Origin of the sequence: Phaeobacter sp. S60, assembly GCF_000826845.1 — a bacterium.
Taxonomy (GTDB): domain Bacteria; phylum Pseudomonadota; class Alphaproteobacteria; order Rhodobacterales; family Rhodobacteraceae; genus Phaeobacter; species Phaeobacter piscinae.
The window spans coordinates 230,687-285,569 of the sequence record NZ_JSWJ01000012.1 but is presented as its reverse complement, the minus strand read 5'-3'; the positions used below and the strand labels follow the sequence as shown (position 1 = coordinate 285,569).

Below are 54,883 nucleotides of genomic sequence, written 5' to 3'. Positions count from 1 at the left end.
GATATGAGGACTCCCTCGATCACGTTCAAAACAACTCCTTTTGTATGTGCGTTTATGCACAAAATCTCTGCACAGGCGCGGTGGCACATTCCTGTGAACATGAAAAAGCCCTCGTCCATGGCGGAGGAGGGCATCTTTGTAAAACAAAGGTTTAGCAGGTAACGGGTTACTTTTGCCCGATCTTTGGCTCGGTCCCGAGGCGCAGTCGCGCGATGTTTTCCTTGTGCCGCCACAGGATGATCACCGCCAGTAGGGCTGCCAGACCGGTCGTCATTGGTGCGCCCAGAAGCAGGCACCACAGCGGTGCCGCCACTGCAGACACCAAAGCCCCCATTGAGGAAATCTTGCTCAGATAGGCGGCCGCCAGCCAAGTCAGGCAGCAGGCGACCCCCACCGGCCAGGCCAGCGCCAGCATCAGACCAAGGAAGGTGGCAACGCCTTTGCCGCCCTGAAACTTCAGCCAGACCGGGAAGCAATGGCCGAGAAAGGCCGTCAGACCGGCCAGCTGTGCGGCATCTTCACCGACCAGCGCGCGGGCCAGCAGCACCGCCACGGCCCCCTTGCCGCCATCCAGCAGCAGGGTCAACGCAGCGGCTTTTTTCGAGCCGGTGCGCAGCACATTGGTGGTGCCGATATTGCCCGAACCGATAGTGCGCAGATTGCCCAACCCCATGATCCGGGTCAGCAGCAGGCCGAAGGGAATAGACCCCAGTGCATAGCCAATCACGGCCCATAGCAGCAGGACAGGGGCGGCAGTTTCAATAGGCGGCATCAATCTCTCCGATAGACCGATTCACCGGCCACATAGGTTGCCAGCACCCTACCTTGCATCCGCTGCCCGTCAAAGGGGGTGTTCTGTGATTTCGAGTGCAGCGCAAACCGGTCCATCACAAAGGGTTGGTCCGCATCAAACAGCACCAGATCCGCAGGTGCCCCTTCGGACAGGCGACCGCAGTCCAATCCCAGACGCTTGGCCGGGTTCAGGGACATGGCGCGGAACAATGTCGGCAGATCCAGCTGCTCCGCATGATAAAGCCGCAGCGCGGCAGGCAGCAGCGTTTCCAACGCCACGGCACCGGCGGCGGCCTCCTCAAACGGCAGGCGCTTGCTTTCCTCGTCCTGCGGGGTGTGCATGGAGGAAATCGTATCAATCAGCCCCTCGCGCAGCGCCTCGATCAGCGCCAGACGATCTTCTTCGGAGCGCAGCGGTGGTTTCACCTTAAAGAAAGTTCGGTAGTCCGCCACGTCCAGTTCGTTCAGCGTCAGATGATGGATCGACGTGCCTGCGGTGATATCCAGCCCGTTTGCCTTCGCCCGCTGCAGGGCGGGCAGGGCGCGGGCGGTGGTGATCTGGTCGGCGTGGTATTTGGCGCCGGTCATCTCCAAAAGCGCGATATCGCGATCCAGTCCCATCCGTTCCGCCATCGGCGTGACGGCGGGCAGCCCACGCAGGGTGGCGAATTTACCCGAGGTTGCCGCAGCCCCTTTGCTCAATCCCGGTTCTTGCGGATGCGCGATGACCAGTGCGCCGCAGCTGCGCGCATAAGACAGCGCGCGGGAAAAGACCTTGGTGTCGGCAACCACATGGTCACAATCGGAGAAGGCAACCGCTCCGGCATCCATGAGAAAGCCGATCTCGGTCATCTCCCGGCCTGCGCGGCCCTTGGTCAGGGCGGCCATGGGTAGAACATTCACCGGCGCATCGGCCTGCGCCCGCCGGGTCACGAACTCGAGCGTTTCCGGGCTGTCGATGGATGGGGTGGTGTCTGGGCGCGTCACCATGGTGGTGACTCCGCCCGCCGCCGCTGCGAGGCCTGCGGATTTATAACTTTCCTTATGGCGCTCTCCCGGCTCGCAGACCTTCACGCCGATATCGACGATGCCGGGAGCCAGACATTTGCCGCCGCAATCAATAAGGGTCACATCCTCTGCCACAATGTTTCGCGTGCGAAACAATTGGTCAGACTCGGTGCCATTTTTATCAACCGCCGCAATGCGCCCGTTCTGCACCAGAACCGCACCAACACTGTCGGTTCCGGCTTCTGGGTCGATCAGGCGGGCGTTGGTAAACAGAAGGGTCATACGCGGGATCTCTCGGACAGGGTGGACAGGGCATTTTGCAGCGTTGCAATTGTTGCGGCGGCGTCGGGCTGGTATTTGATCAGGTGCTTGTGACCCTCATGGGTGACGATCTGGACCGTGCTGCCAATGCGGTTCAGCTCGGCGACATCCTCGAGCGGAAGGGTCTGTTGATCGGGGCCTCTGATAACGCCGCCCCCAAGCGACCAGACGCGGGTCATTTCATCGGACATGAGGTAGCCGCCGCGCAGGCCAATGGCGGCCAGACCGCCGATGGCACCGGTCCAGACATGCGGGTTTCCCATCACCCAAAGAATGCCCATGGCGCCCAGCATGGCAATCACGGCGAGCCAGGCATGGCTGCGCCAGTATGCCATACGATCAGGGGGGAAGACGGTTTCGGACATCTCAGGTCGCCAGCATCAGCACGACAAGCAGGATCAGCGCCATCACGATTACAAAGATCGTCGCCCCGATGCGCCGTGCGCGAGAGCGGGCCTCCCGTGGGGAGGGGCGTGATGCGGAATAGGGTTTGGCGCTTTCCGGTGCGTCGTCAGGATTGCTGGGAAGGCTGGCCCAATCCGCGCCCACCTCACTATAGTCGCCAATGTGTCGAATTTGACTGGCCGGGGTGAGGCGCGTTGCCTCGCCCCGCAGCGCGCGCGACCGCAGCAGCAGCACATAGCCTTTGATCGCGGCGAGTTTCTGCGCGTCGGAGGCCAGCTGCTCTTTCGGGATCCCGCAGCCATCGCGCAGATAGCCGACAAGCCCCAGGTCCTCCAGATCGCTCACCGGGAAGATCTCCACGTGATCCAGATCTATCTCATCAATGCCCAAAACCTGCGCCAACGCACCGGGTTCACGGAGGAAACGTGCCTGTTCGGGCCGCATATCGAGGTCGAAGACATGGATCATCCGCTGCTCACCTGCGGCGATGATCAGGGGCTGTGCCACCGGGCCAGCCATGGATCAGGCCACGCCCGGTTGCGACGCTGCACGCTCGCGGCTGGCGCGCAGGTTACGGGCCAGAAGATCCATCGCCGCCATCCGCACGGCGACACCCATTTCGACCTGTTCCTGAATGACAGAGCGGTTGATGTCATCGGCAAGCGTGCCGTCAATTTCGACGCCCCGGTTCATCGGGCCGGGGTGCATGACGATGGCGTCAGGTTTGGCCAGCGCGAGTTTCTCCGCATCAAGCCCGTAGCGATGGTAGTATTCGCGTTCCGACGGGATGAAACCGCCGTCCATACGCTCCTTCTGGAGGCGCAGCATCATGACCACATCCACGTCTTTCAGGCCTTCGCGCATATCGTCGTAAATCTCGGCGCCAAAGTCGGCAAAATGGCCGGGCACCAGTGTTGGCGGGCCAATCAGACGAATGCGGTTTTCCATCTTGCCCAGCAGGATCAGGTTCGAACGTGCCACCCGGGAATGGGCCACATCACCACAGATCGCAATGTTCAGCCGGTGCAGACGGCCCTTTGCGCGGCGGATGGTCAGGGCATCAAGCAGTGCTTGGGTGGGGTGTTCATGCCGTCCGTCGCCGGCATTCAGCACCGCGCAGTTTACCTTCTGCGCCAGAAGGTCCACGGCGCCGGAATGCGGATGGCGCACCACCAGAAGATCAGGGTGCATGGCATTCAGCGTCATCGCCGTATCAATCAGGGTCTCACCCTTTTTGATCGAGGAAGCCTGCATGGCCATGTTCATCACATCCGCGCCCAGCCGCTTTCCCGCGATTTCAAAGCTGGCTTGGGTGCGGGTGGAGTTCTCAAAGAACATATTGACCTGGGTCAGCCCTGACAGCGCATTGGCGTGTTTGTCGGGACGGCGGTTCAGATCGGCATAGCTGTCCGCGAGGTCAAGGATTGCGGTGATTTCATGCGGTCTCAGCGGTTCGATGCCCAAGAGATGCCGTTGAGAAAAGGCCATCGGATCAGGTGACGAGGTGGCTGTGGGCATGGGCAGGCTCCGCGATGTTTGGCGCTCTTATAGCAGGGCTGTGACCTGCGGCAAGCGGCGCGCACTGCGGGTATTTTGATCCGCCTCTAGGCAGGGTAGCTTGGGGCATGGAATCGGCATTGGATTATCACAGCGCCCATGCGCTCTTGGCGTGGCAGATCGAACTGGGGGCGACCGATGCGATCGGGGACGCGCCGGTCAATCGCTATGAATTGCAGGCGCGTCTGGCCAAACCCGGCGCAGCCGCGGCTGAGGCGACACCGGCGAAACCTCGGGAAATTGATCCGGTTGAGGTGGCCCGACAGATGGCGGGAGCCGCCGGGTCGCTGGAGGGTCTCTATGAGGCGCTGGCCCAGTTTGAGCATTGCGAGCTGAAAAAAGGTGCGCGCAATCTTGTGTTTGCAGATGGCCAGCCCGGTGCCCGCGTTATGGTGGTGGGCGAGGCGCCTGGCCGCGATGAGGATATCGCGGGCAAACCGTTTGTGGGCCGGGCCGGGCAGCTTCTTGACCGGATGCTGGCGGCCATCGGTCTGTCGCGCAAGGACAGCGTCTATATCGCCAATGTTCTGCCCTGGCGGCCGCCGCAGAACCGCGATCCCCTGCCGGCAGAAATCGCCATGATGACCCCGTTTCTGGAACGTCATATTGCGCTGGCAAAGCCGGATATCCTGATTGCCATGGGCAACATCAGCTGTGATGCGCTGCTCGGCAAACGCGGAATCACCCGGATGCGTGGCACGTGGCAGGAGGCGCAGGGTAAGCCGGTGATGCCGATGTTCCACCCAGCTTATCTGTTGCGACAGCCCGCGCAGAAACGTGCCGCCTGGGAGGATCTGCTGGAGATCAAGGCGCGGCTGACGACCGGCTGAAACCTGATCAGGCCACGCGATCTTCGGACATCATTCTTAACGACTGTGACAACATCAGGGATAGGGGCCAGGACCATGGCACAACTCGACAACAGCAAGGATTTCATTCCGGTCCGCATTGCGGTGCTGACCGTATCGGACAGCCGGTCACTGGCGGAAGATCGCTCCGGTCAGGTGCTGGTTGATCGGCTGGACGCTGCGGGGCACGTGCTGGCAGACCGCAAGATCCTGCCGGATGAACGGGAGGAGATTGCAGGCCAACTGCGGAACTGGGTCGCCAACCCGGAGATAGATGTTGTGATCTCAACCGGAGGCACCGGTCTGACCGGGCGCGATGTCACGGTGGAAGCGCACCGCGATGTCTACGAGAAGGAAATCGACGCGTTCGGGACGGTCTTCACCATCGTGTCGATGCAGAAAATCGGCACCTCGGCTGTGCAGTCACGGGCCACAGGCGGGGTCGCGGGGGGCACTTACCTCTTTGCGTTGCCGGGAAGTCCGGGGGCCTGTAAGGACGCCTGGGATGAAATCCTTGTGAAGCAGCTCGACTACCGGCACCGGCCCTGCAACTTCGTGGAAATCATGCCTCGGCTTGACGAACATTTGCGTCGCAAGTGAGACGGAATTGATCCGCGACTGCGTGTAACCTCGTATAGCTTTGTGCAAACTGGTATTCTTTGGGCCTGACGAGGCCCGTTCATGGGTACTGCGGCAGTTGTCTGTGCCGGTTCGTTTGGCCGATTGAGGGATAGAGAATGCGCTTTTTGCGGCAAACGGTGATTGGGGTTTTCCTGGCGGCGCTGACAGCGGCGCTGCTGCTGTTGGCGGTACAAATGGTGCTGTCCGCGATCCAGACCCGTATGGGGGAGGAGCGCCGTGCGCCGCCGCCCCGCGAACGGGTGTTTGCCGTGAATGTGGTGCGGGCCGAGTTGGGCGCAGTGCAGCCTGTGCTGACCGCCTTTGGCCGGATCGAGAGCCGTCGCAGGCTGGAACTGCGCACGGCAGCGGCTGGTCGGGTGGTTGAGCTGGCGCCCGGGTTCGAGGATGGCGGCGATGTCACGGCGGGCACTCTGCTGGTGCAGATCGATCCGGCCGATGCGCGCGCGGCCCTGCAACGGGCAGAAGCGGACATGAGGGATGCCGAGGCAGAAACCCGCGAGGCCCGGCGCGGATTGGCGCTGGCGCAGGATGAGCTGTCGGCATCCGAGGATCAGGCAGCGCTGCGGGCCCGTGCGCTGGACCGGCAGCAAAATCTGGAAACCCGCGGTGTTGGATCAGCTGCAACAGTGGAAGTGGCGGAGCTGGCTGCTGCACAGGCCCGGCAGGCGGTGATCTCGCGTCGGCAGGCGCTGTCCCTGGCGGAGGCGCGCATTGATCAGGCGGCAACGCGGCTGGCGCGGGCGCAGATCGCGCTGGATGAGGCGCGGCGCAATCTTGACGATACGACCATCACCGCCGCCTTTGACGGCACTTTGCAGTCGGTCAATCTGGTTGAGGGGCGGCTGGTCTCGGCCAATGAAAAGCTTGCGGATCTGGTGGACCCGGCGCAGCTGGATGTGGCGTTTCGGGTTTCGACCGTGCAATACGCCCGACTGCTGGACGCGGCGGGGCAGCTGCTCTCGGCGCCGGTGGCGGTTACGCTGGACGCAACCGGTGCAGCGCTGACGGCATCCGGCGTGGTGGTGCGCGACAGTGGCGATGCAGGTGAGGGGCTGGCCGGTCGGCTGATCTACGCTCGGCTGAACCCGGCGCCCGGTTTCAAGCCCGGTGATTTTGTCACGGTTGAGGTTGAGGAGCCGGTGGTGAGCGAGGTCGCCAGACTGCCCGCCTCTGCGCTGGGGTCGGACGGCACCGTGCTGGTGCTGGGGGAGGATGACCGGCTACAGGCGCTGGAGGTGACATTGGTGCGCAGACAAGGGGACGATGTGCTGCTGCGTGGCGCAGGGCTGGAGGGGCGCGAGGTTGTCACCGGGCGCACGCCCCTGCTGGGCGCAGGCATCAAGGTGCGACCCCTGCGGCAGGGCGCTGAGGTTACCGGCGCCAATGCTGACACCCCGCGCGACACCGCAGCGGCAGAGGCTGAATTGATTGAACTGTCGGAAGATCGCCGGGCCAGGCTGGTTGCCATGGTTGAAGGCAATAGCGAGATGCCAGAGGCGGTGCGGGCGCGGATGCTGGAACAGCTGGCCGCTGCAAAGGTCCCCGCGCGGCTGATCAACCGTATTGAAACCCGTATGGGGGGCTAGAAATCATGCTGCGGAACCTCCCCCGCTCGGCTGGCGGCGTTCTGAGTTATTTTACCCGTCACAGGACCTTGTCGAACCTGCTTCTGGTGCTGCTGCTGGTGCTGGGCGCGGCGGCGATTCCCAATATGCGGGCGCAGTTCTTTCCGGATGTGATCGTGGACCGGGTGTCCGTCTCGGTCGAATGGGAAGGGGCCGGGCCTGAGGACATCGACAGCGCCATTGTGCAGGCGCTGGAGCCCGCGCTGCTGGCCGTTGATGGCGTCGAAAGCTCCAGTGCCACATCGCGCGAGGGGCGCGCCAGCATCTCCTTGGACTTTGAGCCGGGCTGGGACATGGCGCGCGCAGCGGATGATGTCCAAAGTGCTGTAGACGGGATCACCACACTGCCGGAGGAGGCCGAAGATCCGAGCGTGCGCCGCGGGGCATGGCGCGATCGGGTCACAGATGTGGTGATCACCGGGCCAATTGCACCGCGCCAGTTGGGACTGTTTGCAGATGAGCTGGTTGTGCGCCTGTTTGAGGTGGGTGTCACCCGCACCACGATCCGCGGCATTGCGGCCCCGCAGACCATGGTCGAAGTGCCCTCTGCCAGCTTGATTGCCCATGATATTGCGATGGCTGATATTGCGGCGGCGATTGCAGCGGAGGTTGACGCCAATCCGGCGGGTGACGTAAGTGGCGCCAATGCGCGCATCCGCACTGGCAGCGAGAAACGCACGCCGGAGGAGCTGGCCGGTATCGTGTTGCGGACAAATCCGGATGGGTCGGCCCTGACGGTTGGTGATGTCGCCACGATCCGGGTGGAGGGCGTGGATCGCAATCGCTCTTACTTCGTGGGGGAGAATCCCGCGATGTCGATCCGGGTGGACCGGTCCGATCAGGGCGACGCCATCGATATTCAGCATCAGGTCGAAGATGTGGTGGAGGCCTTGCAGGCCAGCCTGCCGGATGGCGTCAGTGCGGATCTGATCCGCACCCGCGCTGAAGCGATCACCGGGCGTCTGGATATTCTGGTCGATAACGGGCTGATGGGGCTGGGTCTGGTGCTGGCGCTGCTGTTCCTGTTTCTCAATGCACGCATCGCCTTCTGGGTGGCGGCGGGCATTCCGGCGGCAATGTTTGCCGCCATTGCACTGATGTATATGGCCGGGCTGACCATCAATATGATCAGCCTGTTTGGTTTGATCATCACCCTTGGCATTGTGGTGGATGACGCAATCGTGGTGGGGGAACATGCCGATTTCAGGGCGCGGCGTCTGGGCGAACACCCAGTTGCTGCGGCAGAGAACGCCGCGCGCCGCATGGCGATGCCGGTCTTCGCGGCCACATTAACCACGGTGATTGCGTTTTTTGGGCTGGTGTCGATTGGCGGGCGGTTTGGCGAGTTGATCCGCGACATTCCTTTGACAGTGATTGCGGTGCTTCTGGGATCTTTGATCGAGTGTTTCCTGATCCTGCCCAACCATCTGGCCCATGCGCTGGCACATAGTGCCAAGGAGCATTGGTATGACCTGCCCAGCCGTGTGGTAAATCGGGGGTTCCGCCGCCTGCGTGACACGTTATTTCGGCCTTTGATGGCGCTGGTTGTTCGCGCCCGCTACGTGGTGCTGGCTGCTGCTGCGGTGATCCTGGCCAGCCAGCTGGCGCTGTTCATTGGCGGCGACGTCAAATGGCGGTTCTTCAACGCGCCGGAGCGTGGATCGGTCACCGGCAATTTTGCCATGGCCGAGGGGGCAACCCGGGCGGATACGCTGGCGATGATGCGGGAAATGCAGCGCGCGGTTGAGGCGCTGGGGCGTGACTATGAGGCCCGGCATGGCCGCAACCCGGTTGATTTTGTCATGGCGGAGATTGGCGGCAACGCCGGGCGTGGTCTGGCCGGGGTGGACGCCAAGGACGGCGATCTTCTTGGCGGGATTTCGATTGAGCTGATTGATGCTGATCTGCGGCCTTATTCCAGCTTTGCCTTCGTGGCGGAGCTGCAGGACACTGTGCGCCGCCACCCGCTGGCGGAGACGGTATCGTTCAGGGGCTGGCGGTCGGGTCCCGGCGGTGATGCGCTGGATGTGCAATTCAGCGGCGCTGCTGTCGAGGTGTTGAAGGCTGCATCAGAGGATCTGAAAACCGCCGTTCTGCGCTACCCGGAGGTGTCAGCAGTTGAGGATAATCTTGCCTATGACAAGGAAGAGCTGGTGCTCGAACTGACCCCGCAGGGGCGGGCGCTGGAGTTCACAGTGGAGACGCTGGGGCGGGCCTTGCGGGCCCGGTTGAACGGCATAGAGGCGGCGACCTACCCAGACGGGCCGCGCAGTGCTGCGATCCGGGTTGAACTGCCGGAAGGCGAGCTGACCGCTGATTTTCTGGAGCGTACGCTGATGCGCAGCCCGGCGGGTGTCTATCTGCCCCTGGCAGATATCGTGTCGGTGACCCAACGCACCGGATTTTCCACCGTGCGACGTGAAAATGGTGTCCGTGTGATCAGCGTCACCGGGGATATCTCAGAGGATGATCCGACACGGGCACAGGCCATTGCCACCGCGCTGCAAGAGGAGATCCTGCCGAAGATCGCCAGTGAGCGACAGGTGGATTGGCAATTGGCGGGGCTGAGCGAGCAGGAAAACGAATTTCTGAATGACGCCAGAACCGGATTGATCCTGTGTTTGACTGGGATTTATCTGGTGCTGGCGTGGATTTTCGCCAGCTGGACGCGGCCCTTAGTGGTTATGGCGATCATTCCCTTTGGCCTCGTCGGGACAATCTGGGGGCACTACCTGTGGGAGGTGCCGCTGTCGATGTTCACCGTTGTTGGCCTGTTGGGAATGACGGGGATCATCATCAACGACTCGATCGTATTGGTGACAACCATTGACGAATACGCAGAAGAGCGCGGGCTGATCCCGTCGATCATTGACGGGGCTGCGGATCGGTTGCGGCCGGTGATGCTGACCACGCTGACAACCGTTCTGGGGCTGGCCCCGTTGATGTATGAGGGCTCGCAACAAGCACAGTTCCTGAAACCCACAGTGATCACGCTGGTCTATGGCCTTGGGTTCGGCATGTTTCTGGTGCTGCTGGTTGTGCCCGCATTGGTGGCAGTGCAGGCGGATGTGGCGCGTCCCCTTGCAGCGCTGCGGCGGGGAATGTCATCGCGGGCTGGTGACCTGCGTTGGCTGACGCTGGGGCTGGGAGCGGCACAGATCCTGTGGCTGGCGGCGACTGTTGGCTATGCGATGGCGGTGGGGGCGCTGCATCCGGTGCTGAGAGCGGTCGCGCCCGGGCTGGTGGAGATGGATCCGCTGCGCGGCGCCCTGCTGCTGTTTGTGACCGGCGCGGCGCTGTTGAGTGCGATTGCCTATGTCAGCGCGCGGGTCTTGGGCGGGCGTCGCGCAGGGATCTGACGATCGGCTGCCACTGGTTCGACCTGCGAAATGGAGGTCACGCACCCGTTGTGCGATGCTGTCGCTCCTGGGCGAGGGAGGCGACCTCTGCCACCTGATCGATCAGCATACGGTCAGGGGTAGCGCCAAAACGGCTGGTCAGATCGGCGACCGGCACCCATAGCGCCTGCAGGGCATCATCGTCCGGGGTTGGTTGACCTGAGATGTAATCACAGAGCACAGCAACCAAGAGATACTGTCGTTGGACCTTCCCGGCCTCATCGCGCAGCATCACATCGACATGGGTCAGCACCTCGCGCGGGGTTGCGATGACGCTGGTTTCTTCAAGCAGTTCACGGGCGGCAGCCTGCATCGCGGTTTCGCCCAGTTCGACATGACCGCCGGGAAAGCCCCACCAACCTGCATTCGGGGGCGATTTGCGTTGGATGAGGATGACCTGATCGCCGCCCTGATTTGCATGGCAGACCACCGCAAGGGCGCCAAGGATCGGGCGCCGGGGCTGATTTGGTCCGCCGGAGCTATCGGGGATGGCTGCATCGTTGGGCATGGCTGGATCCGATCCGGCTGATATTCCCCTTATTAGTGTCGGGTGCAGCCTTGAATGTCCACCGCGTGGTTGCGGCCCAGCACGGTAAACCGCATCTGCGAGCGATCAACGGCGAAGGGGCCACCTTCAGCGGAGATGATCTCGGTTTTGGCGGTCAGATGGCGACCCTGCCGGGTGGTTGTCGTCTCGGTCGTCACCAAAGTGGGAGGGCCAGGCTCAACCAACACGATCTCATCTCCGCCCGCGCTGGGCATGGTGATCCGGGCGACCAGCTCCATACCGTAGCGGCTGGGGGTGATCGCACAGGTTGCGGCCTGCACGCCGGCCTCTTTCGCCGACCATGGGCGATCCGCCAGCGCTGCAACAATCGCCGGATTGCGGCGGCTGTCGGGTAGGAGTGGGCGATCAAAGCGCAGTTCGGAGGGGATGCAGACATCTTTGCAGATGCCCAGCTCCATCCGGCCTTTCAGGCGTAGTGGCTGGCCGGGTTTGGCGGGAGTGATTTCAATCGGAAGCACCAGCTGATCATGGTAGCCGATGGTGCGAAATCCGGAGGTCAGGAAAACCTCGGGCGTGGGCCAGCGGATTTCCACCGCACCGACGTTGCGCGATCCCCGCCAGCTGAACCGGGGCGGGATGCCGGCGTCACCGGGTGCGCGCCAGTAGGTTTTCCAGCCCTCCGAGAGCGTCAGTCGCAATGCGCCCATATGGGTGCCGCGCCGGGTCGGGCCGCCATCCAGCACCTCGATCTGCACGATATCGGACATTTGCTCGGCTGACGTGCTGGCTGGCAAGGCCAGAAGCCCCAGCACAAGCGGTGCGCAAAGACCCTTCGCCAGTGATCTGGCAGCAGTCGCGAAAGCAGAGAGAAACGGATGTGTCGTCATGTCAGGTTACATGCGCAATTCCGCCAGAAATGCCAAGTCACGTTCCGGTCAGCGCCTGCGAGCTGACGCTTTGGCACGGCTTGGCCTTGAACCTCTCGCTGTGGGTGGCCATTGTGAGAGGGCAGGCCCGTTGCCGCGCTGCGGATGACGGCAATTACAAAAAGGACGACAGCTTCATATGGATCTTACCGGCGAACTGCTGATTGCGATGCCCGGCATCGGTGACCCGAGGTTTGAACATTCGCTGATCTTGCTGTGCTCACATGAAGATGATGGCGCAATGGGGTTGATCGTGAACAAGCCCGCAGCGGGTGTCGATTTGTCCAACCTTCTGGAGCAATTGGACATCACACCGCGCAGTGCAGAGGAGGCGGCGCTGCCGGTCCGTTTCGGGGGGCCGGTTGAGACGCAGCGTGGCTTTGTGCTGCATTCGCCGGAATATAAATCCAACGTCAGTTCTCTGCGGGTGGCCGATGCGTTCTCAATGACGGCCACCGTGGATGTATTGGAAGACATCGCGATGGGACGCGGGCCTGAGCAGGTTATGGTGATGCTGGGATATGCAGGGTGGGGGCCGGGGCAGTTGGAAACGGAGATTGCCAATAATGGCTGGCTGACCGCTCCGGCAACACCGGAGTTGGTGTTCGGTCTGGATGATCTCACCAAATGGGAGGCGGCCTTGCGGTCTCTGGGGGTTGATCCATTGACCCTGTCGACCAGTGCCGGTCACGCCTGACCGATCAAGACATGCTGACGTTTTGGGAACTGCGGGTCAGCGCGGCGCAGCGGCGCGGCGCAGCCGGTCGTTGATGGCGACGCCCAGCCCGGTCTCCGGTATGGGGGCGACAGCGATGGGTTGTGCTCTGGCGTCGAGGCGGTGCAGGTGGCCAAACAACTGCGCGGCCGCCTCGCGCAGGTCACCGCTGGCGGATAGGTTCAAATCACATTCCATGGCGCCAAAGCCAAGGTAGAGTTCACCGTCCTGCGGGGCCGTGACGTTCAGGCGGACGCTGGCGCGGGGGGCGTAATGTGACAGCAGCTGTCCCGGCGCGGTGAGCGGATCGCTGGCATCGCGCAGGCGCAGGGGCTGGCCCAGAACCACCTCGATCTCTTCTGCGGCCAGCCCTCCGGGTCGCAGCAACAAGGGGGTGCCGGTGGCCAGTCCGATGATTGTTGACTCCACACCAACACCGCAGGGGCCATCGTCAACAACCGCGGCGATCCGCCCATCGAGACCGGCGATAACATGGGCGGCGGTTGTCGGACTGATCTTGCCCGACGGATTGGCCGAAGGCGCGGCCACCGGACCATCCAGCACAGACAGCAGCGCGCGGGCGGCGGGATGGGCAGGTATGCGGATACCAAGGGTGCTCAGCCCGGCGGTGACCAGAGGTGAAATACCGTGGTCCTCGCGCAGCGGCAGGACCAGGGTCAGCGGGCCGGGCCAGAAGGCGTCCGCCAGCCGATCGGCGATATCGGACCAGATCACATGGCGCTGAGCGGTTTCGACCGAATGGACATGCGCGATCAGCGGATTGAAGCTGGGGCGTCCCTTGGCGGCATAAAGCGCCTCAACCGCGTCGGTCTGGCGGGCATCGGCGCCCAGTCCGTAGACGGTTTCTGTCGGAAAGGCGACAAGCTTGCCCTCCTGCAACAGGTCCGCAGCGGTGCTGATTTCCTGCGGCTGAGCGGTCAGGAGGCGGGTTGTTGGGCTGGACATGGCTGGTGACGCGGCGTTTTGGTTGCTTGAATAAAGGGCCCGGTTAGGTAATCGGACAAGACGTTCAACATAAAGGTTTGGGGCAATGATGCCAAGACTGCCCCGACCAGCTCTCTCTGAAAGAGGCCAGACATGACCTTCCGCGCCCCCGTTCCCGAGTATCAGTTTCTTCTGAACCACATCGTTGGCTATAGCGATATTTCCGCAACTGAGCGGTTCAGCGAGGCGAGCGACGATGTCGTGACGGCAATCCTGACCGAAGCCGGGAAGTTCTGTGATGAGGTGATGGCGCCGTTGAACCGGGGCGGCGATCTGCAGCCGGCACATCTGGAAAACGGGGTGTTGCGCACATCGCCGGGCTATGCCGAAGGGTGGCAGGCGATCTCCGAGGGGGGCTGGATCGGTATGAGCGCCTCTGAGGCGTTTGGCGGCATGGGGCTGCCGATGACCCTGACCACCGCCGTGAATGAAATGATGTCGGGGGCCTGCCTGTCGCTGCAACTGGCCCCGCTGATGAGCCAGGGCCAGATCGAGGCGCTGGAACATCACGCCAGCGATGAGATCAAGTCGCTGTATCTGCCGAAGCTGATTTCGGGCGAATGGTCCGGCACCATGAATCTCACCGAGCCGCAGGCGGGGTCCGATGTGGGGGCGCTCAGCTCCAAGGCGGAGCCGTTGGACGACGGCACCTATGCGATCAGCGGGCAGAAGATCTACATCTCCTGGGGTGACAATGATTTCGCGGGCAATATCTGCCATCTGGTGCTGGCGCGCCTGCCTGATGCGGCGCCGGGCACCAAGGGGATTTCGCTATTTCTGGTGCCCAAGTATCTGCCGGATGCCGAGGGCAATCCCGGCAAGGCCAACAACCTGAAGGTGGTGAGCCTGGAACACAAGATGGGTCTGCACGGCTCACCCACCTGTGTGATGCAATATGATGGTGCCATTGGCTGGATGATCGGTCAGCCGGGCGGTGGTCTGGCGGCGATGTTCACCATGATGAACAACGCCCGTCTTGGCGTTGGCGGTCAGGGCGTTGGCATTGCCGGCGCGGCCTATCAGAAGGCGCTGGCCTACGCGCTGGAGCGCAAGCAGGGCAAATCTGCGTCTGGTACCATCGTTGATCATGCGGATGTGCGCCGGATGCTGATGGAGATGAAGGCAGATCTGTTTGCCGCGCGTGCGATCCTTCTGGCGTGTTCGCAGGCGATTGATATGCAGACCGCCACCGGTGCGCAGGAGTGGGCAGCGCGGGCGGCTTTCCTGACGCCGATCGCCAAGGGTTTTGGCACCGAAACCGGGATGCGGATCTCTGAGACCGGTGTGCAGGTGCATGGCGGCATGGGGTTCATCGAAGAAACCGGCGCGGCGCAATTCTACCGCGATGTGCGGGTGACGGCGATTTACGAGGGCACCAACGGTATTCAGGCGATGGATCTGGTGGGCCGCAAGATGATGGACGGTGGCGATATGGCGCACCGGCTGATCGACGAGATTGAGGAACAGGCCGAACGCGCCCGCACCACCCATCCGAATATGGCCGAAGCGGTCTGGCAGGCCTGCGAATCCCTGCGCGAGTCGACTGAATGGCTGACAGCACAGGATGACCTGGACGAGCGTTTTGCCGGGGCGGTGCCTTATCTGCATGCTTTTGCACGGGTTCTGGGCGGGCATTACCATTTGGCGGCGGCGATGGCGGATCTGGGCGGGCCGCGTGAGAAGCTGGCCCGCTTCTACATCAACCGGATGCTGCCAGAGCACGCCTCCCTACTGGCGCATGCGCAGGCGGGGAGCGCGGGCGCGCGGGCGCTGACACTGGATGAGCTGGCAGACGGATGACCAGCCCGCGCCCAGACGGCCCATGGAGTGAACCTCCCGCGCAGGGCGAGGCGATCGAGGTGGCGGAAGGCGTGCTCTGGATGCGCCTGCCACTGCCGATGAAGCTGGATCATGTGAACGTCTATGCGCTGGACGACGGTGATGGCTGGACCATCGTGGACACAGGTATGTCGTCGAACAAGACCCGTCGGATCTGGGAAGAGCTGATGGCGGGGCCACTGGGTGGCAAACCGGTTCGCCGGGTGGTCGTGACCCACCATCACCCGGACCACATCGGCAATGCGGGATGGTTCCAGTCGGTGCATGGTGCGGAGCTGGTGACCACGCGCACCGCTTGGCTGTTTGCCCGTATGCTGACGCTGGATGTGCAGGAGAGTTGGCCGGAGGAGACGCTGGCGTTTTATCGCAGCGCCGGGATGGATCCGGCGATCTATGACGCGCGGGTGGCGGAGCGGCCATTCAATTTCTCTGATACGGTCTATCCCATGCCGCTAGGATTTACCCGTATCAAACAGGGCGACGTGTTGCGCATGGGCGGGCGCGACTGGGATGTGCATATGGGCAATGGCCACGCGCCGGAGCATGCAACCTTCTGGAGCCGCGATGACAATCTGGTGATCACAGGGGATCAGATCCTGTCGTCGATCAGCCCCAATATCGGCGTTTATGCCACCGAACCCATGGCCGACCCGGTGGCGGAGTGGCTGGAGGCCTGCGAGCGTCTGGCACCGTTAACACGGCCCGATCAGCTGGCCTTGGGCGGTCATAAGCTGCCATTTCTTGGACTGCCGCATCGCATGGCGCAGCTTATTGACAATCATCACGGTGCGCTGGCGCGGTTGCTTGACCACCTGGATGAACCGAGGACTGCGGCAGAGTGCTTTGCCCCGCTGTTCAAACGCAAGATCGGGGGCGGGGAATACGGGCTTGCTTTGGTCGAGGCGGTGGCCCATGTAAATCATCTGTACCACCTGGGTCAGGTGGACCGCAGCCGCCGGGCTGACGGGGCCTGGCTCTACCAGCGCAAGGGGTGATCGACCCCTGGAAAGGGAGAGATCATGACAGATGAAATCGCAACAAGCGCCGAGGCTGCCGAGGCGGCTGTTCTGCCCTGTGTACATGAGGTCCATGCCGATCCTGATGCCTGCGCAGGCATCAAAAAGCTGCCTGAGCCGCTGCAAAAGCCGGTCGCAGATAAAAGCGCTGCACGCTGGGCCTATGAGCGGCTGATCCTCTACATCAAGAATTTCGAAGAACAGCTGGATGGCGAGCATGAGGTCGCCATGGGGTTTGCCGGTGGCGATGCCGGGGTGATGCGGATTGAGGGCATGGGGTATTTTGATCCCGATATCATTACCTATTACGGCAGCGATTCCAGCGGCGCACGCACCCAGCTGGTGCAGCATGTGAGCCAGCTGAACGTGATGCTGCGCGCCCTGCCCAAGCGCAATGAGGCAGCACCTGCCAACCGGATCGGTTTTCGTCTGGTCTCCGATCTGGAGGGCGATGGGTCTGAGACCTGATCGCGGGGTAGCACTATCCCTGTGGGGTGGCGTTGCGCTGTTTTGCTGCGTCGCCGCGGGCGCTGCTGCCGGGGATGCGGAGGTGCCAGACGGATATTGGCAGCGCTTGGAGCGGGCCGCGCATCACGCGCTGATGCAGGAGGTCGCAGCGGCTGGGGGTGAAACAGCGCCGTTCACCACGGACGGCTGTAGTGGTGGTTTGTCGGCGATCTGGCGGCAGCTGAGCGGACAATCCGGGGCTGATGGCGGCCCGCCGTTTGAGGCCTGCTGTGTGATCCATGACCGGAAATATCACAACGCGGCCGGGATTGGCGGTGCAGATCCAGCCGTGTCGGAAGCGGCAGAACTGGTGGCGGCCAGTCAAGGTGCGCGGCTGGCTGCGGATCAGGCTCTGCGCCGCTGCGTAGAGACAAATCTCAGCGCCAACGATCCCACAATCGCCAATCTTGCGTCACCAGTGGCGACTGCGGTCTATGCAGCCGTGCGATTCGGTGGTGCGCCCTGCTCGGGGTTGAGTTGGCGTTGGGGGTATGGCTACCGGCCCTGCCATGGCAATTTCACCCGCTGATTTGATCCGACTGCGCCCGATTGACGTGGTGACAGGGTCCGTGAAATCCAGTATTCAGCGGAAAACAGACGCGTATAGGAATGGACATATGGCTGACCATAAGCACGGTTCGATGGATATTACCGTTCAGGAAAAGACCTACGAAGGCTTCCTCAAATTCACTACCCGGTTCTGCATTGCGGCGCTGCTCTTTGCGGTGTTCCTTGCAATTTTCGCGACCTGATCACCCTCGTGAGCGGTTCTGATCTCAACGGGCGCTCCGGTATCCGGCGGCTGTCGACCGGATTGCGGGTTGCAGCGCTCGGTGTGGCGGTTGCTGCGCTGACGGCCTGTGCGGCCCAGCAGCAGCCCAATGCCGATGACGCCACGCTTGAGCGGGTGGCCTATCGTCACAATGGTCCGCCTGCGCTGACGCTGTACACCATGATCAATAACCGCACCGGCAAGGGCGCGCATACATCGCTAATGGTCAACGCCTCCGAACGGGTGATTTTTGATCCGGCGGGTTCGTTCTATGCAGATGTGGTGCCAGAGCGCGACGATGTGCTGTTCGGCATTACGCCGGGCGTAGAGAAGGCCTATCGCGGGTCTCATGCGCGCAGTACGCATCATGTGGTGGTGCAGCGGCTTGAGGTGACACCGGAGCAAGCGCAACGGGCCTATCAGCTGGTCCGGGCGAACGGACGCGTACCGGGGGCGTTTTGTGCCAATGCTACGGCATCAATTCTGAAACAGATCCCGGGGTTCGAGAGCCTGAACGTGACCTTTTATCCGGGTAACCTGTCGGAGCAGTTCGGCGCATTGCCGGGTGTCACGACGGAGCGTTACCGGGAAAATGACAGCGCAGACCTGCAAGAAGGGCTGGCGAAGAACAACGCAGCGTTGAACGCGGGCGGTTGATCTCCTCGGCGCGTGCCGCGACTGAAGATATTTGAAAAGCCGCAGCATCGCCTGCGGCTTTTGTTTTGGCCGGAACGGATCAGCCTGAAAACAGAAACAGCAGCAGAAAGCCGACCGCGCCGCTACCCATGGCGATCAGCACATTTCGCGTCCAATAGCCTAGCGCAAAGACGGCGGCGGCGACCGCCAGATGCGGAAGGCTGGGCGTGCCGCCAGTCGGGGTTGGCCAGACCACCAGAGGCGTCACCAGTGCCGGTATGATCGCGACCGCCGTGTACCGCAGATGACGCATCAGCCAGGGTGGCATGCTGCGCCCGCCCATCAGCCCGATGAAGGCAAACCGCAGGGCGAAACTGCCGATGGCAAGACCAATGATAATGGTCCAGAGCAGGGTTGGATCGGGGGCCTGGGTCATGACGGATCCTTTGCAGTTTGGCGGCGCTCCAGCCAGACCTCGGCCTGGGCACCGGCCATCATGCCGACGAGGCCCGCAACAATCAGGCCAAGGTTATAGGGCAGCGCGGTAGCAGGCAGGGCGGTGGCAACGGCGGCGAAACAGGCCACAACATGGGCCGGCGTGCGCAGCATTGGTCCGATCATAGCCAAAAACGCCAGCGGCAAGACGAAATCGAGCCCCCAGCTGGCGGGGATCTGGGTGCCGACCAATGCGCCGATATAGGTGGCGATCATCCAGCCCGGCGCCACGCAGCCATTGGTGCCGAAGAAATAGGCCATACGCTGCGACAGGGTCATCTGCGGGTGGGTTTCGAACTGCACAATGGAGAGTGCATAAGACTGATCAACCGTCAGATACGCGGCACAGGCGCGCTGCCACAGAGGAGCGCCGCCGAGGTACGGCGTGAGAGAGGCAGAATACATCGCAACCCGCAGGTTCACTGCGAGAGCGGAAATCAGGATGATCACTAGCGGTGTGTTCTCTTCCATCAGTTGCAGGGCTGTAAACTGTGCGGACCCGGCAAAGACCGAGAGCGAGAAGATCATGGCTTCGGGGACAATTAGTCCCGCTTCGGCGGCGAGAACGCCAAACAGAAGCCCAAATGGTCCCGAGACCAGAAGGAAGGGCGCGCCGTCGCGAAACCCCTTCCAAAACGCCGATTTCGTGGTGGTGATTGCCATGATCTGGTCCTAGGTTACTGCTCAGATGGCATAAGCCTGGTGGCGGAGGTTTGCAATTGATGATGGCTGAAGAAGGCTCTGATCTGGCGTCGGTATTGGCCGAATATGTGATCGCCCCTGCGCCGACTGATGCGCGGCTGGCGCGGGCGGTTCAGGGGATCGACCACACCGGCACGGCAACAGAAATCTCGGTGGTGGAGGAACGACCGCTAACGATCTACCTCAACCGTCAGGAAATCGTGACGGCGATGACCATTGGGGACTATCCTGAGTATCTGGCGCTCGGCTTTCTGCGCAATCAGGGCATGTTGCACCCCGGTGATGAGATTACCGCCATCGACTATGACGAAGAGCTGGAGACGGTGGTGGTTCGAACCGCGGTTGAAACCTCCTATGAAGACAAGCTGCAGAAGAAGACCCGCACATCCGGCTGCGCCGTGGGCACGGTGTTTGGTGATATGATGGAAGGGCTTGAGGGGGTCGTGCTGCCTCAGACGCCCGTGCGCAGCTCCTGGCTTTATGCGCTGGCCCATAAGATCAATCGCACGCCCTCGCTCTATCTTGAGGCCGGCGCCATTCACGGCACAGTGCTGTGCCAAGAAGACCGCCCGCTGGTCTATATGGAGGATGTCGGACGGCATAACGCCGTGGACAAGATTGCGGGCTGGATCCAGAGCACGGACGCAGAGGTGTCCGACAAGATCCTCTACACCACCGGGCGGCTGACCTCAGAGATGGTGATCAAGACCGCGATGATGGGGATCCCGGTGCTGGTGTCGCGATCCGGCTTCACCGCCTGGGGGGTGGAGATCGCACAGGAGTTGGGCCTGACACTCATCGGCCGGATGCGTGGGCAGCGGTTTATCTGTCTGTCCGGGGAGGCGCGGCTGATCCGGGATATGGATCCGGCCAATGTGCCCGCAGAGGCAAAGGCGCATCGGCGCAAAAGTTCGGAGCGATAGGTGCCTTGCATGTGGGCTCTGCTTTTGAAGGCAGGTCAATTCGCGCGCAAAGAGGAGATGTCATGAGACAAAACGGACCGTTGGGCATCATCCTCGCAGGAGGTCTCGCGACCCGCATGGGCGGCGGTGACAAGGGACGCCTGCAGGTTGGTGGGTGCAGCCTGATCCGTCACGTAATTGATCGCCTGTCGCCGCAGGTGGAGCAGGTGGCTTTGAATGCCAATGGGGAGCCTGCGCGTTTCGACGACCTGGGGCTGCCGGTGATTGCGGATAGTATCGATGGGTTTGCCGGGCCGCTTGCCGGGGTGCTGGCGGGACTGGACTGGGCCGCCGAACAGGGGGCTGACAGCATCGTGACCGTCGCGGCCGATACGCCTTTTTTCCCGCAGGATCTCGTCGCGCGCCTGAGCGAAAGCGCCGCCGGGCAGGTGCATCCGTTGGTGCTGGCGACAACGCCACGCACTGGAGAAGAGTTGAAATCCGGTGGGCGCCGCCGGGTAAACCGACATCCGACCTTTGGCCTCTGGCCAGTGGCCCTGCGCGATGACCTGCGTGCGGCCTTGCAGGGTGGTCTGCGCAAGGTGGTGCTTTGGACCGATCAGCACCAGGGGCGCGAAGCCCTGTTTGAAGCCGAGCCTTTTGATCCGTTTTTCAACGTCAATACACCGGACGATCTGGCGCAGGCGGAGGCATTGCTGCGATGAAGATCTACGGTGTCACGGGCTGGAAAAACTGCGGCAAGACCGGATTGATGGAGCGATTGGTCGCTGAGTTCTGTCGGCGCGGCCACAGTGTTTCGACGTTAAAACACGCCCATCACAGCACGGATGTGGATCAGCCAGGCACCGACAGCTATCGTCACCGGACGGCGGGGGCGGCTGAGGTGATCCTTGCTTCGCCAAACCGGGTTGCAATTATGCAGGAGCTGCGCGGAGCGGATGAGCCGAGTTTTGTTGAGCTGTTGTCCAGGTTGCGTCCCGTTGATCTGGTGCTGGTCGAAGGGTTCAAACGTGAGACCCATCCGAAGATCGAAGCCTATCGCACGGCAGCGGGCCAGCCACTTATTGCGCCCGAGGACGCAACGATCCGTGCTGTTGCCAGCGATGTTCCGCTTCATCTCGACCGGCCAGTGTTTGATCTGGACGATACAGCCGCGATTGCGGATTTCATCGCGGGCGAGATTGCCCTGTGATCCCGTGGCAGAGCTTTGCCATGGTGGACTGGTCGGGCGGCAAGGACCGTGGTGCAACGCCGTGCAAAGATGCGATCTGGGCCTGCGTCCGTCGTGACGGTGCCGCAGATGATCCTGTTTATCTGCGCAATCGCCGACTGGCAGAGGATTGGTTGACCGATCTGATCGAGGGCGAACTGACAGCTGGGCGCAGATTGATGCTTGGGTTTGATTTTCCCCTTGGCTACCCGGCGGGATTTTGCAGGGCGATGACCGGATCGGATGATCCGCTTGCCCTCTGGCACTGGTTCGAGGCGCGCATCGAGGATGCGCCCGATGATAACAACCGGTTTGATCTCGCCGGAAGCATCAATCGACAGTTTGGTGGTTTGGGGCCGTTCTGGGCCAATGGCCTCAGCCGCGATATTGCGGGGTTGCCACGCAAGAAAGACAACTACCGCAATCCGTTTCGCGAGCGCCGCGCGGTTGAGCAACACGCCAAGGGCAGTTTCACCTGCTGGCAGATGGCCGGTGCCGGAGCGGTTGGCAGTCAGGTGATGATGGGGCTGCCGGTTTTGCAGCGCCTGCGCCGCCGCTTTGCTGGACAGGTTGCAGTCTGGCCGTTCGAACCGCTGGACAAACCGGTGGCGCTGGTTGAAATCTGGCCGACACTGCTGGCTGGCCCGGGACCGGATCATTGGATCAAGGATGCCTGGCAGGTCCATAAGGTGGCGCTGGAACTTGCGGGCCTACCCGTGGCAGAATTACAGCGGCTGTTGACCGTTACCGCGCCCGAAGAGGGCTGGATCCTGGGAGTAGATCAAATATGACCCTTGCCCCGCCGCCCTTGCGCAATGACTGCTTTGCTCTGCCCGCCGGGGTGGATTGGACGCCGGTGGATGTCGCGCTGGAGCATCTGCGACAGAACCTGACTGCGGTGACTGCGGTTGAGAGTGTATCGCTGGCCGCAAGCCTTGGCCGGGTGCTGGCTGAGGACGTGTTTGCAGCCCGCAGCAACCCGCCGCAGGCGAATACCGCCGTGGATGGTTACGGGTTTGCCGGCCCGATAGGAGATGGGCCGCAGGTGCTGCCGCTCACTGACGGGCGGGCCGCTGCCGGGTTGGCCTATGAGGGGGAGGTCGCCGCCGGGCAGGCCATTCGTATCCTGACTGGCGCGGCGCTGCCGTCTGGTGTGGATACCGTGATCCTTGAGGAGGATGTCAGCCGGGAGGGCGCCGAGATCGCCTTTCATGGGCCGCTGAAGACGGGCGCCAATACCCGCAAGGCGGGCGAGGATGCGGCTGCTGGTGATCTGATCCTGTCCAAGGGGCGGGTGATCACACCTGCGGATCTGGCGCTGGCCTCGGCGACGGGCGTGTCTGAACTGCCAGTGCGGCAGCTGCTGCGGGTGGGTGTTCTCTCTACCGGCGATGAGCTGGTGGAACCGGGGGAGCCTGCGGCGGCGGGTCAGATTTATGACGCCAATCGTCCGATGTTGTTGGGCTTGCTGACCCGGATGGGTTTCGTTGCTGTGGATCTGGGGAAAGCGCCCGATGATCGCGCGGCGTTGCGCAACTGCCTGGATCGCGCGGCGACACAGGTCGATGTGATCTTGACCAGCGGCGGGGCGTCTGCGGGGGATGAGGATCATATGTCGGCATTGCTGCGCGAAAGCGGGGCGATGCAGCAATGGCGGATTGCCTTGAAGCCGGGCCGCCCGCTGGCGCTGGGGCTGTGGCAGGGGGTGCCGGTGTTTGGTTTGCCGGGAAATCCAGTTGCGGCGATGGTCTGCACATTGATTTTTGCGCGTCCGGCCATGGGGCTGATGGCGGGTGCGCGCTGGTTGGAGCCTCAGGGCTTTGATCTGCCTGCCGCCTTTCAGAAGCGGAAGAAGCCGGGGCGGCGGGAATACCTGCGTGCCCGCGTGCGGGGTGGCGAGGTCGAGGTGTTCAAATCCGAAGGGTCAGGACGGGTCAGCTCCCTCAGCTGGGCGGAAGGGCTGGTTGAATTGGCGGATGGTGCGGCCACGATCCAACCCGGTGACCCGGTGCGTTTCATACCCTATGCAAGTTTCGGCCTGTAGCCCGCGCGGTGTTAGTCAAAGGTGCCAGCCACGCGGCCCAACAGCATGAAAGCGCGGGCGGTGCGGGTTTCGCCCAGCGATGAAATATCCGTATCGCTTGCCTCTTCCTCGAACTCGGCCAGCATCTGATCAAAGCGGCGCAGGAAGTGATGGGCCGCATCGCGAAAGATCGGATCCTGCTTCATCCGGGCGGAGGTCAGGGCAAGGGAACTGCGGTCGCGGACCCCGCCAAGGGCGGCCACGGCGCGGCCACGGGTGCCTTGGGCAAACTGACGCCAGATTTCAGGACGCGCCATATCGGGGCGCAGATCGTCCATGTAGATGCCATCCTGGCTGAGCAGGGTCAGCACATCCTGCGCGGCCTGAATAACCTGTGCAGCCTTACGATCCTGCAGGGCCAGACGCAGCGCGGCAAAGCCTTCCTCATCCTCTGCGGTTTCCGGAAAGTTCAGCGCGCGGATCAACTGGGTGGAGGGCAGCGGAGTGGCCAGATCCTCGGCGGGGGTGCCAAGTGCCAGAAGCCCCTGATCGGTCACCTCGCCCCCTGCTGCGGCGGTGGTGGAGATCCCCGGCATCGGCCGGTCACGGCGGCTGGTGTGGAAGGTGGCGAGGGCGGTTTCCGTCTTGCGGGTCGCGGCGGCGATTTCATCCAGCTTGCGCGTCACCGAAGGTTCGGCAACCGAGGCCGCCTGCTGGGCATGGGCAATATAGGCGTTGCGCATCCCGTCGATGGCCGCGTGGAGCCGTTGTGATTCATCCCGCATCACCTGCGCTGATCGCAAGGCGATGGCGCCCACCCAGATCAGCAGAACCGGCAGGATCACCGCGACGATGCGCAGCAGAATATCCGGCCATCCCGCTGCTGGCGCGTCTGCTGTGCCACCCAATACAAAGATCGCAACCACCGCCAAAAACCACAGGGCGCTGAGCCCGAGTGCTGCGGCCTCGATCAGGCCAAAGACTGGTCGTTCCGGTGGCGCATCAAGGGCGCTGGTGGGCGGCGTTGCGGCTGGGGAACTGGAACGGGTCATACTGTTGCTCGGAAACAGGGGTGTACTGGGTTGGCATATGCCGCAGGGTGCGGCGGCTGGGTGGGGTGGGCGGGGCGCCTGCATGGCGCGCCACGCCGTTGCAGTGAGTTAGGCGTAGATGATCTTGAGGATCTCATAGGCGCGGTCCCCACCGGGAGTGCGGACTTCGACGCTGTCGCCTTCTTCCTTGCCGATCAGGGCACGGGCGATGGGGGATTTGATGTTCAAAAGACCGGCTTCGATATTGGCCTCATGTTCGCCGACGATCTGCCAGGTCTTCTCTTCGTCAGTGTCTTCGTCGACGACGGTGACCTTGGCGCCGAACTTGATCGCACCGGAAAGTTTGGCCGGGTTGATCACATCGGCCAGCGACAGGATGCCCTCCAGCTCTTTGATGCGGCCTTCGATGAAGGACTGTTTTTCGCGCGCGGAATGGTATTCGGCGTTCTCCGACAGGTCGCCCAGCTCGCGGGCTTCGGCGATGGCCTTGATGATCGCCGGACGTTCCACCGATTTCAGGGTCTTCAACTCAGTTTCGAGGGCGGCGTGACCCGTGGGGGTCATCGGGATCTTTTCCATGTCTGTGTCCAGATATCGTGTCAGGTTTGGCCACCAGGCGTGGCGGTTCGCGTCTATAGGAAAACCGGTTGTCCCACTGCCGAACTGACAGCGGGACAAACCGGTTGTGTCGCATTTACCTGACCCAATCCTGCCGCCGAATGCAAGAGGGCGGGGTTGCCTGTCCACAGCGATTTCATGCCAACAGGCGGAAAACTCCGCTTTTTTAGACGCCCCCGGAGAGAGGGTCGGCGAGAAACTTGCAATGTGTCGGCCGACTTCGGCCCGGTTTTGTCTTCACCGCGGCAGCGTCTTGGTGCGGTCAGAGAACCTCCGGTAGGCTGGATGTTCTGCCTGTGATGCTGTGGCGGGGCACCCGTGGCCGGAGATCCAGCCGTTGCAGCAAGCTGATCAGGCGGCTGATCGGGGAAGAGCGTCGGATCCGTTGCAGCTGGCGTGTCGTCGCGCGCTGCTGTGACAATATCGTCGGGGCCGGGTGCCGCGGCTGGGTGGGTAATACCGCGCGCGGGTGGCTGCTGTGCCAGAGAAGATCAAGCATCATATTGTACCACCTCGAATTCGATATTGTCCCGGTCTCGGAAATAGAACCTGCGACCCGGTTCATAGTCGTGATGTTCGCCCGGGGTGAAGCCAGCCGCGCGGACCCGTGTTTCGACGGCGTCCAAATCGTCGACAACAACGGCGATATGGTTGAGCCCCCCATTGATGGCGTAGCTGGTCGGGGCCTCGGCCAGGGGTTCCGGGGGGCAGTACAGCGCCAGATAGCTGTCAGCCTCGCCCACGTGCAGGCTGTAGCCGCCGCTGATGGCCTCCCCCTGCCAGCGAATGTGCCAGCCAAAAACATCCTGCATCCAGGCGGCAGTGCTCTCGGGAGAGGACACGGTGATGTTTGCGTGTTCAAGACGTACGGTCATGTCAGGCTCCTTTGTGTTTTCTCTTGCCTGATTGAGTCGTAATTTCTAAACCTAACTTTAGCTCAAGCATTTTTTTGATGTTTTGCGATTTTTCTCAGTCCGCAGGCTGAGACGCGACGGAATCTCAGGGACTGGTAGGGAGTATTTCATGGCTGCATCTCACGGGTTGACCATCGGCTATCTGGCGGAACGCACAGGCCTGGCGGTATCGGCAATCCGCTACTATGAGGCACAGGGGCTGGTTGAGCCTTGGCGCAACACGGGCGGACAGCGGCGGTTTCACCGGGCGGATCTGCGGCGGTTGAGTTTCATTATGATTGCGCAGAAGTTCGGCTTCACACTGCCGGAGATCCGCGACTTTCTGAAAAGCCTGCCGGGCGGGCGGACCCCGACCAAGGCTGACTGGACCAATCTGTCCGCCGCTTTTCGCAGCCATCTGGATGCCCGAATCGAAACGCTGGAGCGTTTGCGCGATAATCTGGACGGCTGCATCGGTTGCGGTTGCCTGTCGTTGCCCACCTGCAAGCTGTATAATCCCGATGACGCGGCCGCTGCCAAAGGGCAGGGACCGCGCTATCTGATGGGGGATAAGCCCTCAGAGACGGTGAACGACGGGAATACTCTTCCAAATGACGAAAACTGACGCTCGAATTGTCGCATTTGAGGGTTCTACAGCAGTGTAACGTAGAGTTTGGATTGACCAGTGCCTCTGCCACCCGCTAAGCAACCGCGAAACAAAATTACGCCAAGGATACGCCACCCGCACGGGATGGCCCAGACCTACAGCCAAGGAGCCCGCAATGGCCGAGATTGAACGTGAAGCGATGGAATACGACGTTGTGATCGTTGGGGCAGGCCCGGCTGGTCTGTCTGCGGCGATCCGACTGAAGCAACTGGACAGCGACCTGCAGGTCGTGGTGCTGGAAAAAGGCTCCGAAGTGGGTGCGCATATCCTGTCCGGTGCGGTGCTGGACCCGTGCGGTCTGGATGCGCTGATCCCTGACTGGAAGGACAAAGGCGCGCCGCTGAACGTGCCGGTCAAGGACGACAATTTTTACATGCTGGGTGAGGCGGGTCAGATCCGCATCCCCAACTTCCCGATGCCGCCGCTGATGAACAACCACGGCAACTACATCGTCTCCATGGGCAACGTCTGCCGCTGGATGGCAGAGCAGGCCGAAGAGCTGGGCGTCGAGATTTTCCCGGGCATGGCGTGCTCCGAGCTGGTTTACGGCGACAACGGCGAAGTCAAAGGCGTGGTTGCCGGTGTCTTTGGTCTGGAAGCGGATGGCTCCTATGGTCCCAACACCGAACCGGGGATGGAACTGCACGGTAAATACGTGTTCCTGTCCGAAGGTGTGCGCGGGTCGCTGTCCAAGGAAGTGATCGCCAAATACGGCCTCTCTGATGACAAAGAGCCGCAGAAATACGGCGTTGGCATGAAAGAGATCTGGGAGATTGATCCCGCCAAGCACAAAGAGGGCTCTGTCACCCACACCATGGGCTGGCCGCTGGGCTCCAACGCGGGTGGTGGCTCCTTCATCTATCATCTCGACAACAATCAGGTTTACGTCGGTTTTGTAGTCCACCTGAACTACAAGAACCCGCATCTGTATCCCTACATGGAATTCCAGCGCTTCAAGCATCACCCGATGGTGGCTGAGCTGCTGAAAGGGGGGAAGCGCGTCGCCTATGGCGCCCGTGCGATCACCGAAGGTGGCTATCAGTCGATGCCGAAGCTGGTCGCGCCCGGTGTGGCTCTGCTGGGCTGCTCTGCCGGTATGGTGAACGTGCCGCGCATCAAGGGTAACCACAACGCCATGTTGTCGGGCAAAGCCGCCGCCGAAGCGGCCTTCGACGCGATCAAGGCTGAGCGTTCGGGCGATGAGCTGGCCGACTATGAGGTCAGCGTGCGCGACGGTGCCATTGGCAAAGACCTGAAGATGGTGCGCAACGTGAAACCGATGTGGTCCAAGTGGGGCCTCACCGCGTCGCTGATGCTCGGTGGTCTGGATATGTGGACCAACAATATTCTGGGCGTGTCGCTGTTTGGCACCCTTGGCCACGACAAGAACGACGCCGAGGCGACCGAAGAAGCCTCCAAACACAAGCCGATCGACTACCCCAAGCCCGATGGCGTGCTGTCCTTTGATCGTCTGACCAACGTGGCCTTTGCGGCGACCAACCACGAGGAAAGCCAGCCGTGTCATCTGCGTCTCGGCAATCTGGACACGCCGATCAGTGTTAACCTGCCCAAATTCGCTGAACCTGCGCAGCGCTACTGTCCGGCCGGTGTCTATGAGGTGGTCGAAAAGGATGGCAAACCGGAGTTTGTCGTGAACTTCCAGAACTGCGTTCACTGCAAGACCTGCGATATCAAGGATCCGAGTCAGAACATCACCTGGACCACGCCTCAGGGCGGTGACGGGCCGAACTACCCGAACATGTGATCGTGTCGCGAGCGGTTTCGGCGGGTATTTGCCGGAATAATAGGGGCAGCCTGCGGGCTGCCCCATTGCGTGTTAAGGGGTGGCGCTCTACGCTTTGTGGCGAGGCAGATATTGACCAGTCACCAAAGAGGAGGCCCCCCGTGCCCGTCCGATTCTTTCGCAGCCTGACATGTGCGGCCGCCCTTGCCGCGACGACCACCCTGCCTATGGTTTTGCAGGCCGATGCGGCGCATGCAGATGGGCTTGCCGGGGCGTATCTGGCGGCGCGGGCGGCGACATTGGATAGCGATTTTCAGGCCTCGGCAGATTATTACAATCGGGCGTTGGTGCGCGATCCGCAGAACCCGCTGCTGATGGAGCATGTGGTCTTTGCGCGGCTGGCGCTGGGCGACGTCAAGGGGGCAGCGCCGGTTGCGAAACGCCTGTCCGAAATGGGCGCGCGCAGTCAGGTTGCCAATATCGTCATGACCGCGAGTCTGGTGATGGCCGAGGACTACCAGACCATCATTGAGCGCGTGACCTCGCAGCAAGACGGACAATATGAAATCAACGCTCTGGTGGATGGGCTGCTGTTGGGCTGGGCGCATCTAGGGGCTGGATCGGTGAGTGATGCGCTGGCGCAGTTTGACCAACTGGGTGAGAAAGAGGGGCTGGGCCTCTTTGCGCGCTATCACCGCGCCTTGGCGCTAGCATCCGTTGGCGATTATGAAGGGGCGGAGGCGCTCTTTACCGCCGATGAGGGGCAGCTGACCAATACCTCACGCCGGGCGGTGATTGCGCGGCTTGAGATCCTGTCTCAGCTGGGCCGCAACGAGCAGGCGCTGGAGGTTCTTTCCGAGGCTTTCAGTGGACAGCTGGATCCGGGCCTGGCGGCCATGTCAACGCGGCTGAAAGACGGTGAAACCCTGCCGTACGCGCTGGCCGCCACACCGCAACAGGGCATTGCCGAAGTGTTTTTCACCATGGGTGCTGCACTCAATGGTGAGATGGCGGATGATTATGTGCTGATGTATGCACGCGTCGCCGCGGCGCTGCGTGAAGATCACGTGGATGCGCTGCTGCTGGCAGCTGAGTTGTTTGACCAATTGGGCCGCTATACGCTGTCGATTGATCTCTACAAACAGGTGCCACGCGATCATCCCGATTACCACGCGGCTGAACTGGGCCGGGCTGAGGCCCTGCGTCGTGCAGCCAAGCCGGATGCTGCCGCAGAGGTGTTGCAGCAGTTGGCGCGTGATTTCCCAAATGAGGTGCCGGTTCATACCAATCTGGGTGACCTTCTGCGCCAGCAGGAAGATTATAGCGGCGCGGTCGCCGCCTATGATACCGCGCTGGATCTACTGGGTGAGAGCGTCGAGGGGCGCTGGTTCCTGCTCTATGCCCGCGGAATCTGTCACGAGCGGCTGAAGAACTGGGAGCAGGCGGAGGCCGATTTCCGCGCGGCCTTGGATATTCGCCCCGATCAACCCCAGGTGCTGAATTATCTTGGCTATTCGCTGGTGGAAAAGCAGATCAAACTGGATGAGGCCCTCTCGATGATCGAGCGCGCTGTCGCAGCACGGCCTGATGCGGGCTATATCGTCGATAGCCTTGGTTGGGTCCTTTATCGACTGGGGCGCTATGAAGAGGCGGTTGGCCATATGGAGACTGCCGTTGAGCTGATGCCGGTGGATCCGGTGGTGAATGATCATCTTGGCGATGTTTACTGGGCCGTTGGTCGGGCCCGTGAGGCTGAATTCCAGTGGAAGCGGGCGCTGTCCTTCATCGACCCGGAGGACACTGACAGCGAGGCCGACCCAGAGCGTATTCGCCGCAAACTGGACGCCGGGCTGGATGCTGTGCTTGCGGAAGAGGGTGCAGCGCCGTTGAAGGTTGCCCATGACGGTTGAGGCCTTTGCCCCGGCCAAGATAAATCTGACCCTGCATGTGACTGGCCAGCGCGCAGATGGCTATCACCTCCTTGATTCGCTGGTGGTTTTTGCTGATATCGGTGACCGGATCACGGTTGCTGTGTCGGATCAGCGATCGCTGCAGGTGACCGGGCCGATGGCAGCAGGCGTGCCGGTGGATGCCAGCAATCTGATGATGAAGGCCGCAGCGTTGATGGATCCTGCGCGGGGTGCTGCGCTGTCACTGGAGAAAAACCTGCCGCCCGCATCTGGTATTGGCGGTGGGTCCTCTGATGCGGCGGCGACTCTTCGGGCACTTGCGGAACTGTGGGGGCTGCCCATGCCGGGTACGCAGGATGTTCTGCCGCTGGGTGCCGATGTGCCGGTCTGCATGTCGCCGGGCACGCAGCGGATGCGCGGGATCGGTGAGCGGCTGGACGGTCTGCCGCCGCTGCCAGACTGCGCGATTGTGCTCATCAATCCGGGCGTGTCTGTTGCCACGCCTGCGATTTTCCGCGCGATGGGCAAACGGGACAACCCTGCCATGCCTGCCGAACTGCCGACCTGGGACACAGTTGGGAATTTGGCGGTATGGCTCAAGACACAGCGCAACGACCTTCAGCCGCCAGCGATCCGATTGGAGCCGGTGATTGGAGAGGTTCTGAAAGCGTTGTCTGAGACGGCGCCCCTGTATCACGCCATGTCTGGTTCGGGCGCGACCTGCTATGGTCTCTACCCAACAGAGGCAGAGGCGCAGGCCGCCGCAGACCATTTGCGGGTGGTGCATCCTGCGTGGTGGGTGCGCGCGGGGCGTTTGCTGGCCTGAGGCCCTGATACCGAAAAGCCAGCGCATGGGCGCTGGCTTCGTTTTGGCGAAATCACCACTTTATTTTTGCGATATCAGGCGAGCCGGGCCACCACGTAATCGGCCAGATCATGCAGCATCTGGCGGATTGGGTCATCGGGCAGCGCGGTCAATGCATCCTGCGCTTTTGCCACCCAGTCCATGGCGTCGCGGCGAGTTGCGGTCAGGGTGTCGTATTTGTCCATCAGCGCCAGTGCGTGATCCAAATCGCCCTCGTCCTGGCGCCCTTTCTCAATAGTCCGGACCCAGAATGCACGCTCCTCTGCGGTGGCCTGCGCCACGGCCTTGATCACGGGCAGGGTCAGCTTGCGTTCGCGGAAATCATCACCGACGTTCTTGCCCGTCGCGGCGCTATCACCTTGATAGTCCAAAAGATCATCTGCGATCTGAAAGGCGATTCCGAGGGCGTCACCATAGGCAAAGAGGGCATCAACCTGCGGCTCAGGCGCGCCTGCGACAACACCACCAGCCTGCGTAGCTGCTGAGAACAATGCCGCGGTTTTGCCCCGCACAACCTGAAGGTAGATGTCCTCGTCCGTGGCCAGATCACTGGCAGCGGTCATTTGCAGGACTTCACCTTCGGCGATGGTGGCAGAAGCATTGGCGAGGATGTCGAGAACCCGCAGCGATCCCGTTTCCACCATCAACTGAAAGCTGCGGGCAAACAGGTAGTCGCCGACCAAGACGGAACTTTTGTTGTCCCAGAGGAGGTTTGCCGTCGGGCGACCGCGGCGCTGGCCGCTTTCGTCCACTACATCGTCATGCAGCAAGGTGGCAGTGTGGATGAACTCCACAGTGGCTGCCAGTTTCACATGGTTGTCGCCGCTGTAACCACAGAGGCGCGCTGCTGCGAGCGTCAGCATCGGGCGCAGACGTTTGCCGCCGGCCTCAACCAGATGGGCCGTCACTTCTGGAATGCGCGGGGCGTGTTTGGACGCCATCCGGGTCTGGATCAGCGTATTCACCGCTGCCATTTCGTCGCTGAGTGTCGCGGCCAGCATATCATGCGGCTTTTGCGTCAGGATTTGATTCATTGTTTTCCCGCTTGCAAGGCTCGACAAGGCGCGGGCCTTGCCCTTAGATCCATCCCTATGAAGGAACTTTTGCGCAGCACCGACCCAACCATTATGGCCTTTGCCACCGCCCTTCTTGAGGGTGAGGATATAGACTGCTTTCAAATGGACGTAAATATGAGCATCCTTGAAGGCGGCATCGGAATCTTCCCCCGCAGGCTGATGGTGCGCAGCGATGATCATGCCGCTGCCGAGCGCGTGATGCGCGACAATGATATTCCGTTGCGCTGATGCCCGGCTTTGACGACGCGGCGCTTAGTCAGGATGCCTTCCTGGGGGGGGAAGTGCAGCTGTTGCAGCCAAAACAGGGATATCGTGCCGGCGTGGACCCGGTGTTGCTGGCTGCGGCTGTCCCTGCACGCCCTGGTGACCGGGTGCTGGAGCTGGGTTGCGGTGGTGGGCCGGGCCTGCTGTGTCTGGCGGCACGGGTGCCGGACCTGAAGCTGACCGGCGTGGAGCTGCAAGCCGACTATGCGGATCTGGCGCGACGCAATGCCGCGCTGAACTCTGTCGATATGACCGTGGTTGAAGCGGATCTGGCAGAGTTGCCGATGGATCTGCGGCAGCAGCAATTTGACCAGGTGATCGCCAACCCGCCCTATTACCGCGCAGGCGCGCACAGCCCCGCGCAGGATGTCGGGCGGCAAATTGCGCTGGGTGGCGCAACCGAATTGAACGTCTGGTTCGACACGGCTGCGCGGCGTCTCTCTCACAAAGGGTATCTTCATATGATCCAGCGGGCCGATCGCCTGCCGGAAATGCTGGGGGCCTGTCTGGGACGTTTGGGATCGCTTGAGGTTCTGCCATTGGCCGCCCGTGTGGGCCGGAGCGCTGAGCTTGTTCTGCTGCGCGCGCGCAAGGGCGGACGCGCGGGTTTCAAGCTACATGCGCCACTGATCCTGCATGATGGTGAGGCGCATCTGTGTGATGCGGAGAGCTACCGGCCGGATATCCGGGCGGTCCTTCGGGACGGATGTGCGCTGCCCTGGCCCCGCTGAAATTTCCGGATGATTCGTGAAAAATCCGGGCCTCATTAGGCGGGTCCCTGCCGAAATGACGGTTTCATGACAAAATATATGCTTCTGCAGCGTGACAGGGCAATATTCTTGTGTTCCACTCAGTTTGTACGCAACACGCTCAAAGAAGGAGGAATGACATGAGCCTCAGCTCGCATCTCACCGAACTTAAGAAGAAGCACGAGCACCTGAGCATGGAAGTCGAACACGCGCAACGTTCGCCCGCGACAGACGGGCTAAGTATCGCGTCGATGAAGAAGCAGAAACTAAAGCTGAAAGAAGAAATTGAACGCCTCTCGACGGAGGAGCTAGCCGTCTGAGGGGCACCTTGTCTCCCGTGTGACCTGCGGCCCCACCGCTGCGGTACCGGGAGCTTGAAAGTAGGATGTGAGGGGGTCATCAGCGCGGCTGGTGACCCCTTTTCGATTGCACCCGCTAGGACAGACCTCTGTTGGCGCGGGCGGCAATAACAGCTCCACCCGTGATCAGGCAGGCTGCAATGGCCAGCGTCCAGGTGGCAGGGGCAATTCCGACCAGCACCAGGATCAGGGTTGAGAGAAGCGGCGCCGCATATGAGCTGGTGCCCAGCAATTGGATGTCGCCCTGTTTCACACCGATGTCCCAGACGTAGAACGCCAGCCCAACCGGGCCCAACCCCAGCGCCAGTGTTGCGCCCCAACCTGCGATGCCAATTGGCCACTGGCTGTCCTCGAGCGCGAAATGCAGCAGCCAGGAGGCCACGGCCGTGATCAGACAGAACACGGCAACGGTGCTGGTGGGCGCGGTCCCGAGCCGCCGCGCCAGAACGGAATAGCCGGACCAGGTCAAGGCGCAGAGCAGCGCCAGCGCGTATCCCGGAAGGGCAGCGGCATCAAACTTCGCGCCGCCGCCGGTGATTATGGCGGCGGCCCCTGCAAACCCCAAAATAGCCCCGAAGAGATGTCCGGCCCGCAGGGTCTCACCAGGCAACAGGCCGGAGAACAGCACGATCAGCAATGGCCAGAGGTAGGCGATCAATCCGGCCTCAGCGGCGGGGGCCAGCCGCAGGGCAGAAAAATAGAGCGCGTGATAACCAAAGAGGCCCAGACTGCCAAAGAGGTAGACCCGCCAAGACACCGCCCGCAATGCGGTAAGGCCGCCACTGCGCCAGCACCAGACCAGCCCCAGCGAACCGCCGATGGTGAAGCACAGCGCATTCAACAACAGTGGCGGGGTTGGGGCCGTGCCAACGGTGAAAACCGCCAGCAGAGACCAAAGCAACACAGCGATAAATCCGATGGCGGTTGCGCGATTTCTGCTCATGTAAGGCTGTCCACGGAGACGATGGTCAATCCTTCGGATACTTCAGCCGTCTTTTCGATCTCGGCGAGGATCCAATCTCGGAAGGCGACAATTTGCGGGCGGTTCTCGGCTCCCTTCTGGCACAGAAAGCTAAAGCGGGCCTTGCCTGTTAATGCCGTTCTGAACGGTGCAACCAGCCGTCCTTCGGCGATGTCCTTTACCACCAGCGCACGTCTTCCCAAGGCCACTCCGGCACCGGCCAACGCCGCGTCTACCGCGTGATCGGCGTTGCTGAAGCGCGCGCCATGGGTCGGGATGAACTCCTCGCCCATCATCTTGAACCAAGCTGCCCAATCAAGTTGTGGTGACATGAAATTCAGTGAATCATCATGTATCAACGGCGCATCCTTCAGCGCAGTGACAGTGGGGTATTGCCTGGCGATCTCCGGCGTCATCACCGGCATGACCCATTCGACCGGAAGCGGCATCGAATAGACACCCGGGTAGGGCCCATAGCCAAAGCGGATGGCCACATCCACGTCGTCACGCATCAAGTCAACCCGGCGCAGGCTGGCGGAAAACCGAAGATCAATCTCCGGATGGGCGCGGGCAAATTCATAGAAACGCGGGGCCAGCCATTTGGCAGTGAAGGCAGGGCCGGCGGTAACCGTCAACGCGCCGTCGTCTTGCAGGCGCAGGGCCGTGCGCCACGCGGCGGTCAGAGCCTGGAACCCATCGGATGTTCCTGGCGCAAGGGCGGTTCCTGCGGCGGTCAGCTCCACTGCGCGGTTTAGCCGACGAAACACCGGTGTGCCCAAATGCTCTTCAAGTGATTTTATCTGGAACGACAACGCGGCGGGCGTCACGTTGAGCTCCTGCGCAGCCCGGGCAAAGGACATGTGGCGGGCAGCTGCCTCAAAGGCACGTAGGGCGGTCAGTGGGGGAAGGCGGTCCGGCATTTGACATCAGTAATACTTAACTGAAGCCGTGAAAAGTCTCGTTTGTCGCTTTTGCAAGAAAGGTCCATATTGAGGTCAAGTTAGCAACACTGATCTGAATGGAGGCCGAAACGATGGAATATTCTGCCAATAGTACCGTGAAACTGGCCATGCAGCGCGCGCATGAAGAGCGCGGTCAGGTCCTTCGCGCACTCTGGGCGCGTTTATTTACATCCCGCCGTATTGGCCGAGTGGGTGCAGGGGTTTCCCGCTGGGCATAGCGCGCATGTCCTTACGGGATTGGAAAAGGGCCGGCCCGTAGGACCGGCCCTTGCCGTTTTTGGCTTTCTGGGTCTCAGACGAAGAACTGCGCGCCGTTTGCCGAGATGGTTGAGCCGTTGATGAAGCCTGAGTCCTCCGACGCGAGGAAGGCGACACAGCGGGCGATTTCCTCGGGTTCACCCAAGCGGCCTGCCGGGATCTGACCGATGATCGATTCGCGGACTTTCTCGGGAACAGCCATCACCATCTCAGTTGCGATATAGCCGGGGCAGATGGCATTTGCGGTGATGCCGGCACGGGCGCCTTCTTGGGCCAGAGATTTCACGATGCCAAGGTCACCGGCTTTGGTAGCGGCATAGTTCACTTGCGCAAACTGGCCCTTTTGTCCGTTGATTGAGGAAATCACGATGACGCGACCGAATTTGCGCTCACGCATGCCGGGCCAGATCGGGTGCACGGTGTTGAACACACCGGTGAGATTGGTGTCGATCACCTGCTGCCACTGTTCCGGCGTCATCTTGTGGAACGGGGCGTCGCGGGTGATGCCGGCATTGGCGACCACGATGTCGATGGGGCCGATATCCGCTTCGACCTTGGCGATACCGGCAGCGCTATCCTCATAGCTGGCAACGTCCCACTTGTAGGTCTTGATGCCGGTCTCTTCGGTGAACTTTGCCGCCGCTTCATCATTGCCGGCATAGGTCGCCGCCACCGTGTAACCCTCCGCCTTCAGCGCCTGAGAGATTGCTGCGCCGATGCCGCGAGAGCCGCCGGTGACGAGTGCGTTACGTGCCATGGAATAGTCCTCCGTTATTTGACTTGGTAATCTTGCTACTATTTTGTTTTGAATTACGCAATTATATTGCGTGCGGAAAATCTCTTCTTATGTCGACATTGAGGTGAACGTCGCGTCGCCTTGCTCCGCAAAGATATCGCAAAATATGCCAGAGATAGAAAAGGGCGCCACCGGGGCGCCCTTGATATGGTCAGCAGTCTGCGCCTCAGGGGCGCTCCACACACATGGCGACACCCATGCCGCCACCGATACAAAGGGTTGCCAGCCCTTTTTTGGCGTCGCGCCGCTTCATTTCGAATAGCAGGGTGTTGAGGACGCGGCATCCAGAAGCCCCGATCGGGTGACCAATGGCGATGGCGCCGCCGTTGACGTTCACGATTGCCGGGTCCCAGCCCATGTCCTTGTTCACGGCGCAGGCCTGCGCTGCGAAGGCTTCGTTCGCCTCCACCAGATCAAGGTCATCAACGGACCAGCCTGCCTTTTCCAGTGCTTTGCGGGAGGCGTAGATCGGGCCGACACCCATGATCGACGGATCCAGCCCGGCGGTGGCATAGGAGGCAATCCGCGCCAGAGGCTCAATGCCGCGCTTTTCGGCGTCATCCGCACTCATCAGCAGAGTGGCAGCGGCACCGTCATTGAGGCCGGAGGCATTGGCGGCGGTGACCGAACCATCCTTGGCGAAGGCCGGGCGCAGTTTTTGCATGGCTTCGATGGTGGCGCCGTGGCGGATGTATTCATCCTGATCCACAACGATATCGCCCTTGCGCGTCTTGACCGTAAAGGCTGCGATTTCATCAGCAAATTTGCCCGCCTTCTGAGCCGCTTCGGCCTTGTTCTGGCTGGCAACGGCGAACTCATCCTGCATCTCGCGGGAAATCTGCCATTTTTCGGCAACATTCTCAGCGGTCTGGCCCATGTGGTAGCCGTTAAAGGCGTCCCAAAGACCATCGCGGATCATGGTGTCGATATAGCTCATATCGCCCATCTTGTGACCGGCACGCAAATTTGCAGCATGCGGCGAGAGCGTCATATTTTCCTGACCGCCGGCGCAGACGATAGCAGCGTCGCCCAGCTGAATGTGCTGAGCGGCCAAGGCCACGGCCCGCAACCCCGATCCGCAGACCTGGTTGAGACCCCAAGCTGCGGATTCCTGAGGGAGCCCAGCGTTGATATGTGCCTGACGGGCTGGGTTCTGTCCCTGCGCTGCCGTCAATACTTGGCCCAGAATGGTTTCTGAGACTTCGGATTTGTCGATCCCGGCGCGTTCTACGACAGCTTCCAGCACCGCAGCGCCGAGATCATGAGCGGGGGTCTTGGCGAATGCGCCACCAAAGCTGCCGACGGCGGTGCGCGCGGCGGATGCAATTACTACATTGGTCATCAGTTAGGGTCCTCTGCCATTCATCGTCCCGGGAGGCCAACTGAGCAGGCCGCTTTTCGCAGCCGCAGCAACCGGGATCCCCCTGCCTTTTCTAAATAAGGCCGTGTATCTCGCTGCAGGTGCAGCACGCACAAGGTGTCCCACAGGGAGAGCCTGTGTCAATCAATACTATGGCGAATATACTGTGACAGGCCCGGGCATTTGCCAAGCGATCAATTCGACGCTGCCTTGCGGCGATCCGCGCAGGCGGGATCCGGCCATTTCTGGCATGGTGGTGGATGGCAGTTTGGCGGCGCTCAGGAGGCGCGGCTGTTTTCCCGCAGCTCCTCTAGCCAAGGCGGGCTGACAGAAGGGGCGCCAAATAGATACCCTTGCAGGCAATCGACCCCAATCGAGATCAGAAATTCTGCGTCGGCCGGGCTTTCGACGGATTCGGCAACGACGAGCATATCAAACTGCTTTGCGATCCCGACCAGTGCGCGGACCACTGCCTGATTGTCATGGCTGGCATGGATGTTGCGCACAAACTGCCCGTCGATTTTCACCGCATCAAAGAAGAATTGCCGGAAGTAGCTGACAGCGGTTGCCCCGGCACCGAAATTATCAAGCGCGAAGGCGATGCCATGTTTCTGCATCCGGTCAATGAAATCGATCACAAGCTCAGGCGTCGCCATCGCGGACGCTTCGCTGATCTCAAGCATCAGACGCTCACCCAGTGTGAGATCTTTCTTCAGGTGGCGTTCCAGAACCCGCATCCAGCGCCGATAACCGATAGATCGCGCTGACATGTTGATCGAGAGCCGGATATTCGGGCTGCGCGCGAGCGCCTTCAGACCGTGTTCCAGTGCGAGGCAATCCAGTTCGCGGCCTTCCTCCTTATCCTCGACCAGTGGCATGAATTCACGTGCAGGGATCACACGACCGGTCGAGTCCAGCACACGAATATACCCCTCGTAAAAGGCAACGCCCTGCGGCGGCATGGCCTGCATGATGGGTTGATAGGCGAGCATGGTTTGGTTGTGGCGAATCGCATCGCTGACCATGTCGAGAGTTGACCGATCGCGTGAGACGACCGCAGAGGTCAGGGGATTTTCCCCGCCTTCCGGCATGTCGGCCATGACCTGTTGCTTCTTCTTCACGGGTGTATCCCTTGGCACTGGCGTGGTCTGATCAATATGGATCAGGCTGCACCTTGGCGCAAAAGCGTTGCGCTTGCATTAAAGGGACAATTTTACCCAAATTGAGGGGCGGTGCTCAGGTCTTGTCAAACCCGGCGCTGCCAATGTCCTCCGGATGGCGATGCAGATGTTTGGCGCGGATCGTCTCGGAGCTGTCGCGACTGCCATCGTGGCTATACCCAGGGGGCGCAACGGCGTAGAGCAGTCGCTGCCGCAACGTCAGGCCCGGCTGTGTCATGTCTTTGAAAATGCTGACCCATTCGTGAAAAGCCACACGCAGCGGGTTAAAGGTGCCGATGTTGTGGACCAGACCATAATCCGGACGGTCGTGATCCTGTTCGGGAACGAAGGTGCCAAACATCTTGTCCCAGATAATGAAGACGCCGGCATAGTTGCAATCGAGATAGCGTGGATTGCGCCCATGATGGGCACGGTGGTGACTGGGCGTGTTCATCACCGCCTCAAACCAGCGGGGCATGCGGTCAATTGCTTCGGTGTGGATCCAAAACTGATAGACCAGATTAATCCCCCCGACGAAAAGCACCATGGCCGGGTGAAACCCCAGCAGAACCAGAGGCGCGCGCACCACCATCATGAAGGTGAAGGTGCCGGTCCACGTCTGCCGCAGTGCCGTAGTCAGGTTGTAGTGCTGGCTGGAGTGATGATTGACATGGCTGGCCCAGACCCAGCGCACCCGATGCCCAAACCGATGCACCCAGTAGTAGCGCAGGTCATCAAGAACGAAACACAATGCAATCACCCAGACCGAGGTGCCGAGGTCCAGCGGCGTAATCTGCCACAGCAGCGTGAAGAACGCCCAAGCGATGAAACCGAGGGCAATGCCTGAGGCAACGCTGCCGGCCCCCATCACCAGAGAGGTGACAGCATCCCGGGTTTCATAGCGCCCACCCCGCCGCTTGATCGCGATCCAGAGAAACTCAGCCAGAATGGCCGCGATGAAAAAGGGAACGGCCCATTGCGTGACATCAGGGTAGGAGATCGTATCAGGCATGTGTCTGGTCTCTCTGTTCTGTGGCGGTCGGGGGCTGTGAGGTGGCGCTTGCGGCCAGGATCCGGCGGCGCCAGCCCTCGCGTTCCTTATCGGACAGGTGCAGCATCACAGATGGGGTGGCGAAATCGGCAAATCTAACCCGGAGCCCTTTGGGGTGATCCATCAGGCTGCACCCGGCAAGCGGGCGGGCGATTGTGTCGGCACCAAAACACCAGACCAAACCAAGCCCCGTATCTGTGTCGATCAGGGCCGCATGGCCAAGAGTGCTTGGCTGGGCATCGAGGATCCGGGAGTCGGGATCGTGGCGGGCCCATGCCCTAGCAGCCGTCTCGCGCGTCATGAGTACCGGCGCGGACCGGCCAGTAAAATGTAGCAGAATAGCTATGACAATAATGCCGACCAGCACCATTGCGATCAGGATCTCCAGCGGCATCATATCCTCCCTGCCGCCGAGATTGGCGGCAGGGGCGCGGTCCTGTCAAAGGTGGCGTAGGGTCAACCGGCCTGCCGTTGTCGCAGGCAGGCCGCTCGGCAAGCGATTGCTCTGAGTGTCAATCAGAGGCCATCAGCGCCTGAATGATGGCTTTGGCGCTGTCAGAGTTCCATTCGGCGTCGCCGCGCAGTCGGGCGATTTCTTCGCCCTCGCGGTTGAGCAGAACGGTAATCGGCAAACCCAACACCGCCATTTCACGCGCTACGGCCTGCCGGGGATCCTGATGACGGGGGAGATTGGTGATGCCGGTATCGTCAAAGAACTTCTGGATACCGGCAGGCGAGTTGCGACCGGTGGCAAGCGTCAGCACCTCGAAATCGTCACCGCCAAATTCCTCTTGCAGCTCTGACAGCTGGGGCATCTCCTTGCGGCAGGGCGCGCACCAGGTGGCCCAGAAGTTCAGCAGCACGATCTTGCCTTTGTAATCCCCCAGCGTTGCGGAGCCAGCGCCGTCTGCCAGCTGAAACTCTGCGCTGGACACAGGTTTCGGGGCGCTATGGAGCACCAGTTTTTTCATGTCGCCCTGTCGCATATCCGCGAGCGCCACCGGGTCGGCGGCCAAGGCGGCATTTGCACCCAAGGTCAGGGCCATATAAAGGGAAAGCTGACGTAACAGACGCATATTATCTCCGGGGTTCCACACCATGACAGATCAATCCTCGAACCAGATGTGGGGCGGCCGCTTTGCCGCTGGCCCGGACGCGATCATGGAGGCGATCAACGCCTCGATCGGGTTCGACAAGCGGATGGCAGCGCAGGACATTGCCGGCTCCAGGGCCCATGCGGCGATGTTGGCCGCGACAGGCGTTATTACGGATAATGATGCTGAGGCCATTCGGGAAGGGCTGCTCACCGTTTTGTCAGAGATCGAGGGCGGAACTTTTCAGTTTTCCACCGCCCTGGAAGACATCCACATGAATGTGGAGGCCCGCCTGAAGGAGGTCATCGGAGAGCCTGCAGGCCGTCTGCACACGGGCCGCAGCCGCAATGACCAGGTGGCGACCGATTTTAAACTCTGGGTGCGCGACCAGCTGGACGCAGCCGAAAGCGGCCTTCTGGCGCTGATCCGCGCGCTTCTGTCGCAGGCTGAGGTAGGCGCCGATTGGGTGATGCCGGGCTTCACCCATCTGCAAACCGCGCAGCCGGTAACCTGGGGCCACCACATGATGGCTTATGTGGAAATGTTCGGCCGTGATTTGTCCCGCGTGCGCGACGCACGCAAGCGCATGAACGAATCGCCGCTGGGCGCGGCAGCCCTGGCAGGCACTTCCTTCCCGATCGACCGGGAGATGACGGCAAAGGCGCTGGGGTTTGACCGCCCGGCGGCCAACTCGCTGGACGCGGTTTCCGACCGCGACTTCGCGCTGGAGTTCCTGTCCTGTGCCTCGATCTGCGCCATGCACCTCAGCCGCTTTGCCGAAGAGCTGGTGATCTGGTCCTCGGCGCAGTTCCGTTTCGTGACCCTCAGCGACCGGTTCTCCACCGGCTCATCCATTATGCCGCAGAAGAAGAACCCGGACGCGGCCGAGCTGATCCGCGCCAAGGTGGGCCGCATTTTCGGTGCCAATACCGCGCTGATGATGGTGATGAAGGGGCTGCCGCTAGCCTATTCCAAGGACATGCAGGAAGACAAGGAACAGGTTTTCGACGCTGCCGATAACTGGATGCTGGCGCTGGCGGCGATGGAAGGCATGGTCAAGGACATGACCGGCAACCGCGAATCTTTGGCCGCCGCCGCAGGGTCTGGTTTTTCCACAGCGACTGACCTCGCAGACTGGATGGTGCGGGTGCTGAAGGTGCCGTTCCGCGACGCCCACCACGTGACCGGGACGCTTGTGGCGATGGCCGAGAGCCGTGGTTGCGACCTGCCGGACCTGACGCTGGCGGACATGCAGGGCGTTCACGAAGGCATCACCGAAGACATCTTCTCTGTGCTTGGCGTCGAAAATTCGGTAAACTCGCGCATGTCTTATGGCGGCACGGCACCGGCGCAGGTCCGCGCGCAGATCGCCCGCTGGCAGGATGTCCTGTCCGATTGACGGCAGCAAGGTTGCGGTCAGAAGGCGAAACCCGACCGCAACCGCCCAACTGAGTAGAGGCCAACGTCGAAAGAGGTCACCATGGCAAAACCCGTTTTGATCCTATGTGCGCTGGCAGCCTGCGCTGGACTGGCAGCCTGCGGTGTTGACGGCGAACCGGTGCGCCCCTCTCTGAACGCAGGCGTCGGTGTTTCCAGCAGCGGTGTGCACGCAGGCGGCAGCCTTGGTCTGCACAAGGGGCCGCTCAGCGTTTATCTTGGCGTGTGATGCAGCGCGGAATCATTTGATCCGCGCCCCGGTTCTGGTCTAAGCGCGATCTATGGATCATTTTCTCTATCGTGACGGCGCGCTTTACGCCGAAGATGTGCCGGTGGCCGAGATCGCGGCCGCTGTGGGCACCCCGTTCTACCTGTACTCCACCGCGACGCTGCTGCGCCACTTCCATCTCTTCGATGACGCGCTGAAGGGGATGGATCATCTGGTCTGCTACGCGATGAAGGCCGCCAGCAATCAGGCGATCCTGAAGACGCTGGCACAGGCCGGAGCGGGCATGGATGTGGTGAGCCAGGGCGAATATCTGCGCGCGAAGGCTGCCGGGGTACCGGGCGACAGGATCGTGTTTTCGGGCGTCGGCAAGACGCAGGACGAGATCCGCACCGCACTTAGCGGCGGCATTCGCCAGTTCAACGTCGAATCCGAGCCGGAAATGGATGTGATCAACGCCGTGGCGCTGGAGCTGGGCGTGGTGGCGCCTATCACCGTGCGTGTGAACCCTGATGTTGATGCCAAAACTCACGCCAAGATTGCCACCGGAAAATCCGAGAACAAATTTGGCATCCCGATTGCCCGCGCGCGCGAGGTCTATGCCCGCGCCGCCAGCCTGCCGGGGCTGAAAGTGATCGGCATCGATGTCCACATCGGATCGCAACTGACCGAGTTGGCCCCGTTTGAACTGGCCTATCAGAAGGTGGCGGAGCTGACCGAACAGTTGCGCGCTGACGGGCATGATATCCACCGGCTGGATCTCGGCGGTGGCTTGGGCATTCCCTACACCCGCTCCAATGATACACCGCCGCTGCCGGTTGAATATGGTGCCATGGTGCAGCGCACATTGGGGCACCTTGGGTGTGAGATTGAGATTGAACCGGGGCGTCTTATCGCGGGCAACGCGGGGATCATGGTGAGCAAGGTGATCTATGTGAAATCCGGGGAAGACCGGGATTTCCTGATCATTGACGGTGCGATGAATGATCTGATCCGCCCCGCGATGTATGAGGCATATCATGATATCGTCCCGGTCATCGAACCGGGGGCCGGGATCGAACAGCGGGCCTATGACATTGTTGGCCCGGTCTGCGAAACCGGCGATACCTTTGCCCGCCATCGCGATATGCCGCCACTTGAGGCGGGGGATTTGGTCGCCTTCCGCAGTGCAGGTGCTTATGGGGCGGTGATGGCCAGCGAATATAATTCGCGTCCGCTCATCCCCGAAGTCCTGGTGCACGGGGATCAATTCGCGGTTATCCGCCGACGTCCGGACTTTGACGAAATGATAAACCGCGATACCATCCCTGAGTGGCTCTGACGGGTTTCGCGGCATCTGGCGCGGCGCAGGGCCAGACGGAGGCGCCGCCCGCATGGTGAAGACCCCCAAGTTCCGCCGCAAGGCTGACGACAGATCTGCAACCGCGCCCGGTTCTCCGGGGCGCGATAGGGCAGATTCCGGGCGTCCATGGGGGGCAGGTGGCGGCGAGGCGATCCGAGATTCGACATCATCTGGCCTGCAACTCTCTGATCCGCGTTTGGCGCGATTGCGCTGGTCCCTGCGATTGACGTGGCTTGGCCTGCTGTCGGAACGGCTGGTGCGCGCCTTCTGGCCCTTGTCCTCTCTGGTGATGCTGGCGCTTGCCGCGATGATGCTTGGCCTCCATGAGGAGCTGCCGGTGGAGCTGGTCTGGGTCGGCGCGGTTGTGCTGGTCCTCGCCGCTGCGGCAGCGTTTGTTTTTGGGGTCTGGCGCTTTACTTGGCCTCGTCTGTCGGACACTCTGGCGCGATTGGATATGACGGTTCCCGGACATCCGATTGCGGCACTGCTGGATGCGCAGGCTATTGGTTCTGATGACCCTGCATCGCAAGCGCTCTGGCAGGCGCACCAGCAGCGGATGCAGGCCCGCGCCGCTGCGGCCAAAGCTCCGAAACCCAATCTCTCCGTTGCGCGTGCGGATCCGTTTGCGCTGCGCTATCTGGCGATGTTGGCGCTGGCGGTGGCAGTGTTGTTCGGCTCCATCTGGCGGGTCGGCACCCTTGGCGAGATCACCCCCGGCGCGGTTGCGGCTGCCACGGGACCGACCTGGGAAGGCTGGATCGAGCCGCCACGCTACACTGGGCTTCCGGTGCTCTATCTCAATGATCAGACGGAGACTGCACTGAACCTGCCGGAGAACAGCCGCCTTACCCTGCGATTTTATGGTGAGGTCGGCGATCTGACGCTGGACGAGACCATTTCCGGACGTGTCGGTGACCTGCCGTCTGCCGCTGCCGCCGAACAGAGTTTTGAGATTACCCGTGACGGCACGCTCGCGATCAACGGTCCAGGCGGACGCAGTTGGGATGTCACGCTGCTCAAGGATCAGCCTCCGAGCATTGCCATCATCGGTGACCCGACGCTTGAACCCGATGACACCACATCGCTGGCCTATACCGCGAGCGATGACTACGGCGTCGCTGGCGGGCAGGTGGAGGTTTCACTGGATATGGACGCGCTGGATCGTCGTCACGGATTGGCGGTGACGCCGGATGCGCGTGATCCGATTGTGCTGGACCTGCCGCTGCCACTGAGCGGCGATCGCCGTGCGTTTGATGAACAGATGATTGAGACCTTTGCCAAGCATCCCTGGGCGAATATGCCGGTCACCTACCGGATGGTTGCACAGGATGCCGCTGGTCAGGAGGCCAAGGCCGAACCGCTGAGCGCGCCGCTTGTGACCCGTCGCTTCTTTGATCCTATGGCCGCTGCGGTAGCAGAGCAGCGGCGCGATCTCCTCTGGGCGCGCGCCAATGCGCCAAGGGTGGCGCAAATTCTGCGCACCCTGTCGACCTACCCGGCTGAGGTGTTTCGCGATCACGGTGATTACCTTCGCCTACGTACCATTTTGCGCCGACTTGAGCAGCATAGCACGGCAGGCACTTTGGGGCCGGACCAGCAGGAAGATCTTGCTGAGGCGCTCTGGGATCTGGCTGTTCAGCTTGAAGAGGGAGATGTCGGAGATGCCATGGCGCGGATGCAACGGGCGCAGGAGCAGCTGAGCCAGGCGATGCGGGATGGCGCCAGCGAGGAAGAGATTGCCCGCCTGATGCAGCAGCTGCGCGATGCGACGCAGGACTATCTGCGCCAGTTGCAGCGGCAGGCACAAGAGCAGGGTAATCAGGGCGAGCAGCAGGGCGCCCCGGATGAGAACGCGATGCAGTTGAGCCAGCAGGACTTGCAGGCGATGATGGACCGGATTCAGGAGCTGATGGAACAGGGTCGCATGGCCGAGGCTGAACAGGCGCTGCGCGAGTTCCAGCAGATGATGGAGAACATGCGCGTGACCGAGGGGCAGCAAGGGCAGGATGGGTCTCCCGGTGAGCAAAGCATGGACGGGCTGGCCGATACCCTGCGCGAACAGCAGGGCTTGTCAGATCAGGCCTTCCGCGACTTACAGGAGCAATTCAACCCCGGCGCCCGTCGTGGCGAAAGCGAAGGCAACGAAGGACGCAATGGCGGTCTGGGCCGTGGACAGTCCCATGAGGGCGGACAGGGCAATCAAGGGGGGCAGGGCGACCGACCGGGTGCTGGTACTCCCGGCGGGGAGCGACAGCCCGGCCAGGGGGGGCAGGGGCAGCGCGCACCTGACGCCGAAGGGGGGCAGAGCGGTGGCGATGCAGCCCAGTCGGGTGGGCGTCGTGGCCTCGGTGGTTCCCTTGCAGATCGCCAGCAGGCCCTCAGGGATCAGCTGCGTGCGCAGCGCAACGGTCTGCCATTGGGCAATGGCGAAGGGGATCAGGCGACGCGGGATGCTTTGGATGATGCCGGGCGTGCCATGGACGGTGCTGAGGAGGCGCTGCGACAGGGGGATCTGGCAGAGGCCATCGACCGGCAATCCGACGCCATGGAGGCGCTGCGCGAGGGCATGCGGGCGCTTGGCGAAGCGATGGCAGAACAGCAACAGCCCGGACAGCAGCAGGGACAGGGGCGCGCCAATACCTCGGCGCAGGGCAATCGCATGGACCCGCTGGGTCGGCGCAATGGCGAGCAGGGGGACGGCGGGGTCTCGGACGGGCAGTTCAGCGAGGGTCAGGCCTATCGCCGCGCCTGGGACCTGCTGGAAGAAATTCGCCGCCGGGCCGGTGAACGCAGCCGCAGCGACACCGAACGCAGCTATCTTGAGCGGCTACTTGATCGGTTTTGATAAGGCCGGGGGCGCCACCACGTTTGGGCGTTTTCCAAGCCGGAGCGCAATAGCGTTATTGCTGCACTGTGAAGGCGCGCACCTGCATATCCAGCCACAACCGCGCGGCATCCACCTTGGCGACATAAGTGCTGAGATAGGGATCAGCCTGTGGCAGTTTCTGTGCGATCAGCGGCGCATTGTCATAGGCCATAGCAAGGGCCAGCGCGATCAGCAGGGCGAAGGCAAAGCCGCGGGCGAAGTTGCGCTTTTTCTTGGGCGGTGCTGTATCCATCGGGGGGGCGATAGGCGCTGCAGTGCCCTCACCTGAGCGCAGGGTGGAATTGATCTCATCAATATTCGGCAACAGTCCACGGCGGGATTCAGTCTCAGCAGTTGCCAGCTGCTGCGGATCCTCGCCGCGCATCCGGGCCATCTGTTCGCGGGCTTCGCGGGCACGTCGCGCCGATTCTTCCTCAGGCAGTGAATCAAGCCCCAGATCTGTCTGGGTTTGCAGAGGGCTGTTTTCAGCGGCACGCAGGTTCGCTTCGCGCTCAGCCTCTTCGCGCAGGATATCGCTGATTGCCGGATCCAGACCGCGCGCAGTGGCTGCGACGTCGGGGGCGCGATCCTCGGCTGTGTCCTCTTCGGCGGGGTGATCTTCGGACGCTGCCTCAGCGGGGGGCAGATCGGTCTCTTCGGCGATACCGTCGTCTGCGTCTTTGGTCAGCGGGTCCTGATCGGAGATATGAGATGCGGGCGTATCTGCATCCGGCGGCAGGTCAGCGAGATCCGGGCCTGCTGCTGGCGCGCTCTCAGCGTCATCTGCGTCCAGCGCACGGCCAGCCTGAAACCACGTCTGCCCGCAATTGGAACATTGCACGTCGCGGCCGTCATCAGGGATTACATCATCCGGCACCTCATACTGGGCGGCACAGTTCGGACATGTCAGTCGCATGGGTCACTCCTTGGGACCTGGGGTGGCTCCGGGGGGGTCCGGGCGGCTGTCGGCGTGTGATTGTTGAATAATCATAGGCAGTTCCGCCTTTCCACGAAAGAGCCAATCGCGTCGACCAGCGTCGACTGTTTCCAGAGGGCGCAGCATGGCAACAGCGCCGACCATTGAAACTGGTCGCACAGTCGGGCAAAACACCGGTGACCAAAAGGGGACCGCCGTGATCGAGCTGGACAATGTGGGGTACAATTACGGTGGCGGGGAACTGCTGAGCGAGGTGTCAGTACAGCTGGCGCCGGGGTCGTTCCATTTCCTGACCGGTCCGTCAGGGGCAGGTAAAACGACCCTTTTGAAACTCTGCTACGGTGCATTGACCCCAACGTCTGGCCGGGCGCGCGCTTTCAACATGGATATCAATGGTTTGGACCGTGATCAGATGGCTTATCTACGGCGGCGTATCGGCGTGGTCCATCAGGATTGCCGGTTTCTGGACCATCTGCCGGTGATCGAAAACATCGCTTTGCCGCTGACCGTATCCGGGCGCGACATCGACCAGGAAGAGGCCAATCTGAGGGAGTTGCTGAATTGGGTCGGCCTGTCGGAGCGGGCACATGCAACGCCGCCGGAGCTGTCCGGGGGCGAAAGGCAGCGCGCGGCTTTGGCCCGGTCGGTTATTCTGTCACCCGAGGTAATCATCGCGGACGAACCAACAGGCAATGTGGACTGGGAAATGTCGCAGCGACTGCTGCAATTGCTGGTGGAGCTGAACCACATGGGCAAAACGGTATTGGTGGCCACGCATGATCTGTCGCTCATCCGGGCGGCCAAAAAACAGGTGCAGGCACGGGTTCTGCGGATTTCCAACCGGCAGCTTCAGCAGGCGGGGGCAGATCTATGAATCTGGCCCGGCTGCGCAATGTGATCGTCGGAGATGCCCAGGCTGACCGCGTGGTTCCGCCAAGCGGGTTTACCGCCCAGCTGACGCTGTTTGTGTCGGGGGCGATGGCGTTTCTGGCGGTCTTTGCGCTGGCCTTGTCGCTGGCCTCGGGCCGGTTGGCGGACCGCTGGGCGGAAGAGCTCGCCCGCGCTGCAACGCTGCGAATCAACGCGCCTGCTGAGCAACGCGTCGCCCAGACCGAAGCGGCGATGACCATTCTGGAACAGACCCCGGGTGTTGCCTCCGCCCGCGCGCTCAGCCGCGAAGAACAGGCGGCACTTCTGACACCGTGGTTCGGAACCAAACTGCCGCTGGATACACTGCCAATCCCGCAGCTGATTGAGGTGATCGAAGGTGATCCGGGCTACGATGATGCAGGATTGCGATTGCGGCTGCAGGCTGAGGTGCCGGGTGCTGTTCTGGATGATCACACCCGTTGGCGCGCACCTTTGGTGGATGCGGCGCAGGCGCTGCGGCGTCTGGCATGGGTGTCAATTCTACTGATCGGCGGTGCCACTGCTGCGATGATCACCCTCGCCGCCAACGCAGCTCTTGCCGCCAATGCCCAAGTGATTGAGGTGCTGCGCCTGGTTGGCGCCTTGGACACCTATATCGCACAGGCCTTTATCCGGCGCTTTACCTTGCGCGCGCTGTTCGGGGCGGGGGTTGGTATGATGCTTGGCATGTTGGGGGTTTGGCTGATGCCCGAGGCCACGCGCGAGGGTGGGTTTCTGACCGGTCTGGGCTTTCAGGGCTGGAGCTGGCTCCTGCCGCTGTGCATTCCTTTGCTTGGCGCGCTCGTCGCCTTTGCCGCAACAACCCGTGCGGCCAACAAACGTCTTGGAGATTTGGCGTGAAAACTGCATTTCGATGGCTGCTCTCGGCCGTGTTTATGGTTCAGATCTATGTGATGATGCTGATCTTTGGTCTGGTTTTTGCGCCATGGGCTCTGGTGTCGCCGCGCGGCGCCCGCATGGCCTGCCGCAGCTATGCCGGTTATGTGTTGTGGTGCGCCCGCTGGATGCTGGGCCTGCGTACCGAGGTACGCGGCCCGGTGCCCACCGAGGAGGTGATCATCGCAGCAAAACATCAGAGTTTTCTGGATATTCTGATCATCTTTCACGCCACCCCTTCGGCCAAGTTCATTATGAAGCGCGAGTTGCTGTGGACACCGATCATCGGCATCTATGCCAAGCGATTGGGTTGCGTGCCGGTCAACCGCGGTAAGAAAGGCAATGCCATTGCCCGTATGGTCAAGGACGTCGCGGCAGAGTTCGCTGACCCCGGTCAGCTGGTGATTTACCCGCAAGGCACCCGCGTCGCCCCTGGGGCGGACAGGCCCTATAAGATCGGCACCGGGGTTCTTTATGCCGCGCTGGAGCAGCCTTGTGTGCCTGCGGCGACCAATGTGGGTCTGTTCTGGCCGCGTACTGGGATTATGCGCAAACCTGGGCTGGGTGTGGTTGAGTTCCTGCCCGCTATTGCGCCGGGGCTGGACCGTGATGTGTTCATGGCCACGCTGGAGCGCGAGGTCGAAGCCCATTCGAATAAGTTGATGCAGGAAGCGGGGTTCGAAGTCGATGGAGTTTCTCACCACCGTTGAGGCGCTTGAGGCGCATTACGGCACACCCGGCGCGCCCTCTCTGCGCAAGGTGGCGCGGCAGATGACGCCGCTTTATCGCAAGTGGATCATGGCCTCGCGGCTGTGTATGTTGGCCACGGTTGGACCAGAAGGCACCGATGACAGCCCGCGTGGTGATGATGGTCCGGTGGTTCTGGAACTGGATCCGGGCAGGCTGGCCCTGCCGGACTGGCGGGGCAACAACCGGATCGACAGCCTGCGCAATATCGTGCGGGACCCGCGTGTCTCGTTGATGTTTCTGGTGCCGGGATCGAACAATGTGGTGCGGGTGAACGGTAACGCCCGGGTGACGGCGGACGCCGATCTGCGCGCCAGGTTTGACAAGAACGGCAAACAGCCCCGTACCGTCATTGTTATCGAAATCACTGAAATCTACAGCCAATGCGCCCGCGCACTGATGCGCGCACGGACCTGGACCTCAGAAGATGAAAGCGCGGATCTGCCGACAATGGGGGAAATCCTTGCCGAGCAGACCGCCGGAGTAGAGGGCGGGAAGGCGTATGACGAGGCCTGGGCACCGCGCGCCGCCAAGACCATGTGGTAAAGCCAATGCGTTGGGACGCGGACCAGCGCGCTGTCGTCAGGACATCGGCAGTTAAGGCGTGAGGTGCCTTCGGTCAGCTCATCAGGACCTGCCCAACAAGGATCTGCGGGCGAATGTTGGTGAAGTTTGCCACATCATCAATGATCGGTCCGCCTTTCTCCGCCATCGCTGTGTCGAGCGTTTCCATATCCGGGAAGGTAATGGTCGCAATCAGCAGAAAGGCAGGCGGTACGTCCGGCCCGCTGGCAATCCCGCGCGAGGCCTCAACCGTGTCCATCAGATCGCCCCAGTGCTCTTCCAACAGGGGGAGGTGGGTTTTTTCATAGTAGTCGTAGTCAAACGTTGCGTCTTCGGATGCAGGGTAGATCACTTGCAGGCTGACGGTCATGGCAGAAGCTCCGGTTCATGAGAAAGCGGCCCACCAGAGGTGGACCGCTTTGGTGTAGGATCTGTCTCTAGCAGGAGGCGGCGGCAGAAAGTACCCCGTTTCCTGTAGACAAAGCCATGATCAGCTGTGGATCGGACCGTCCCCGCAGGCCAAGGCCGCCTCGCGCACGGCCTCGGAATAGGTCGGATGCGCGTGACAGGTGAGGGCCAGATCCTCAGCAGAGGCGCCGAATTCCATTGCGACGCAGATTTCATGGATCAGGTCGCCAGCGCCCGGACCGATGATGGCGGCCCCCAGAATACGGTCGGTTTCTTTGTCCGCGATGAGTTTCACAAAACCACCTTCGGCCTGATGCACGGCCTTGGCGCGGGCATTGCCCATAAACATGAACTTGCCGGTCTTGATCTTGCGACCTTCGGCCTTCAGCGCATCTTCCGTCTGGCCTACGGTGGCCACCTCGGGTGTGGTGTAGACCACGCCGGGGATCACGCCGTAGTTGACGTGTCCGTGTTTGCCCGCGATCACCTCGGCAACAGCCATGCCTTCGTCTTCGGCCTTATGGGCCAGCATTGGACCTTCGATGACGTCACCGATGGCATAGATACCTTTGACATTGGTGGCCCAATGGGCGTCGGTGGCGATCTGGCCGCGCTCGGTCATCTTGACACCCAGAGCGTCAAGGCCCAGCCCCTCAGCGTAGGGTTTGCGACCGGTGGCGACCAACACCACATCGGCATCAATCACTTCTTCATCGCCGCCTTTTTTCGGCTGATACTTCACCTTTGCCTTGGTTTTGGACGGTTCAACCCCCTGTACCGCAGCCCCCATGATGAAGGTCAGACCCTGCTTTTCGAGGATCCGCTTAAAGCTGCGCTGAACATCCTTGTCCATGCCCGGGCAAACGGCGTCCATATATTCAACCACGGTCACGTCAGACCCCAGACGTGCATAGACCGACCCCAGTTCCAGGCCGATGACACCAGCACCGATCACAACCATTTTCTTGGGGATCTTCGGCAGGTCCAGCGCGCCGGTGCTGTCCACCACAACCCCCTTGTCGTTATCGACCTCAACGCCTGGCAGCGAGGAGGGCACCGAGCCGGAGGCAATCACGATGTTCTTGGCCTCATGGGTGTCATCGCCCACCTTGACCTTGCCGGCCTCGGGAATGGAGGCCCAGCCCTTGATCCAGTCGATCTTGTTCTTCTTGAACAGGAATTCGATGCCGCCGGTGTTCTGGCCGATGACCTCTTCCTTGTAGGATTTCATCTGCGGCCAGTCGACCGAGGGACTTTTGCCCTTCAGACCCATATGGGCGAAGTTATGTTCCGCTTCATGCAGCAGATGGGTCGAGTGCAACAGGGCCTTTGAGGGGATACAGCCGACGTTGAGGCAGGTGCCGCCGAGGGTTTCTCGGCCCTCGACCACGGCGGTCTTCAGGCCCAACTGGGCGCAGCGGATGGCGCTGACATAGCCACCGGGGCCGGCGCCGATTACGATGACGTCATAGGATGCCATTTTGATGTGCTCCTTCAGGGTTGAACGGGGAGGGGGCTCTGCCCCCGGCCCTTGCGGGCCTCCCCCGGAGTATTTGAGAAAGGTGACAGCTCATACCAGCGCTGCGATCAACATAAAGACGGTGGCAAAAAAGCCAACAAACCAGATGATTGAGCGGCCAGGAGACCAGCCCAATGCGTAGGCCGGCACGTAGAGCACCCGGGCGGCAAGGTAGACCCAGGCGCAGCCTGCGGTGAATCCGGTGGATTGATCGCTGATCACCACCACGCCGCAGGCGATGATGAAGAGGATCAACCCTTCGAAATGGTTTTCCATCGCACGTTTGAAGCGTCCGGCTGTACCTGTCAGGGTGACCGGTGTGTCGCGTGGGCCAAGTGCTATTTTCGGATCCAGTTGGCGATTTGCCGTGATGGCATATGCGCAAAACTGAAGCGCTTGCAGCAGTGCGGCGAGGGTGAGGGCGGTGAGTTCAGGGGTCATGACTGCCGATCTTTTCGAGCGTCGATCCAAATCCAGAAGGGATGAATCCAGCCCAGAGTCGCGTATATGGTGAAGGCTTTGAATGAGGGACGCTGCATCTGGTGAGCTGATTGCTCTGCATAAGTCAACAGCGTCACTACTGAACAGGTTAGCCAGATCAAAAACCAGAACAGGACTGGCCGCTCACCGTGCCATTTGACTACTCGGTCCCTTAGCGCGAAAAGCTTCGGGCACTCTTTTTCATAGTCAGGCTCGGGCTGATAACTCATATGGCCCCACAGTGATTTGATGCGGTACGCATCGGGCCACGGGCTGGCCCGATGCAATTGGTACGCGACTGAATTACAGATCCATCAACAACCGGCGGGGATCTTCCAGCGCTTCTTTGACGCGCACGAGGAAGGTCACAGCGCCTTTGCCGTCGACGATACGGTGGTCATAGGACAGCGCCAGATACATCATCGGGCGGATCTCAACCTTGCCGTTGATCGCCATCGGGCGGTCCTGGATCTTGTGCATGCCGAGGATGCCGGACTGCGGCGGGTTGAGGATCGGCGAGGACATCAGCGAGCCGTAGACGCCGCCGTTGGAGATGGTGAAGGTGCCGCCCTGCATCTCTGCCATCGACAGTTTGCCGTCGCGGGCGCGGGCGCCTTTTTCGGCAATCGCTTTTTCGATGTCCGCGAACGACATTGCATCCGCGTCGCGGATCACCGGAACCACCAGACCCGTGGGCGTGCCTGCGGCGATGCCCATGTGCACAAAGTTTTTGTAGACGATATCGGTGCCGTCGATTTCTGCGTTGACCTCGGGCACCTCTTTCAACGCATGGCAGCAGGCTTTGGTGAAGAAGGACATGAAGCCCAGTTTCACGCCGT

General features: G+C 61.6%; 58 protein-coding genes (1 of these 58 only partly in view). 31 read left to right on the top strand and 27 right to left on the bottom strand.

All coding sequences use genetic code 11. From position 1 onward, the window contains the following. Positions 1-166: 166 nt before the first annotated feature. Genes plsY through OO25_RS13300 form a run of 5 tightly spaced genes read right to left on the bottom strand, consistent with a single transcriptional unit; the run spans position 167 to position 4,044 of the window. Positions 167-772: a glycerol-3-phosphate 1-O-acyltransferase PlsY gene (gene plsY / locus OO25_RS13320; protein WP_040180653.1), complete on the bottom strand. Its 606-nt coding sequence runs from the start codon at positions 770-772 to the stop codon at positions 167-169. Continuing rightward, complete coding sequence (pyrC, locus tag OO25_RS13315) at positions 772-2,082, bottom strand: dihydroorotase (RefSeq protein WP_040180651.1); 1,311 nt, start codon at positions 2,080-2,082, stop codon at positions 772-774. The genes plsY and pyrC overlap by 1 nt, the downstream gene beginning before the upstream one ends. Continuing rightward, entirely contained in the window at positions 2,079-2,486 is a 408-nt protein-coding gene (locus OO25_RS13310) for a hypothetical protein (protein WP_040180649.1), read from the bottom strand. The genes pyrC and OO25_RS13310 overlap by 4 nt, the downstream gene beginning before the upstream one ends. Before the next feature lies 1 nt (position 2,487). Continuing rightward, positions 2,488-3,045 (bottom strand): hypothetical protein, encoded by a 558-nt coding sequence (locus tag OO25_RS13305; RefSeq protein WP_040180648.1) that lies wholly within the window; start codon positions 3,043-3,045, stop codon positions 2,488-2,490. 3 nt (positions 3,046-3,048) lie between these two features. Beyond that, positions 3,049-4,044 (bottom strand): aspartate carbamoyltransferase catalytic subunit, encoded by a 996-nt coding sequence (locus OO25_RS13300; protein ID WP_040171340.1) that lies wholly within the window; start codon positions 4,042-4,044, stop codon positions 3,049-3,051. 107 nt (positions 4,045-4,151) lie between these two features. Between OO25_RS13300 and OO25_RS13295 the strand changes: the two genes are divergently transcribed. The 4 genes from OO25_RS13295 (at position 4,152) to OO25_RS13280 (ending at position 10,557) form a co-directional block, all read left to right on the top strand. Continuing rightward, the gene (locus OO25_RS13295) at positions 4,152-4,913 is read left to right on the top strand and encodes a uracil-DNA glycosylase family protein (protein ID WP_040180647.1); all 762 of its coding nucleotides are present in this window, start codon (positions 4,152-4,154) and stop codon (positions 4,911-4,913) included. Positions 4,914-4,988: 75 nt separating this feature from the next. Further along, a complete protein-coding gene (gene moaB, locus OO25_RS13290) occupies positions 4,989-5,531 on the top strand; it encodes a molybdenum cofactor biosynthesis protein B (protein WP_040180646.1) in 543 nt (180 codons plus the stop codon). Between the two features lie 137 nt (positions 5,532-5,668). Continuing rightward, positions 5,669-7,159 carry an efflux RND transporter periplasmic adaptor subunit gene (locus OO25_RS13285; protein WP_040180644.1) on the top strand — a complete coding sequence of 497 codons (1,491 nt, stop codon included), beginning with the start codon at positions 5,669-5,671 and terminating at the stop codon, positions 7,157-7,159. Between the two features lie 5 nt (positions 7,160-7,164). Continuing rightward, on the top strand, positions 7,165-10,557 hold the full coding sequence (locus tag OO25_RS13280) for an efflux RND transporter permease subunit (RefSeq protein WP_040180642.1): 3,393 nt from the start codon (positions 7,165-7,167) through the stop codon (positions 10,555-10,557). 37 nt (positions 10,558-10,594) lie between these two features. Here the strand turns inward: OO25_RS13280 and OO25_RS13275 are convergent, their stop codons facing one another. Next, positions 10,595-11,104, bottom strand: a complete 510-nt coding sequence (locus OO25_RS13275) for an NUDIX hydrolase (RefSeq protein WP_052465673.1) — start codon at positions 11,102-11,104, stop codon at positions 10,595-10,597. Positions 11,105-11,136: 32 nt separating this feature from the next. Further along, a complete protein-coding gene (locus OO25_RS13270; RefSeq protein ID WP_040180641.1) occupies positions 11,137-11,991 on the bottom strand; it encodes a protein-disulfide reductase DsbD domain-containing protein in 855 nt (284 codons plus the stop codon). A gap of 178 nt (positions 11,992-12,169) precedes the next feature. On the opposite strand from OO25_RS13270, the gene OO25_RS13265 reads away from it, so the two are divergent. Further along, positions 12,170-12,727 (top strand): YqgE/AlgH family protein, encoded by a 558-nt coding sequence (locus OO25_RS13265; RefSeq protein ID WP_040180640.1) that lies wholly within the window; start codon positions 12,170-12,172, stop codon positions 12,725-12,727. A gap of 36 nt (positions 12,728-12,763) precedes the next feature. Here the strand turns inward: OO25_RS13265 and OO25_RS13260 are convergent, their stop codons facing one another. Next, positions 12,764-13,711, bottom strand: a complete 948-nt coding sequence (locus OO25_RS13260) for an L-threonylcarbamoyladenylate synthase (RefSeq protein WP_040180638.1) — start codon at positions 13,709-13,711, stop codon at positions 12,764-12,766. A 132-nt stretch (positions 13,712-13,843) separates the two neighbouring features. On the opposite strand from OO25_RS13260, the gene OO25_RS13255 reads away from it, so the two are divergent. The 6 genes from OO25_RS13255 (at position 13,844) to OO25_RS13230 (ending at position 18,541) form a co-directional block, all read left to right on the top strand. Continuing rightward, positions 13,844-15,550 carry an acyl-CoA dehydrogenase gene (locus OO25_RS13255; protein WP_040171319.1) on the top strand — a complete coding sequence of 569 codons (1,707 nt, stop codon included), beginning with the start codon at positions 13,844-13,846 and terminating at the stop codon, positions 15,548-15,550. Next, entirely contained in the window at positions 15,547-16,584 is a 1,038-nt protein-coding gene (locus OO25_RS13250) for an MBL fold metallo-hydrolase (RefSeq protein WP_040180636.1), read from the top strand. The genes OO25_RS13255 and OO25_RS13250 overlap by 4 nt, the downstream gene beginning before the upstream one ends. 24 nt (positions 16,585-16,608) lie before the next feature. Continuing rightward, on the top strand, positions 16,609-17,073 hold the full coding sequence (locus OO25_RS13245) for a DUF6173 family protein (RefSeq protein ID WP_040171316.1): 465 nt from the start codon (positions 16,609-16,611) through the stop codon (positions 17,071-17,073). Further along, positions 17,057-17,641, top strand: a complete 585-nt coding sequence (locus OO25_RS13240) for a hypothetical protein (RefSeq protein ID WP_242407044.1) — start codon at positions 17,057-17,059, stop codon at positions 17,639-17,641. Before OO25_RS13245 ends, OO25_RS13240 begins: the two co-directional genes overlap by 17 nt. Positions 17,642-17,729: 88 nt before the next feature. After that, positions 17,730-17,864 carry an aa3-type cytochrome c oxidase subunit IV gene (locus tag OO25_RS13235; protein ID WP_024098525.1) on the top strand — a complete coding sequence of 45 codons (135 nt, stop codon included), beginning with the start codon at positions 17,730-17,732 and terminating at the stop codon, positions 17,862-17,864. Between the two features lie 8 nt (positions 17,865-17,872). Continuing rightward, a complete protein-coding gene (locus OO25_RS13230) occupies positions 17,873-18,541 on the top strand; it encodes a hypothetical protein (protein ID WP_040180635.1) in 669 nt (222 codons plus the stop codon). Positions 18,542-18,620: 79 nt separating this feature from the next. Here OO25_RS13230 and OO25_RS13225 read toward each other — a convergent pair whose 3' ends face one another. Further along, positions 18,621-18,956 (bottom strand): AzlD domain-containing protein, encoded by a 336-nt coding sequence (locus OO25_RS13225; RefSeq protein ID WP_040171311.1) that lies wholly within the window; start codon positions 18,954-18,956, stop codon positions 18,621-18,623. After that, a complete protein-coding gene (locus tag OO25_RS13220) occupies positions 18,953-19,678 on the bottom strand; it encodes an AzlC family ABC transporter permease (protein ID WP_040171309.1) in 726 nt (241 codons plus the stop codon). The genes OO25_RS13225 and OO25_RS13220 overlap by 4 nt, the downstream gene beginning before the upstream one ends. A 59-nt stretch (positions 19,679-19,737) precedes the next feature. Between OO25_RS13220 and OO25_RS13215 the strand changes: the two genes are divergently transcribed. From OO25_RS13215 to glp, 5 genes are all read left to right on the top strand, one after another. After that, positions 19,738-20,640 (top strand): formate dehydrogenase accessory sulfurtransferase FdhD, encoded by a 903-nt coding sequence (locus tag OO25_RS13215; RefSeq protein ID WP_040180633.1) that lies wholly within the window; start codon positions 19,738-19,740, stop codon positions 20,638-20,640. Between the two features lie 62 nt (positions 20,641-20,702). After that, positions 20,703-21,344 carry a molybdenum cofactor guanylyltransferase MobA gene (gene mobA / locus OO25_RS13210; protein WP_040180631.1) on the top strand — a complete coding sequence of 214 codons (642 nt, stop codon included), beginning with the start codon at positions 20,703-20,705 and terminating at the stop codon, positions 21,342-21,344. Continuing rightward, on the top strand, positions 21,341-21,832 hold the full coding sequence (mobB, locus tag OO25_RS13205) for a molybdopterin-guanine dinucleotide biosynthesis protein B (RefSeq protein ID WP_040171301.1): 492 nt from the start codon (positions 21,341-21,343) through the stop codon (positions 21,830-21,832). Before mobA ends, mobB begins: the two co-directional genes overlap by 4 nt. Further along, a complete protein-coding gene (locus OO25_RS13200; protein WP_040180629.1) occupies positions 21,829-22,641 on the top strand; it encodes a hypothetical protein in 813 nt (270 codons plus the stop codon). The genes mobB and OO25_RS13200 overlap by 4 nt, the downstream gene beginning before the upstream one ends. Beyond that, positions 22,638-23,894: a gephyrin-like molybdotransferase Glp gene (glp, locus tag OO25_RS13195; RefSeq protein WP_040180627.1), complete on the top strand. Its 1,257-nt coding sequence runs from the start codon at positions 22,638-22,640 to the stop codon at positions 23,892-23,894. Before OO25_RS13200 ends, glp begins: the two co-directional genes overlap by 4 nt. A gap of 11 nt (positions 23,895-23,905) precedes the next feature. Here glp and OO25_RS13190 read toward each other — a convergent pair whose 3' ends face one another. The 3 genes from OO25_RS13190 to OO25_RS13180 all read right to left on the bottom strand — a co-directional run bounded on the left by OO25_RS13190 (position 23,906) and on the right by OO25_RS13180 (position 26,418). Beyond that, positions 23,906-24,925, bottom strand: a complete 1,020-nt coding sequence (locus OO25_RS13190; protein WP_040180625.1) for a hypothetical protein — start codon at positions 24,923-24,925, stop codon at positions 23,906-23,908. Positions 24,926-25,033: 108 nt separating this feature from the next. Further along, the gene (greA, locus tag OO25_RS13185; RefSeq protein ID WP_024098515.1) at positions 25,034-25,504 is read right to left on the bottom strand and encodes a transcription elongation factor GreA; all 471 of its coding nucleotides are present in this window, start codon (positions 25,502-25,504) and stop codon (positions 25,034-25,036) included. A gap of 530 nt (positions 25,505-26,034) precedes the next feature. Further along, entirely contained in the window at positions 26,035-26,418 is a 384-nt protein-coding gene (locus OO25_RS13180) for a VOC family protein (protein ID WP_040180624.1), read from the bottom strand. Between the two features lie 148 nt (positions 26,419-26,566). On the opposite strand from OO25_RS13180, the gene soxR reads away from it, so the two are divergent. The 4 genes from soxR (at position 26,567) to OO25_RS13160 (ending at position 31,583) form a co-directional block, all read left to right on the top strand. Further along, positions 26,567-27,061, top strand: coding sequence for a redox-sensitive transcriptional activator SoxR (gene soxR / locus OO25_RS13175; RefSeq protein ID WP_040171288.1), 495 nt, complete (start codon positions 26,567-26,569; stop codon positions 27,059-27,061). Positions 27,062-27,218: 157 nt separating this feature from the next. Further along, the gene (locus OO25_RS13170; RefSeq protein ID WP_040171285.1) at positions 27,219-28,868 is read left to right on the top strand and encodes an electron transfer flavoprotein-ubiquinone oxidoreductase; all 1,650 of its coding nucleotides are present in this window, start codon (positions 27,219-27,221) and stop codon (positions 28,866-28,868) included. 140 nt (positions 28,869-29,008) lie between these two features. After that, positions 29,009-30,757 (top strand): tetratricopeptide repeat protein, encoded by a 1,749-nt coding sequence (locus tag OO25_RS13165; protein WP_040180621.1) that lies wholly within the window; start codon positions 29,009-29,011, stop codon positions 30,755-30,757. Next, positions 30,747-31,583, top strand: coding sequence for a 4-(cytidine 5'-diphospho)-2-C-methyl-D-erythritol kinase (locus OO25_RS13160; protein ID WP_040180620.1), 837 nt, complete (start codon positions 30,747-30,749; stop codon positions 31,581-31,583). The genes OO25_RS13165 and OO25_RS13160 overlap by 11 nt, the downstream gene beginning before the upstream one ends. Before the next feature lie 74 nt (positions 31,584-31,657). On the opposite strand, the gene OO25_RS13155 is transcribed toward OO25_RS13160, so the two are convergent. Further along, entirely contained in the window at positions 31,658-32,656 is a 999-nt protein-coding gene (locus OO25_RS13155; RefSeq protein WP_040171280.1) for a polyprenyl synthetase family protein, read from the bottom strand. Positions 32,657-32,713: 57 nt separating this feature from the next. Between OO25_RS13155 and OO25_RS13150 the strand changes: the two genes are divergently transcribed. The 3 genes from OO25_RS13150 to OO25_RS13140 all read left to right on the top strand — a co-directional run bounded on the left by OO25_RS13150 (position 32,714) and on the right by OO25_RS13140 (position 34,031). Beyond that, on the top strand, positions 32,714-32,926 hold the full coding sequence (locus OO25_RS13150; protein ID WP_024098507.1) for a DUF2007 domain-containing protein: 213 nt from the start codon (positions 32,714-32,716) through the stop codon (positions 32,924-32,926). Continuing rightward, positions 32,926-33,693 (top strand): tRNA1(Val) (adenine(37)-N6)-methyltransferase, encoded by a 768-nt coding sequence (locus tag OO25_RS13145; RefSeq protein ID WP_040180618.1) that lies wholly within the window; start codon positions 32,926-32,928, stop codon positions 33,691-33,693. The genes OO25_RS13150 and OO25_RS13145 overlap by 1 nt, the downstream gene beginning before the upstream one ends. Before the next feature lie 158 nt (positions 33,694-33,851). Then, positions 33,852-34,031, top strand: a complete 180-nt coding sequence (locus tag OO25_RS13140; protein WP_014873441.1) for a YdcH family protein — start codon at positions 33,852-33,854, stop codon at positions 34,029-34,031. A 115-nt stretch (positions 34,032-34,146) separates the two neighbouring features. On the opposite strand, the gene OO25_RS13135 is transcribed toward OO25_RS13140, so the two are convergent. From OO25_RS13135 to OO25_RS13100, 8 genes are all read right to left on the bottom strand, one after another. After that, complete coding sequence (locus tag OO25_RS13135) at positions 34,147-35,013, bottom strand: DMT family transporter (protein WP_040180616.1); 867 nt, start codon at positions 35,011-35,013, stop codon at positions 34,147-34,149. Next, positions 35,010-35,951, bottom strand: a complete 942-nt coding sequence (gene gcvA, locus OO25_RS13130) for a transcriptional regulator GcvA (RefSeq protein WP_040180614.1) — start codon at positions 35,949-35,951, stop codon at positions 35,010-35,012. The genes OO25_RS13135 and gcvA overlap by 4 nt, the downstream gene beginning before the upstream one ends. Positions 35,952-36,285: 334 nt before the next feature. Next, the gene (gene phbB / locus OO25_RS13125) at positions 36,286-37,008 is read right to left on the bottom strand and encodes an acetoacetyl-CoA reductase (protein ID WP_014873444.1); all 723 of its coding nucleotides are present in this window, start codon (positions 37,006-37,008) and stop codon (positions 36,286-36,288) included. Positions 37,009-37,213: 205 nt separating this feature from the next. Next, positions 37,214-38,389: an acetyl-CoA C-acetyltransferase gene (locus OO25_RS13120; RefSeq protein ID WP_040171273.1), complete on the bottom strand. Its 1,176-nt coding sequence runs from the start codon at positions 38,387-38,389 to the stop codon at positions 37,214-37,216. Positions 38,390-38,685: 296 nt separating this feature from the next. Further along, a complete protein-coding gene (locus OO25_RS13115; RefSeq protein ID WP_096788521.1) occupies positions 38,686-39,507 on the bottom strand; it encodes an EAL domain-containing protein in 822 nt (273 codons plus the stop codon). Between the two features lie 136 nt (positions 39,508-39,643). Further along, positions 39,644-40,579, bottom strand: coding sequence for a sterol desaturase family protein (locus tag OO25_RS13110; protein WP_040171266.1), 936 nt, complete (start codon positions 40,577-40,579; stop codon positions 39,644-39,646). Beyond that, complete coding sequence (locus OO25_RS13105; RefSeq protein WP_040171767.1) at positions 40,572-41,012, bottom strand: hypothetical protein; 441 nt, start codon at positions 41,010-41,012, stop codon at positions 40,572-40,574. The genes OO25_RS13110 and OO25_RS13105 overlap by 8 nt, the downstream gene beginning before the upstream one ends. Positions 41,013-41,130: 118 nt before the next feature. Then, positions 41,131-41,694: a TlpA disulfide reductase family protein gene (locus tag OO25_RS13100; RefSeq protein WP_175304835.1), complete on the bottom strand. Its 564-nt coding sequence runs from the start codon at positions 41,692-41,694 to the stop codon at positions 41,131-41,133. Positions 41,695-41,716: 22 nt separating this feature from the next. Between OO25_RS13100 and argH the strand changes: the two genes are divergently transcribed. From argH to OO25_RS13080, 4 genes are all read left to right on the top strand, one after another. Beyond that, positions 41,717-43,111 (top strand): argininosuccinate lyase, encoded by a 1,395-nt coding sequence (argH, locus tag OO25_RS13095; RefSeq protein ID WP_175304834.1) that lies wholly within the window; start codon positions 41,717-41,719, stop codon positions 43,109-43,111. Between the two features lie 81 nt (positions 43,112-43,192). Then, entirely contained in the window at positions 43,193-43,378 is a 186-nt protein-coding gene (locus OO25_RS13090; RefSeq protein ID WP_014873451.1) for a hypothetical protein, read from the top strand. A gap of 52 nt (positions 43,379-43,430) precedes the next feature. Then, entirely contained in the window at positions 43,431-44,696 is a 1,266-nt protein-coding gene (gene lysA / locus OO25_RS13085) for a diaminopimelate decarboxylase (RefSeq protein ID WP_040180609.1), read from the top strand. 52 nt (positions 44,697-44,748) lie between these two features. Then, positions 44,749-47,562 carry a DUF4175 domain-containing protein gene (locus OO25_RS13080; RefSeq protein WP_040180608.1) on the top strand — a complete coding sequence of 938 codons (2,814 nt, stop codon included), beginning with the start codon at positions 44,749-44,751 and terminating at the stop codon, positions 47,560-47,562. A 55-nt stretch (positions 47,563-47,617) separates the two neighbouring features. Here OO25_RS13080 and OO25_RS13075 read toward each other — a convergent pair whose 3' ends face one another. After that, a complete protein-coding gene (locus OO25_RS13075) occupies positions 47,618-48,499 on the bottom strand; it encodes a zinc-ribbon domain-containing protein (protein WP_040180607.1) in 882 nt (293 codons plus the stop codon). Between the two features lie 217 nt (positions 48,500-48,716). Between OO25_RS13075 and OO25_RS13070 the strand changes: the two genes are divergently transcribed. Genes OO25_RS13070 through OO25_RS13055 form a run of 4 tightly spaced genes read left to right on the top strand, consistent with a single transcriptional unit; the run spans position 48,717 to position 51,619 of the window. Continuing rightward, a complete protein-coding gene (locus OO25_RS13070; RefSeq protein WP_014873455.1) occupies positions 48,717-49,394 on the top strand; it encodes a cell division ATP-binding protein FtsE in 678 nt (225 codons plus the stop codon). Next, positions 49,391-50,290, top strand: coding sequence for an ABC transporter permease (locus OO25_RS13065; RefSeq protein ID WP_040171255.1), 900 nt, complete (start codon positions 49,391-49,393; stop codon positions 50,288-50,290). Before OO25_RS13070 ends, OO25_RS13065 begins: the two co-directional genes overlap by 4 nt. Further along, positions 50,287-51,036, top strand: a complete 750-nt coding sequence (locus OO25_RS13060) for a 1-acyl-sn-glycerol-3-phosphate acyltransferase (protein WP_040180605.1) — start codon at positions 50,287-50,289, stop codon at positions 51,034-51,036. Before OO25_RS13065 ends, OO25_RS13060 begins: the two co-directional genes overlap by 4 nt. Next, the gene (locus OO25_RS13055; protein WP_040180602.1) at positions 51,014-51,619 is read left to right on the top strand and encodes a pyridoxamine 5'-phosphate oxidase family protein; all 606 of its coding nucleotides are present in this window, start codon (positions 51,014-51,016) and stop codon (positions 51,617-51,619) included. Before OO25_RS13060 ends, OO25_RS13055 begins: the two co-directional genes overlap by 23 nt. 73 nt (positions 51,620-51,692) lie before the next feature. Here OO25_RS13055 and OO25_RS13050 read toward each other — a convergent pair whose 3' ends face one another. The 4 genes from OO25_RS13050 to odhB form a co-directional block, all read right to left on the bottom strand. Then, positions 51,693-52,007, bottom strand: a complete 315-nt coding sequence (locus OO25_RS13050; protein ID WP_040171248.1) for an EthD family reductase — start codon at positions 52,005-52,007, stop codon at positions 51,693-51,695. A gap of 120 nt (positions 52,008-52,127) precedes the next feature. Then, complete coding sequence (gene lpdA / locus OO25_RS13045; protein ID WP_040180601.1) at positions 52,128-53,525, bottom strand: dihydrolipoyl dehydrogenase; 1,398 nt, start codon at positions 53,523-53,525, stop codon at positions 52,128-52,130. Positions 53,526-53,615: 90 nt separating this feature from the next. After that, positions 53,616-54,005 carry an MAPEG family protein gene (locus OO25_RS13040; protein WP_040180598.1) on the bottom strand — a complete coding sequence of 130 codons (390 nt, stop codon included), beginning with the start codon at positions 54,003-54,005 and terminating at the stop codon, positions 53,616-53,618. Positions 54,006-54,347: 342 nt separating this feature from the next. Further along, on the bottom strand, positions 54,348-54,883 hold the final stretch of the coding sequence (odhB, locus tag OO25_RS13030) for a 2-oxoglutarate dehydrogenase complex dihydrolipoyllysine-residue succinyltransferase (protein WP_040180595.1). Its footprint extends 1,018 nt past the window's final position; the window shows 536 of its 1,554 coding nt (coding positions 1,019-1,554); the start codon falls outside the window, past its right edge; it ends in the stop codon at positions 54,348-54,350.

What these genes read in the sequence shown, in the direction of transcription:
- plsY (WP_040180653.1), bottom strand. Translation starts at nt 772, where the DNA reads ATGCCGCCTATTGAAACTGCCGCCCCTGTCCTGCTGCTATGGGCCGTG.
- pyrC (WP_040180651.1), bottom strand. Translation starts at nt 2,082, where the DNA reads ATGACCCTTCTGTTTACCAACGCCCGCCTGATCGACCCAGAAGCCGGA.
- OO25_RS13310 (WP_040180649.1), bottom strand. Translation starts at nt 2,486, where the DNA reads ATGTCCGAAACCGTCTTCCCCCCTGATCGTATGGCATACTGGCGCAGC.
- OO25_RS13305 (WP_040180648.1), bottom strand. Translation starts at nt 3,045, where the DNA reads ATGGCTGGCCCGGTGGCACAGCCCCTGATCATCGCCGCAGGTGAGCAG.
- OO25_RS13300 (WP_040171340.1), bottom strand. Translation starts at nt 4,044, where the DNA reads ATGCCCACAGCCACCTCGTCACCTGATCCGATGGCCTTTTCTCAACGG.
- OO25_RS13295 (WP_040180647.1), top strand. Translation starts at nt 4,152, where the DNA reads ATGGAATCGGCATTGGATTATCACAGCGCCCATGCGCTCTTGGCGTGG.
- moaB (WP_040180646.1), top strand. Translation starts at nt 4,989, where the DNA reads ATGGCACAACTCGACAACAGCAAGGATTTCATTCCGGTCCGCATTGCG.
- OO25_RS13285 (WP_040180644.1), top strand. Translation starts at nt 5,669, where the DNA reads ATGCGCTTTTTGCGGCAAACGGTGATTGGGGTTTTCCTGGCGGCGCTG.
- OO25_RS13280 (WP_040180642.1), top strand. Translation starts at nt 7,165, where the DNA reads ATGCTGCGGAACCTCCCCCGCTCGGCTGGCGGCGTTCTGAGTTATTTT.
- OO25_RS13275 (WP_052465673.1), bottom strand. Translation starts at nt 11,104, where the DNA reads ATGCCCAACGATGCAGCCATCCCCGATAGCTCCGGCGGACCAAATCAG.
- OO25_RS13270 (WP_040180641.1), bottom strand. Translation starts at nt 11,991, where the DNA reads ATGACGACACATCCGTTTCTCTCTGCTTTCGCGACTGCTGCCAGATCA.
- OO25_RS13265 (WP_040180640.1), top strand. Translation starts at nt 12,170, where the DNA reads ATGGATCTTACCGGCGAACTGCTGATTGCGATGCCCGGCATCGGTGAC.
- OO25_RS13260 (WP_040180638.1), bottom strand. Translation starts at nt 13,711, where the DNA reads ATGTCCAGCCCAACAACCCGCCTCCTGACCGCTCAGCCGCAGGAAATC.
- OO25_RS13255 (WP_040171319.1), top strand. Translation starts at nt 13,844, where the DNA reads ATGACCTTCCGCGCCCCCGTTCCCGAGTATCAGTTTCTTCTGAACCAC.
- OO25_RS13250 (WP_040180636.1), top strand. Translation starts at nt 15,547, where the DNA reads ATGACCAGCCCGCGCCCAGACGGCCCATGGAGTGAACCTCCCGCGCAG.
- OO25_RS13245 (WP_040171316.1), top strand. Translation starts at nt 16,609, where the DNA reads ATGACAGATGAAATCGCAACAAGCGCCGAGGCTGCCGAGGCGGCTGTT.
- OO25_RS13240 (WP_242407044.1), top strand. Translation starts at nt 17,057, where the DNA reads ATGGGTCTGAGACCTGATCGCGGGGTAGCACTATCCCTGTGGGGTGGC.
- OO25_RS13235 (WP_024098525.1), top strand. Translation starts at nt 17,730, where the DNA reads ATGGCTGACCATAAGCACGGTTCGATGGATATTACCGTTCAGGAAAAG.
- OO25_RS13225 (WP_040171311.1), bottom strand. Translation starts at nt 18,956, where the DNA reads ATGACCCAGGCCCCCGATCCAACCCTGCTCTGGACCATTATCATTGGT.
- OO25_RS13220 (WP_040171309.1), bottom strand. Translation starts at nt 19,678, where the DNA reads ATGGCAATCACCACCACGAAATCGGCGTTTTGGAAGGGGTTTCGCGAC.
- OO25_RS13215 (WP_040180633.1), top strand. Translation starts at nt 19,738, where the DNA reads ATGATGGCTGAAGAAGGCTCTGATCTGGCGTCGGTATTGGCCGAATAT.
- mobA (WP_040180631.1), top strand. Translation starts at nt 20,703, where the DNA reads ATGAGACAAAACGGACCGTTGGGCATCATCCTCGCAGGAGGTCTCGCG.
- mobB (WP_040171301.1), top strand. Translation starts at nt 21,341, where the DNA reads ATGAAGATCTACGGTGTCACGGGCTGGAAAAACTGCGGCAAGACCGGA.
- glp (WP_040180627.1), top strand. Translation starts at nt 22,638, where the DNA reads ATGACCCTTGCCCCGCCGCCCTTGCGCAATGACTGCTTTGCTCTGCCC.
- OO25_RS13190 (WP_040180625.1), bottom strand. Translation starts at nt 24,925, where the DNA reads ATGACCCGTTCCAGTTCCCCAGCCGCAACGCCGCCCACCAGCGCCCTT.
- greA (WP_024098515.1), bottom strand. Translation starts at nt 25,504, where the DNA reads ATGGAAAAGATCCCGATGACCCCCACGGGTCACGCCGCCCTCGAAACT.
- OO25_RS13180 (WP_040180624.1), bottom strand. Translation starts at nt 26,418, where the DNA reads ATGACCGTACGTCTTGAACACGCAAACATCACCGTGTCCTCTCCCGAG.
- soxR (WP_040171288.1), top strand. Translation starts at nt 26,567, where the DNA reads ATGGCTGCATCTCACGGGTTGACCATCGGCTATCTGGCGGAACGCACA.
- OO25_RS13170 (WP_040171285.1), top strand. Translation starts at nt 27,219, where the DNA reads ATGGCCGAGATTGAACGTGAAGCGATGGAATACGACGTTGTGATCGTT.
- OO25_RS13160 (WP_040180620.1), top strand. Translation starts at nt 30,747, where the DNA reads ATGACGGTTGAGGCCTTTGCCCCGGCCAAGATAAATCTGACCCTGCAT.
- OO25_RS13155 (WP_040171280.1), bottom strand. Translation starts at nt 32,656, where the DNA reads ATGAATCAAATCCTGACGCAAAAGCCGCATGATATGCTGGCCGCGACA.
- OO25_RS13150 (WP_024098507.1), top strand. Translation starts at nt 32,714, where the DNA reads ATGAAGGAACTTTTGCGCAGCACCGACCCAACCATTATGGCCTTTGCC.
- OO25_RS13145 (WP_040180618.1), top strand. Translation starts at nt 32,926, where the DNA reads ATGCCCGGCTTTGACGACGCGGCGCTTAGTCAGGATGCCTTCCTGGGG.
- OO25_RS13140 (WP_014873441.1), top strand. Translation starts at nt 33,852, where the DNA reads ATGAGCCTCAGCTCGCATCTCACCGAACTTAAGAAGAAGCACGAGCAC.
- OO25_RS13135 (WP_040180616.1), bottom strand. Translation starts at nt 35,013, where the DNA reads ATGAGCAGAAATCGCGCAACCGCCATCGGATTTATCGCTGTGTTGCTT.
- gcvA (WP_040180614.1), bottom strand. Translation starts at nt 35,951, where the DNA reads ATGCCGGACCGCCTTCCCCCACTGACCGCCCTACGTGCCTTTGAGGCA.
- phbB (WP_014873444.1), bottom strand. Translation starts at nt 37,008, where the DNA reads ATGGCACGTAACGCACTCGTCACCGGCGGCTCTCGCGGCATCGGCGCA.
- OO25_RS13120 (WP_040171273.1), bottom strand. Translation starts at nt 38,389, where the DNA reads ATGACCAATGTAGTAATTGCATCCGCCGCGCGCACCGCCGTCGGCAGC.
- OO25_RS13115 (WP_096788521.1), bottom strand. Translation starts at nt 39,507, where the DNA reads ATGGCCGACATGCCGGAAGGCGGGGAAAATCCCCTGACCTCTGCGGTC.
- OO25_RS13110 (WP_040171266.1), bottom strand. Translation starts at nt 40,579, where the DNA reads ATGCCTGATACGATCTCCTACCCTGATGTCACGCAATGGGCCGTTCCC.
- OO25_RS13105 (WP_040171767.1), bottom strand. Translation starts at nt 41,012, where the DNA reads ATGCCGCTGGAGATCCTGATCGCAATGGTGCTGGTCGGCATTATTGTC.
- OO25_RS13100 (WP_175304835.1), bottom strand. Translation starts at nt 41,694, where the DNA reads ATGCGTCTGTTACGTCAGCTTTCCCTTTATATGGCCCTGACCTTGGGT.
- argH (WP_175304834.1), top strand. Translation starts at nt 41,717, where the DNA reads ATGACAGATCAATCCTCGAACCAGATGTGGGGCGGCCGCTTTGCCGCT.
- OO25_RS13090 (WP_014873451.1), top strand. Translation starts at nt 43,193, where the DNA reads ATGGCAAAACCCGTTTTGATCCTATGTGCGCTGGCAGCCTGCGCTGGA.
- lysA (WP_040180609.1), top strand. Translation starts at nt 43,431, where the DNA reads ATGGATCATTTTCTCTATCGTGACGGCGCGCTTTACGCCGAAGATGTG.
- OO25_RS13080 (WP_040180608.1), top strand. Translation starts at nt 44,749, where the DNA reads ATGGTGAAGACCCCCAAGTTCCGCCGCAAGGCTGACGACAGATCTGCA.
- OO25_RS13075 (WP_040180607.1), bottom strand. Translation starts at nt 48,499, where the DNA reads ATGCGACTGACATGTCCGAACTGTGCCGCCCAGTATGAGGTGCCGGAT.
- OO25_RS13065 (WP_040171255.1), top strand. Translation starts at nt 49,391, where the DNA reads ATGAATCTGGCCCGGCTGCGCAATGTGATCGTCGGAGATGCCCAGGCT.
- OO25_RS13055 (WP_040180602.1), top strand. Translation starts at nt 51,014, where the DNA reads ATGGAGTTTCTCACCACCGTTGAGGCGCTTGAGGCGCATTACGGCACA.
- OO25_RS13050 (WP_040171248.1), bottom strand. Translation starts at nt 52,007, where the DNA reads ATGACCGTCAGCCTGCAAGTGATCTACCCTGCATCCGAAGACGCAACG.
- lpdA (WP_040180601.1), bottom strand. Translation starts at nt 53,525, where the DNA reads ATGGCATCCTATGACGTCATCGTAATCGGCGCCGGCCCCGGTGGCTAT.
- OO25_RS13040 (WP_040180598.1), bottom strand. Translation starts at nt 54,005, where the DNA reads ATGACCCCTGAACTCACCGCCCTCACCCTCGCCGCACTGCTGCAAGCG.